The organism is Paraburkholderia caffeinilytica (assembly GCF_046030355.1).
Lineage (GTDB): Bacteria > Pseudomonadota > Gammaproteobacteria > Burkholderiales > Burkholderiaceae > Paraburkholderia > Paraburkholderia caffeinilytica_B.
Genome location: NZ_JAQQCQ010000010.1, coordinates 57,672 through 114,093 on the forward strand (window position 1 = coordinate 57,672; position 56,422 = coordinate 114,093).

At 62.6% G+C, this 56,422-nt stretch carries 54 protein-coding genes (2 of these 54 only partly in view); 35 read left to right on the top strand and 19 right to left on the bottom strand.

Annotated elements, in window-relative coordinates; all coding sequences use genetic code 11:
• The 7 genes from PQQ95_RS16845 to PQQ95_RS16875 all read left to right on the top strand — a co-directional run.
• Positions 1–145: the 3' end of a polyamine ABC transporter substrate-binding protein gene (locus tag PQQ95_RS16845; RefSeq protein ID WP_408438506.1), read on the top strand. 986 nt of this gene lie to the left of the window's left edge; 145 of the gene's 1,131 nt are visible here — the last part of the coding sequence; its start codon lies off the left edge, out of view; the stop codon is at positions 143–145.
• A 53-nt stretch (positions 146–198) separates the two neighbouring features.
• Positions 199–600: a hypothetical protein gene (locus tag PQQ95_RS16850; RefSeq protein ID WP_408438507.1), complete on the top strand. Its 402-nt coding sequence runs from the start codon at positions 199–201 to the stop codon at positions 598–600.
• A gap of 74 nt (positions 601–674) precedes the next feature.
• Positions 675–2,993, top strand: coding sequence for a sigma-54 interaction domain-containing protein (locus PQQ95_RS16855; protein WP_408438508.1), 2,319 nt, complete (start codon positions 675–677; stop codon positions 2,991–2,993).
• A complete protein-coding gene (locus PQQ95_RS16860) occupies positions 2,983–4,221 on the top strand; it encodes an S-methyl thiohydantoin desulfurase domain-containing protein (protein ID WP_408438509.1) in 1,239 nt (412 codons plus the stop codon). The genes PQQ95_RS16855 and PQQ95_RS16860 overlap by 11 nt, the downstream gene beginning before the upstream one ends.
• Positions 4,222–4,229: 8 nt before the next feature.
• Positions 4,230–4,955 carry an aspartate/glutamate racemase family protein gene (locus PQQ95_RS16865; RefSeq protein WP_408438711.1) on the top strand — a complete coding sequence of 242 codons (726 nt, stop codon included), beginning with the start codon at positions 4,230–4,232 and terminating at the stop codon, positions 4,953–4,955.
• A gap of 161 nt (positions 4,956–5,116) precedes the next feature.
• Positions 5,117–5,263 (top strand): hypothetical protein, encoded by a 147-nt coding sequence (locus PQQ95_RS16870; RefSeq protein ID WP_408438510.1) that lies wholly within the window; start codon positions 5,117–5,119, stop codon positions 5,261–5,263.
• Positions 5,264–5,974: 711 nt separating this feature from the next.
• A complete protein-coding gene (locus PQQ95_RS16875; RefSeq protein WP_408438511.1) occupies positions 5,975–6,163 on the top strand; it encodes a hypothetical protein in 189 nt (62 codons plus the stop codon).
• A 39-nt stretch (positions 6,164–6,202) separates the two neighbouring features.
• Here PQQ95_RS16875 and PQQ95_RS16880 read toward each other — a convergent pair whose 3' ends face one another.
• On the bottom strand, positions 6,203–6,790 hold the full coding sequence (locus PQQ95_RS16880; RefSeq protein WP_408438512.1) for an ATP phosphoribosyltransferase regulatory subunit: 588 nt from the start codon (positions 6,788–6,790) through the stop codon (positions 6,203–6,205).
• Between the two features lie 367 nt (positions 6,791–7,157).
• Positions 7,158–7,817: an NADPH-dependent F420 reductase gene (locus PQQ95_RS16885; protein ID WP_408438513.1), complete on the bottom strand. Its 660-nt coding sequence runs from the start codon at positions 7,815–7,817 to the stop codon at positions 7,158–7,160.
• Between the two features lie 133 nt (positions 7,818–7,950).
• Here PQQ95_RS16885 and PQQ95_RS16890 point away from each other — a divergent pair, with 133 nt between their 5' ends.
• The 4 genes from PQQ95_RS16890 to PQQ95_RS16905 all read left to right on the top strand — a co-directional run bounded on the left by PQQ95_RS16890 (position 7,951) and on the right by PQQ95_RS16905 (position 14,457).
• Positions 7,951–8,847, top strand: a complete 897-nt coding sequence (locus PQQ95_RS16890; RefSeq protein WP_408438514.1) for a LysR family transcriptional regulator — start codon at positions 7,951–7,953, stop codon at positions 8,845–8,847.
• Between the two features lie 284 nt (positions 8,848–9,131).
• A complete protein-coding gene (locus tag PQQ95_RS16895) occupies positions 9,132–9,728 on the top strand; it encodes a DUF2760 domain-containing protein (RefSeq protein ID WP_408438515.1) in 597 nt (198 codons plus the stop codon).
• Positions 9,725–11,575: an Hsp70 family protein gene (locus PQQ95_RS16900; protein ID WP_408438516.1), complete on the top strand. Its 1,851-nt coding sequence runs from the start codon at positions 9,725–9,727 to the stop codon at positions 11,573–11,575. Before PQQ95_RS16895 ends, PQQ95_RS16900 begins: the two co-directional genes overlap by 4 nt.
• Positions 11,572–14,457, top strand: a complete 2,886-nt coding sequence (locus PQQ95_RS16905) for an Hsp70 family protein (protein ID WP_408438517.1) — start codon at positions 11,572–11,574, stop codon at positions 14,455–14,457. The genes PQQ95_RS16900 and PQQ95_RS16905 overlap by 4 nt, the downstream gene beginning before the upstream one ends.
• Before the next feature lie 22 nt (positions 14,458–14,479).
• Here the strand turns inward: PQQ95_RS16905 and PQQ95_RS16910 are convergent, their stop codons facing one another.
• The 3 genes from PQQ95_RS16910 to PQQ95_RS16920 all read right to left on the bottom strand — a co-directional run bounded on the left by PQQ95_RS16910 (position 14,480) and on the right by PQQ95_RS16920 (position 17,942).
• Positions 14,480–15,511 carry a sensor domain-containing diguanylate cyclase gene (locus tag PQQ95_RS16910; RefSeq protein WP_408438518.1) on the bottom strand — a complete coding sequence of 344 codons (1,032 nt, stop codon included), beginning with the start codon at positions 15,509–15,511 and terminating at the stop codon, positions 14,480–14,482.
• Positions 15,512–15,734: 223 nt separating this feature from the next.
• Positions 15,735–16,538, bottom strand: a complete 804-nt coding sequence (gene phnX, locus PQQ95_RS16915; RefSeq protein WP_408438519.1) for a phosphonoacetaldehyde hydrolase — start codon at positions 16,536–16,538, stop codon at positions 15,735–15,737.
• Positions 16,539–16,712: 174 nt separating this feature from the next.
• Complete coding sequence (locus PQQ95_RS16920) at positions 16,713–17,942, bottom strand: 2-aminoethylphosphonate--pyruvate transaminase (RefSeq protein ID WP_408438520.1); 1,230 nt, start codon at positions 17,940–17,942, stop codon at positions 16,713–16,715.
• Positions 17,943–18,060: 118 nt separating this feature from the next.
• Between PQQ95_RS16920 and PQQ95_RS16925 the strand changes: the two genes are divergently transcribed.
• Positions 18,061–18,942 carry a LysR substrate-binding domain-containing protein gene (locus tag PQQ95_RS16925; protein WP_408438521.1) on the top strand — a complete coding sequence of 294 codons (882 nt, stop codon included), beginning with the start codon at positions 18,061–18,063 and terminating at the stop codon, positions 18,940–18,942.
• A gap of 152 nt (positions 18,943–19,094) precedes the next feature.
• Here PQQ95_RS16925 and PQQ95_RS16930 read toward each other — a convergent pair whose 3' ends face one another.
• Positions 19,095–19,841, bottom strand: a complete 747-nt coding sequence (locus PQQ95_RS16930; protein ID WP_408438522.1) for a glucose 1-dehydrogenase — start codon at positions 19,839–19,841, stop codon at positions 19,095–19,097.
• A gap of 678 nt (positions 19,842–20,519) precedes the next feature.
• On the opposite strand from PQQ95_RS16930, the gene PQQ95_RS16935 reads away from it, so the two are divergent.
• The 5 genes from PQQ95_RS16935 (at position 20,520) to PQQ95_RS16955 (ending at position 25,265) form a co-directional block, all read left to right on the top strand.
• Positions 20,520–21,416, top strand: coding sequence for a dihydrodipicolinate synthase family protein (locus tag PQQ95_RS16935; RefSeq protein WP_408438523.1), 897 nt, complete (start codon positions 20,520–20,522; stop codon positions 21,414–21,416).
• Between the two features lie 83 nt (positions 21,417–21,499).
• Entirely contained in the window at positions 21,500–22,318 is an 819-nt protein-coding gene (locus PQQ95_RS16940; RefSeq protein ID WP_408438524.1) for an inositol monophosphatase family protein, read from the top strand.
• A complete protein-coding gene (locus PQQ95_RS16945; RefSeq protein ID WP_408438525.1) occupies positions 22,315–22,977 on the top strand; it encodes an O-methyltransferase in 663 nt (220 codons plus the stop codon). The genes PQQ95_RS16940 and PQQ95_RS16945 overlap by 4 nt, the downstream gene beginning before the upstream one ends.
• Before the next feature lie 85 nt (positions 22,978–23,062).
• Positions 23,063–24,496 carry an amidase family protein gene (locus PQQ95_RS16950; protein ID WP_408438526.1) on the top strand — a complete coding sequence of 478 codons (1,434 nt, stop codon included), beginning with the start codon at positions 23,063–23,065 and terminating at the stop codon, positions 24,494–24,496.
• A gap of 148 nt (positions 24,497–24,644) precedes the next feature.
• A complete protein-coding gene (locus tag PQQ95_RS16955; RefSeq protein WP_408438527.1) occupies positions 24,645–25,265 on the top strand; it encodes a TetR/AcrR family transcriptional regulator in 621 nt (206 codons plus the stop codon).
• A gap of 75 nt (positions 25,266–25,340) precedes the next feature.
• Here the strand turns inward: PQQ95_RS16955 and iaaH are convergent, their stop codons facing one another.
• Positions 25,341–26,735, bottom strand: coding sequence for an indoleacetamide hydrolase (iaaH, locus tag PQQ95_RS16960; protein ID WP_408438528.1), 1,395 nt, complete (start codon positions 26,733–26,735; stop codon positions 25,341–25,343).
• Positions 26,736–26,811: 76 nt separating this feature from the next.
• The gene (locus tag PQQ95_RS16965) at positions 26,812–27,843 is read right to left on the bottom strand and encodes a porin (protein WP_408438712.1); all 1,032 of its coding nucleotides are present in this window, start codon (positions 27,841–27,843) and stop codon (positions 26,812–26,814) included.
• Positions 27,844–27,899: 56 nt separating this feature from the next.
• Here PQQ95_RS16965 and PQQ95_RS16970 point away from each other — a divergent pair, with 56 nt between their 5' ends.
• Positions 27,900–28,994, top strand: a complete 1,095-nt coding sequence (locus PQQ95_RS16970; protein WP_408438529.1) for a helix-turn-helix transcriptional regulator — start codon at positions 27,900–27,902, stop codon at positions 28,992–28,994.
• 390 nt (positions 28,995–29,384) lie between these two features.
• Positions 29,385–30,002, top strand: coding sequence for an NAD(P)-dependent oxidoreductase (locus PQQ95_RS16975; RefSeq protein WP_408438530.1), 618 nt, complete (start codon positions 29,385–29,387; stop codon positions 30,000–30,002).
• 209 nt (positions 30,003–30,211) lie between these two features.
• Here PQQ95_RS16975 and PQQ95_RS16980 read toward each other — a convergent pair whose 3' ends face one another.
• Positions 30,212–30,961, bottom strand: a complete 750-nt coding sequence (locus PQQ95_RS16980) for a sulfite exporter TauE/SafE family protein (protein WP_408438531.1) — start codon at positions 30,959–30,961, stop codon at positions 30,212–30,214.
• 160 nt (positions 30,962–31,121) lie between these two features.
• Here PQQ95_RS16980 and PQQ95_RS16985 point away from each other — a divergent pair, with 160 nt between their 5' ends.
• Positions 31,122–32,012 (top strand): LysR family transcriptional regulator, encoded by an 891-nt coding sequence (locus tag PQQ95_RS16985; protein ID WP_408438532.1) that lies wholly within the window; start codon positions 31,122–31,124, stop codon positions 32,010–32,012.
• A gap of 167 nt (positions 32,013–32,179) precedes the next feature.
• Positions 32,180–33,157 carry a PDR/VanB family oxidoreductase gene (locus PQQ95_RS16990; protein WP_408438533.1) on the top strand — a complete coding sequence of 326 codons (978 nt, stop codon included), beginning with the start codon at positions 32,180–32,182 and terminating at the stop codon, positions 33,155–33,157.
• Positions 33,158–33,211: 54 nt separating this feature from the next.
• Here PQQ95_RS16990 and catC read toward each other — a convergent pair whose 3' ends face one another.
• From catC to catB2, 3 genes are all read right to left on the bottom strand, one after another.
• Positions 33,212–33,502, bottom strand: coding sequence for a muconolactone Delta-isomerase (catC, locus tag PQQ95_RS16995; RefSeq protein WP_408438534.1), 291 nt, complete (start codon positions 33,500–33,502; stop codon positions 33,212–33,214).
• Between the two features lie 143 nt (positions 33,503–33,645).
• Positions 33,646–34,554 (bottom strand): catechol 1,2-dioxygenase, encoded by a 909-nt coding sequence (gene catA / locus PQQ95_RS17000; protein ID WP_408438535.1) that lies wholly within the window; start codon positions 34,552–34,554, stop codon positions 33,646–33,648.
• Between the two features lie 47 nt (positions 34,555–34,601).
• On the bottom strand, positions 34,602–35,759 hold the full coding sequence (gene catB2 / locus PQQ95_RS17005; protein WP_408438536.1) for a muconate cycloisomerase CatB2: 1,158 nt from the start codon (positions 35,757–35,759) through the stop codon (positions 34,602–34,604).
• A 101-nt stretch (positions 35,760–35,860) separates the two neighbouring features.
• Here catB2 and PQQ95_RS17010 point away from each other — a divergent pair, with 101 nt between their 5' ends.
• On the top strand, positions 35,861–36,748 hold the full coding sequence (locus PQQ95_RS17010) for a LysR family transcriptional regulator (protein ID WP_408438537.1): 888 nt from the start codon (positions 35,861–35,863) through the stop codon (positions 36,746–36,748).
• Positions 36,749–36,788: 40 nt separating this feature from the next.
• Here the strand turns inward: PQQ95_RS17010 and PQQ95_RS17015 are convergent, their stop codons facing one another.
• A complete protein-coding gene (locus PQQ95_RS17015; RefSeq protein WP_408438538.1) occupies positions 36,789–37,709 on the bottom strand; it encodes a LysR family transcriptional regulator in 921 nt (306 codons plus the stop codon).
• A gap of 105 nt (positions 37,710–37,814) precedes the next feature.
• Here PQQ95_RS17015 and PQQ95_RS17020 point away from each other — a divergent pair, with 105 nt between their 5' ends.
• From PQQ95_RS17020 to PQQ95_RS17030, 3 genes are read left to right on the top strand one after another with little or no spacing between them, the layout of a single operon-like run.
• The gene (locus PQQ95_RS17020; RefSeq protein WP_408438539.1) at positions 37,815–39,098 is read left to right on the top strand and encodes an aromatic ring-hydroxylating oxygenase subunit alpha; all 1,284 of its coding nucleotides are present in this window, start codon (positions 37,815–37,817) and stop codon (positions 39,096–39,098) included.
• Positions 39,095–39,595 carry an aromatic-ring-hydroxylating dioxygenase subunit beta gene (locus PQQ95_RS17025; protein WP_408438540.1) on the top strand — a complete coding sequence of 167 codons (501 nt, stop codon included), beginning with the start codon at positions 39,095–39,097 and terminating at the stop codon, positions 39,593–39,595. Before PQQ95_RS17020 ends, PQQ95_RS17025 begins: the two co-directional genes overlap by 4 nt.
• 26 nt (positions 39,596–39,621) lie before the next feature.
• Positions 39,622–40,938 carry an MFS transporter gene (locus PQQ95_RS17030; protein WP_408438541.1) on the top strand — a complete coding sequence of 439 codons (1,317 nt, stop codon included), beginning with the start codon at positions 39,622–39,624 and terminating at the stop codon, positions 40,936–40,938.
• 67 nt (positions 40,939–41,005) lie between these two features.
• On the opposite strand, the gene PQQ95_RS17035 is transcribed toward PQQ95_RS17030, so the two are convergent.
• Complete coding sequence (locus PQQ95_RS17035) at positions 41,006–42,496, bottom strand: PAS domain-containing sensor histidine kinase (RefSeq protein WP_408438542.1); 1,491 nt, start codon at positions 42,494–42,496, stop codon at positions 41,006–41,008.
• Positions 42,497–42,747: 251 nt separating this feature from the next.
• On the opposite strand from PQQ95_RS17035, the gene PQQ95_RS17040 reads away from it, so the two are divergent.
• The 5 genes from PQQ95_RS17040 to PQQ95_RS17060 are packed head-to-tail and all read left to right on the top strand — an operon-like array spanning position 42,748 to position 46,782.
• Entirely contained in the window at positions 42,748–43,923 is a 1,176-nt protein-coding gene (locus PQQ95_RS17040) for an acyl-CoA dehydrogenase family protein (RefSeq protein WP_408438543.1), read from the top strand.
• A gap of 48 nt (positions 43,924–43,971) precedes the next feature.
• Positions 43,972–44,349 carry a hypothetical protein gene (locus PQQ95_RS17045; protein ID WP_408438544.1) on the top strand — a complete coding sequence of 126 codons (378 nt, stop codon included), beginning with the start codon at positions 43,972–43,974 and terminating at the stop codon, positions 44,347–44,349.
• A 20-nt stretch (positions 44,350–44,369) separates the two neighbouring features.
• Positions 44,370–44,885: a nuclear transport factor 2 family protein gene (locus PQQ95_RS17050; RefSeq protein ID WP_408438545.1), complete on the top strand. Its 516-nt coding sequence runs from the start codon at positions 44,370–44,372 to the stop codon at positions 44,883–44,885.
• Positions 44,882–46,009, top strand: coding sequence for an amidase (locus PQQ95_RS17055; RefSeq protein WP_408438546.1), 1,128 nt, complete (start codon positions 44,882–44,884; stop codon positions 46,007–46,009). Before PQQ95_RS17050 ends, PQQ95_RS17055 begins: the two co-directional genes overlap by 4 nt.
• Positions 46,010–46,038: 29 nt before the next feature.
• Entirely contained in the window at positions 46,039–46,782 is a 744-nt protein-coding gene (locus PQQ95_RS17060) for an SDR family NAD(P)-dependent oxidoreductase (protein WP_408438547.1), read from the top strand.
• A gap of 73 nt (positions 46,783–46,855) precedes the next feature.
• Here PQQ95_RS17060 and PQQ95_RS17065 read toward each other — a convergent pair whose 3' ends face one another.
• A complete protein-coding gene (locus PQQ95_RS17065) occupies positions 46,856–47,518 on the bottom strand; it encodes a response regulator transcription factor (RefSeq protein ID WP_408438548.1) in 663 nt (220 codons plus the stop codon).
• 314 nt (positions 47,519–47,832) lie between these two features.
• Here PQQ95_RS17065 and hpaC point away from each other — a divergent pair, with 314 nt between their 5' ends.
• Complete coding sequence (gene hpaC, locus PQQ95_RS17070) at positions 47,833–48,360, top strand: 4-hydroxyphenylacetate 3-monooxygenase, reductase component (protein WP_408438713.1); 528 nt, start codon at positions 47,833–47,835, stop codon at positions 48,358–48,360.
• A 44-nt stretch (positions 48,361–48,404) separates the two neighbouring features.
• On the opposite strand, the gene PQQ95_RS17075 is transcribed toward hpaC, so the two are convergent.
• Positions 48,405–49,343, bottom strand: coding sequence for a LysR substrate-binding domain-containing protein (locus tag PQQ95_RS17075; protein WP_408438549.1), 939 nt, complete (start codon positions 49,341–49,343; stop codon positions 48,405–48,407).
• 362 nt (positions 49,344–49,705) lie between these two features.
• On the opposite strand from PQQ95_RS17075, the gene PQQ95_RS17080 reads away from it, so the two are divergent.
• The 3 genes from PQQ95_RS17080 to PQQ95_RS17090 all read left to right on the top strand — a co-directional run bounded on the left by PQQ95_RS17080 (position 49,706) and on the right by PQQ95_RS17090 (position 53,864).
• A complete protein-coding gene (locus PQQ95_RS17080) occupies positions 49,706–51,019 on the top strand; it encodes an MFS transporter (RefSeq protein ID WP_408438550.1) in 1,314 nt (437 codons plus the stop codon).
• 46 nt (positions 51,020–51,065) lie between these two features.
• Positions 51,066–52,529 carry an amidase gene (locus tag PQQ95_RS17085; protein WP_408438551.1) on the top strand — a complete coding sequence of 488 codons (1,464 nt, stop codon included), beginning with the start codon at positions 51,066–51,068 and terminating at the stop codon, positions 52,527–52,529.
• A 132-nt stretch (positions 52,530–52,661) separates the two neighbouring features.
• Positions 52,662–53,864: a porin gene (locus PQQ95_RS17090; protein WP_408438552.1), complete on the top strand. Its 1,203-nt coding sequence runs from the start codon at positions 52,662–52,664 to the stop codon at positions 53,862–53,864.
• Positions 53,865–53,956: 92 nt separating this feature from the next.
• On the opposite strand, the gene PQQ95_RS17095 is transcribed toward PQQ95_RS17090, so the two are convergent.
• The 3 genes from PQQ95_RS17095 to PQQ95_RS17105 form a co-directional block, all read right to left on the bottom strand.
• Positions 53,957–54,337 carry a copper resistance CopC family protein gene (locus PQQ95_RS17095; RefSeq protein ID WP_408438553.1) on the bottom strand — a complete coding sequence of 127 codons (381 nt, stop codon included), beginning with the start codon at positions 54,335–54,337 and terminating at the stop codon, positions 53,957–53,959.
• A gap of 30 nt (positions 54,338–54,367) precedes the next feature.
• The gene (locus PQQ95_RS17100; RefSeq protein ID WP_408438554.1) at positions 54,368–55,264 is read right to left on the bottom strand and encodes a hypothetical protein; all 897 of its coding nucleotides are present in this window, start codon (positions 55,262–55,264) and stop codon (positions 54,368–54,370) included.
• A 105-nt stretch (positions 55,265–55,369) separates the two neighbouring features.
• Complete coding sequence (locus PQQ95_RS17105) at positions 55,370–55,813, bottom strand: DUF2946 domain-containing protein (protein ID WP_408438555.1); 444 nt, start codon at positions 55,811–55,813, stop codon at positions 55,370–55,372.
• Positions 55,814–55,966: 153 nt separating this feature from the next.
• Here PQQ95_RS17105 and PQQ95_RS17110 point away from each other — a divergent pair, with 153 nt between their 5' ends.
• Positions 55,967–56,422, top strand: partial view of a TAXI family TRAP transporter solute-binding subunit gene (locus PQQ95_RS17110; protein ID WP_408438556.1) — the 5' portion only. The gene runs 888 nt beyond the window's last position; only the first 456 of its 1,344 coding nucleotides appear in the window; it begins with the start codon at positions 55,967–55,969; its stop codon lies beyond the right edge, outside the window.

Sequence of the window (56,422 nt, forward strand, 5' to 3'; positions counted from 1 at the left end):
GTTCGTCATCCCGGCCGTCGCGCAGGACCCAACGGTGTATCCGCCGGACGACGTGCTCAAGAAGATGACGCTGATGAAGCCGACGCCGGTTGAAATCGTGCGCCTTGAAAACCGCCTGTGGGCGCAATTGAAAACGATTCACTGATGCGGTGAAGCGCGGCGCGGGACTCTGTCGGGTCCTGCGCCGATAGCGCGGATTTGAGTATTTCCTCTGAGTATTTCAACGGCCTTACCGATCCCTGCGTGCCGGTAACGCGCGTTTTTCTGCCGGACGATTCCGCAGACTCGCGTTTCCCACAAAGTGCGGCCGCGTGCCCCAATCTTGACATTCACCTTTCATTCGATAAGCCCGGCACGACCGCCGGACACTTTTCGTTTCCTGCTGTTACTTTCACCCCCACTGTCACCCCAGCCGCGAACAACCTCCTTTCCTTGCCCAGCCTGCCAGCACACGGCGATGAAATCCGCAAATACGCTGTTGCAAGGCTTATTTTCGAAAAGACAACATCGCCAGCAAGCCGTCATACTCTGTCTCTTTATTGCGGCGGACGGTCCGACCCCGCAATCGGATCAGTTGCCAGACACCTGATCGACGCCTGAGACCGTCCGCCCCGTCTTTTCGACGGCAATTTCCGCGTAGCGCCACGCGCGGATCATGTGGAGCGTATTTGGTAATGAGTTACACCCCCGACGTTCCGTTCACCCGCAACAACGCTGATGCCGGTGCCTTCGTGGGCGGCGCGCCAGCGTTTCGCCAACTGGTCCGGATGATCGATCGGGTCGCCCCCACCGACCATCCGCTGCTCATTTTCGGGCCGACCGGTTCGGGCAAGGAACTGGTCGCGCGCCGCGTGCACGCGCACAGCCTGCGCCAGGATCAACCGTTCGTCGACGTCAACTGCGGCGCGATTCCAGAGAACCTCGTCGAAGCCGAATTGTTCGGGCACGTCAAAGGCGCGTTCACCGGCGCGGGCGAAAACCGCCAGGGGCTTTTCCAGCAGGTCGGCAAGGGCACGTTGCTGCTCGATGAAATCGGCGAACTGCCGCTCGCGTTGCAACCCAAACTGCTGCGCGTGCTCGAAACGCGCACGTTCCGTCCGATCGGTTCGTCCACCAGTCTGCACTTCGCGGGACGGGTGGTGGCCTCGACTCACCGCGACCTGCGCGAACTCGCGCGCGAAGGGCTATTCCGCGAAGACCTCTTCTACCGGCTCGCGGTTTTCGTGCTTGCCGTGCCCGGACTCGAGCAGCGCGTCGAGGACATTCCCGCCCTGGTCAGCCACTTCGCTGCGCAGCACGCGCGTCGTCTGGAGTTTTCGCCAGCCGCTGTCCGCCGACTTGCCCAGCATGCGTGGCCAGGCCACATCCGGCAATTGCGCAATCTGATCAGCCAGTTGAGCGTGCTCGCCGAAAACACGCTGATCGACACCGACGCGCTCGAACCGTTTCTCGCCAACGAAACCGGCGGACCGGTGTCGCGCGCGAGCCTGGCCGACATGCTGTTGCAACTCGAAGGACGCGACAAACTCGCCGCCGCCGAAGATCTCCTGATCGACCGCGCGCTCGAACGGACCGCCGGCAACAAGAGTGCGGCGGCCACCCTGCTCGGCGTGGGCCGCAAGACCATCGAGCGGCGTCTGAAATCACGCGAGGAACATCACCGGGAAGCGCGCAAGTGTCTCGAACAGGCGAGCGCGCTGATCGAGGAATCGAAGTTCGCCGAAGCCATTCCGCCGTTGCGACGCTGCCTCGATCTGCTGCAGACACCGCACGAACAGGAGGCCGCGCGCCGTCTTCAATTCGACGCCTACCGGCTGCTCGGCATGAGCCTGCGTAGCGTGCATGGTTGGCTGTACGCGGAGGCCACCGCCTGCTACGCCGCCGCGCTGGCCGTCGGCGAAGGCGTCTGTACGCCCGCCGAAATCGCCGCGATCCAGTTCGGCGTCTGGACCACGCAGCTGACGACGCTGCAACTCAAGCAGGCGCGTGCCACCGCGCAGAACATGCTGGAGCGCGCGCAGAACGGCGGCGACCGGGTTTCGCTCGACGAAGCGCACGTCGCGATGACCAACACCCTCTTCTGGCTCGGCGACAGCGAAGAAGCCTTGGCCTGCCTCGCGCGCGGCAACCTGCTCGGCGTGGCGCGCGACGACACCCGTACGGGTTCGCAAGGGATCGATCTCGCCAGTCTCGCATTGACTTTCGAAGGACTCGCGGCCTACCAGATCGGCGCATTCGGCCAGGCGCGACGCGCCATGGAGATGTTGATCCTGCGCGCGTCCGAACCCGGCGCGCACGCGTTCGCTCATGCCGTCAACCTGCAGGGCGCCGCCTGGCTCGCCTGCCTGTTCGAAGACATGGACCGGCTGGGAGACCTCGCGAGCGAACTCGAATCCGTCTCGATCGCGAACGGCTTCGCGTTCTACCGCGGCGTCGGGCAGATCCTTCGCGCATGCCATCTCAGCGCGCTCAGTCATTCCGATGAAGCGGAAACTGTCATGCTCGACGGCTACGATAATCACGTCGTTTGCAATGGCGGTGCGCTGTTCTATTCCTTCATGGCGTGGCAGCACGGCGAGCTGCTGCTGCGCGCCGGCCGCGCGAAGACCTGTGAGGCGATTCTCGCTGCCGCGATCGACGAGACCCTCGCCCGTCAGGAACGTGTCTACCTCGGCGAACTCCTGGTCACCCGGGCGCGTGCGCAGTGGGCACTCGGCGAGGTGAACGCGGCAGAACTGGGTCTGCGTACCGCGCTGTCCACTGCGCTCGCGTTCGGTTCGGTGCCGGCGCGCGTGGACGCCGCGCGTTACCTCGCCGATCTGCTGCGCGCCACCGGCCGTATCGCCGAAGCAATCGACATCCTCGAACGAGGCTTGCGTTCGCTGACGACTGATTCAACCACGCGTGTCACCAGCGCCATGAGTTTGCTCGCCGAACTTCAGCGCGAAGTTTCTATCGACGTCTATACGAAAGGAATAACAAATGGCCTATGAATTACGTAAGGAAGATCTGGAACCGCTGCTACTGGGTGCAGCGTTCTTTGGCAGTGGTGGCGGCGGCACTATCGAATCCGCACGGCATCTGGCCGCGCATTTTGTCCTCGGCGATTACTACCCGACAGACACGATCAAGGTTGTGTCCGTCGAAGAAGCCACCGAAGGCGCGGCTGTCATGGTCGCCTATCTGGGCGCCCCTGAAGCGATCAACTCAGCGATCTATCCGCTAGGACCAGTAACGGCCGTGCAGAACGTCCAGGCCCGGCTCGCTTCGCAATCCACGAAGCTCGCCTACGTGATGCCGCCGGAAAGCGGCGCGCTGGGCTTCACGGTGGCGGCGCTCGTGGCGGCGAAGCTCGGCCTCGCGGTCATCGACGCTGACGGGGCCGGTCGCGCCGTCCCCTCGCTGCCAATGCTCACCTTCGCGGCCGCCGAGATCGATCCGCGCCCGGCGTTCATCGTGAGCCAGGGCGGCTTGTGCGTCGAACTCGACGTAACGCCGCGCGATAGCAACCAGGGCGGCCCGACCCATCAACGCGACGTGTCGGCGATTGTCGAGCAGATGATGCGTCCGGTCGTCGCCGATCCCGAGTTCGGCCAGTTCGGCGGCCTCGCGATGTGGGTGATGACGCCGTCCGACATCGGCCGCGCGACACCCATCCGCGGTACGTTAAAGCGCGCGCTGGACCTCGGGCGCGCCGTGCAGGCCGGGCAGATCGGCAGCGTCCAGCAGATGATCGGCTATCTCGCCGAACATTGCGGGCTCGCCGCGCGGGCCATCTCGGCGCCCGGCGAACTGGTTTCGGCCAAAGTCGACACGAGCGGCGGCTTCGACGTCGGCAAGATTGGCATTCAGGCCGGACAGCGCACCTACACGGTGATCTACCAGAACGAGTCGCTGCTCGCGTGGGACAGCGAGTGTCCGCAGCCGATCGTGCTGGCGCCGGACAGCGTCGCGTATTTCGTCGGCGGTGAAGGCCAATCGATCTTCACCAACGGTGACCTCGTGCAGGACGACGGTTCGCTGAATCCGGCAATCGGCAAGCGCCCCGTGACGTTGATTGCCTGGCGCGCCGAAGCCGAACTGCGCAAACCGGGCCTGATTCTCGACAGCTTCATGCAGTTGCTGAACTCGCTCGGTTATCTCGGGCCGTATGTGCCGCTGGAATCACACCAGTCGCTCCAGTCAGCACGCCAGTCCGCACACAAGGGAGACGCATCTTGAACGCCCCTTTGCATTCACCGCTGCGCATCTGTGTGCTTGTGCCGGTCGCCACGTCGCAATACAACGACCGCATCCTGAAGGCGGTTGCGCCGGTCGTGCCGCCGGATGTACAGGTCGAGATTCGCAACATCACGCAGGGGCATCCCGATATCGAGAATCGCACGAACTGGCTGCAGAACGGCATGCCGGTGGTCGAACTCGCGCAGTCCATCGCAAACGACGGTTTCGACGGCATCTGGCTGACCGACTTCGATATGTGCGGCGTTGAAGCCGCGCGCGAGGTGATCGATATTCCGATCATCGGCGGATTTCCCGCGTCGGCCTTCACGGCGCTCGCGCTCAGCCAGCGGTTCTCGATCGTCACGATCCTGCAAAGTACGCTCGCGATGCAGCGCGGTCATCCGCAGACCTATGGCATCCAGGACACGTTTGCTTCGATCCGCGCGATCGATTGCCCTGTCGCGCAGCTCGACAACATCGACGTGGTGGTCGTTCGCACCTTCGAAGCGGCCCTGAAGGCGATCAAGGACGACGGCGCGCAGGCCATTCTGCTCGGGTGTACAGGTTTCGTGGACGTCGCGAGCCGCGTCTCCGCGCTGCTTACCGACGAACTGGGCGCTTATGTTCCCGTGATCGATCCGAATCAGGCCGGGTTCAGCTTCCTCGTCTCGCTGGTGCGTATGCAGGTGCGCCCGAGCCGGCTGACCTACAGCAAGGTCAGCCTCCAGTCGTAACCGGCGGCTTCTCCCGGTTTGTCTATCCATCCGGCGCGGCATGTGATTGCCGCGCCGGATGTTCTCGCTTTAATCTGCCCTGCCCCAACACGCTCCCGCCTTCTTGCCGATTCCGTCGCCATGCGGACGAAATGGTCCGTCCACGCACCCGGAATAGCCAAATGGACGAAATCGTCCATTTCCAGCCAGACACGTGGACGGGAATGTCCAACGCCTCGGCTGAAATATTCCCCTATTCCCGCAGGCATGCGGCTTCGCCGCATGGCATGACGATTGCTTATATTGAGACGATGTCTGCCACCGCCTGATAAAAACAACCCACCCAGACGGTAGCAGCGCCCAGAACGTGCAATAAACCTGCCCGACAGACTGGGGAACCTGAGGGACCAAAAAAAGACCGCGCGCTGCATTGTGTTCGACGTACCGACGTCCGGCGATGTCCTGTTTGTTTCTGGATAGCCGACGCTGCTGATCGGGGGATCAACGATGAATCATCACGTCCCCCCGATTAGTGATCCGAACCATGTCCGACGTGCAGGTCGACGCTGGCGATGCTGAATCGCCGGTGAAAGATTGAGAGAGGGCTGTGCTGTTGTTGTAGCTGTAACTGTTGTATGTCGACACGTAGCGACCGAATACTTCCATAGAGAAGATCGTTGCAATGCGTAACGTCGACAAGGTGGAATCCGCGTGGCTATGTATCAGGCGGACCACTGCGAGGTTCGGCCGTCGTTGCCTCCCTTTCCGGGGACAAGCAGCGGCGGCTAGTCCTTTCCTGATTTGCCTGCACCCATCGCGGCAAATTCATCGATTCTCCGCAGAGCAGTCTGCGGCACTCGCACACCCGGCCACCCCAACGGATTGTTCTGGATAGCCAGGTAAGCGGTCTTTTTGCATGGTATCAACGCGGAGATCCACTTCGCCGCGGACGAGAATCTGCTTTAGAAGCCCTGAGCGGTGTCAGATAGTTAATGGCATCGCGAACGGACCAGACTGGCCATCTCCGGGGGAATCGAAGAATGCATCACCAGCTTTTCGAAAGCGAGCTCATTCATCTCGAACGGGTCATCGCCTGCGCGCAGCAAAAACCTTTTCCGCCGACATATTGGCGCGATCGCGTCGAACATCTGAAAAACTCTCCGCAAGCGCCGATGTATCGCCACCGTATTGCCCGCCTTTCCCGCCTTGTGGGGGAACTGCACGGATAGGTCAACCCAGCGATCCTGATCGCGCCTTGAACGTGCCTGCTACGCTACCCCTTGAGCCACCATCGCAAGCAGTAACCGTTCTGCGCCGATGCCAAAACCCGCGCCTTCCCGATACGCACCGCCGCCGACGATCTGCTGCTGCGCTCCGAGTTCGGCGCAGCGCATCTCGAAGCCCATGCCATTCAGGTAGTAGCTAAGACCGCGTCTGGCCCTGCTGTCGAGTTCGTAACGCAGTCCGAGTGAATCAAGAAAACCCGCCACGATCTCCTGGCTGCGCAGGTTGGCCCATTCAGGGTCCGGGCAAAGATATTCGAAACCGAGTTGAGAGAATTCGCGGTAACGGCCCGCCTGCGGCCGTTCATATCGATAGCATCGCGCGACGTAGAACAACATGCGCTCTGTCTGCCGTCCCAGCAACTCCTTGCGGCGCTCCTGGAATAGCGCCGTCGCTTCCGGGATCAGACAGCAGGGTCTGCCCTTCTTGTCCGGGAAAGCCCACATCTGCCCGATGACCTCGCTGCCACCGGCTTTCTGGATGAAGGTATCTTGTCCCCACAGCGCAGGAACGATCGCCTCCTCTGCCCCGGCCTCAATGAAGGTAGCTCCGGAAGCGGTTTTCGAGTGCACGAATCTGTGCGGCTTCGGTTCCGACGATAAAACGGGTTCCACGGATCATGGTCATGTCTGGTCTCTTGTGCGTAAAAAATAAAAAAGGCGCCCTGGGCGCCTTGGTCGTTGGTGCATGAAACGGGATCAGTGAAGTCCCAATTCCCTGCTATGGACGTAACGAACCACGGCGCAACAGCATGCGGCCGTGATGGTGGTGAAAATTGAACAGTACGCTACGGGATTCCATGCAGGGCATGGTCGCACATAGATTTAATTTTGGGAATACGTTGCTGCAGCAGCATTCAATTGACGTGTCGGGGGTGCCAGTTTCGTCGTTGCAAGCTTGCGGCGACTGCATCTTCGCGCAATCGCCGACACGCCCCACTCAATGCCGCCACGACCCATGCGGTAACTCGACGTCCCGCTGCGCTGCCGCCAATCCTTCGGCGATGCCCGCGCGATCCAGCGCAATGCAATAGACCGGCTTCGCTCGCTCAAAACGCCAACTGTCCGCGAGCGCTCCGGCGTCAACTGCATCGAAGCCGAACTGATCGAGAAGCCCACTCACGACGTGTTTGGCCTGCTCGTCATCGCCGGCGAACGGCAGTGCCCGGCGGTTTGGCGCGTCGGCTGGCTTGCCGTCCGTTTCGAGGTCCTTCGCCAGAATCGCGTTGAAGGCCTTGACCACTTTCGCGCCTGGCAATGCGGCAGCCAGCATCTGACTGGTGGTCGTCGCGCGACTGTCGAGCGCCTCGATCTGGCCGTCGCGGTGGGGATAGTAGTTGCAGGTGTCGATCACGATCTTGCCGTCGAGCGCCGCAACCGGCAGCGCGTCAATGCTGCTGAACGGCACGGTCACTACCACCACGTCGCCGAACTTCGCCGCCTCTTCAGCCGTGCCGAGCGCACAGCCAAGCGCCGCGGCCGCACTGATCAAGGTCCGTGGATCACGGGAATTGCTGATCATCACTTCGTGACCATGGTTCTTCGCGACCGTCGCCATTGCGCGGCCGAGAAAACCGGCGCCAAGAATGCCTATCTTCATGTTTCACACTCCCTGTTTGTCTGAGGACCTGGCCGTTGGGCGCACGCCCATCGGTAAGAAACACTATGATTCAAAACTTAAGCTGGATAAACATTGATAATCTGACGACTGTCGAAACCATGAGTGGGGAATAATGGATCGCTTGACCAGCATGGCCGTGTTCGTGAAAACGGCCGACAGCGGCTCGTTTGCCGCAGCCGCGCTCGCCTTCGGCATCTCCTCGCAGATGGCGGGCAAGCATGTCAGCACGCTGGAGGAACGCGTCGGCGCGCGTTTGCTCAACCGGACCACGCGCCGTCAGAGCCTCACGGAGATCGGCCAGATTTTCTACGAGCGCTGCAAGGCGTTGCTCGCGGATGCGGAAGCGGCCGAGTCGGTCGCACAGGAACTATCCGCCTCGCCGCGCGGGCGGTTGCGCATCACCGCCCCGGTAACCTTCGGCACCTGCTGTCTCGCGCCGATGATCACGCGTTATCTGAAGGCCCATCCCGAGGTGCGGGTCGAGTTGGCGCTGACCGACCGTTTTGTCGATCTGATCGACGAAGGGTACGAAGCCGCGATCCGTCTCGGTTCGCTGTCGGATTCGTCGTTGATCGCACGGCCGTTGATGCCGTACCGGCTGGTCGCCTGCGCGTCGCCCGGCTACCTGGCCGAACGCGGCGAGCCGCAAACACCGCAAGCGCTGGCGGACCACGAGTGTCTGAGCTTCGTCTATACGAGCCTGCCGGTTGAAACCGAATGGCGTTTTGCCGATGCCGGGGGTGAACACGAGGTGCCGATCTCGGGCCGCTTTCAGGCCAACGACGTGAAAGCGCTGCTGGCCGCGGCGCTCAATGGCGGCGGCGTGATCCTCGCGCCCGAAGTGGCGGTGAAGGACGAGCTCGCCGCGGGCCGGCTGGTGCGCCTGCTGAACGGCTACGAAGCGCCCGCGCGGCCCATGCATCTGGTGTTTCCGGCAAGCCGCGTCACCCCGAAACTGCGCGCGTTCATCGATCAGGTGGTGGCGGAATTCGGGCCGCACGCCGCGTGAAATGGGCAGCCGGGCGCATCCGGAAGACCGCCTCCGGTACCCGCCAATCTCCACCCATTAGCCGCTAGAATTGCCGGCTTTGCCCGCTTCGGCCGCGCGACAAGGCAAAATACGGGTTTTGCGCGTGCAAAACGCGCCGCAAGACCGGATGAATCAGACCTCGGCGGCAGCGCTTGCCGCCGACCCTCGCAAAAAACGCATGACGACGGCCCAGCACGCCGGGCCCGTCGCGTGCGGCGCAGCCAGGACAGCTCGTCCTTTAACAGAGCCCCTCAGGAGCATTCATGACCGATTCGAACCCGTCTTTTCTCGGCAGGATTTCACTTGCCGTCAGTACATTTTTCAGCATCCTCGGCGATGGCGAATTCGCCGCCGGGGTACTGCGTCTGCGTAAGGGGGGCGCGAGCGCCGCACCTGCCACGCCCGCTGCCGCAGTACCCACGTCCGCACCTGCCGCTGCGCCGGCTCCCGCCCCGCAACCCGTGCCCACGCTGAAGGAAGCGAGTCCGGACGCCGCGCTCCAGTTGCTCGGCCTGCTGCAACGCGACGCGCGCTTCATCGATTTCGTCGAGGAAGACATCAAGAGCTATAGCGACGCCGACATCGGCGCAGCCGCGCGCCTCGTGCACGACGGTTGCCGCGCGACGCTGCGCGAGCATTTCACGATCCGTCCGGTGCGCGACGAAGCCGAAGGCAGCCGCGTCACGCTGGCCGAAGGCTTCGACGCCACCTCGGTTCGCCTGACCGGCAATGTGGTCGGCAAGGCGCCGTTCAACGGCAGCATCAGCCATCGCGGCTGGCGTGTCGACGAAGTCCGTCTGCCGAAGCTGACCGACAGCCACAACGCCAAGGTAATCGCACCGGCCGAGGTGGAGCTATGAGCGACGCACGCTTTTCAATCGGCATCGATCTGGGCACCACGCACTGCGCGCTGTCCTACGTGGACACCACGGCCAGCGACGGCGAGAAAACCGCCCAGGGCGTGCTACCGGTCGCCCAACTCACCGGCCCCGGCGCGATCGACAACCTCGATCTGCTGCCCTCGTTCCTCTACCTGCCGCATCCGGACGAACTCGCCTCGGGCGACCTATACCTGCCGTGGACTGGCCAGCGCGAATTCGCGGTCGGTGAATTCGCCCGCAGCCGCGGCGCGGCCACGCCGATCCGCCTCGTGTCGAGCGCCAAGAGCTGGCTGTGCCATCCTGGGGTCGACCGTCGCGCGGCGATTCTGCCGAACGATGCGCCGCCTGAAGTCGCGCGCGTCTCGCCGCTCGAAAGCTCGGTGCGCTATCTGACGCATCTGCGCGAAGCGTGGGACCACGCGCATCCGGACGCTCCGTTCAGCCAGCAGGACATCACGGTGACGATTCCCGCCTCGTTCGATCCGGCCGCGCGCGAGTTGACCGCCGAAGCCGCGGAAGCCGCCGGTTACGGCCGCATGACGCTGCTCGAAGAGCCGCAAGCCGCGCTGTATAGCTGGATTCAGAAGAGCGGCGGCCAATGGCGCAAGCAGGTCAAGGTCGGCGACATCATTCTCGTGGTCGACGTGGGCGGCGGCACGACCGACCTCTCGCTGATCGCCGTGATCGAGCGCGAAGGCAATCTCGAACTGCATCGCGTCGCGGTCGGCGAACACATCCTGCTCGGCGGCGACAACATGGACCTCGCGCTGGCCCACGTGGTCGCGCGTAAACTCGCGGCGCAAGGAACCCAGGCCGACGCGTGGCAACTGCGCGCCCTCACCTATGCCTGCCGCTCGGCAAAGGAAACGCTGCTCAGCGATCCGTCGACGGAGACCGTGCCGCTCGTCGTGCCGAGCCGCGGCTCGAAGCTGATCGGCGGTTCGATCCGCACCGAACTGACGCGCGCCGAGTTGACCCAGACGATCCTCGAAGGCTTCTTCCCGCAGGTCGACAGCGCGGCGCGTCCGGTGAGCCGGGCGCGTGCCGGTCTGACGCAACTCGGCCTGCCGTATGCGCAGGACGCGGGCATCACGCGGCATCTGGCGGCCTTCCTGGGTCGTCAGGTGGGCGCGCTGGCCGAACTCGACGGTCTGCGCGACATCGCGACGGTAGAAGGCGCGACCTTCCTGCACCCCACCGCCGTGCTCTTCAACGGCGGCGTGTTCAAGTCGCCGCTGCTGGTCGAGCGGATCATGGGCACGCTCAATGGCTGGCTCGGCGCCGAAGGCGCGCCGCAGGCCCGTCTGCTCGAAGGCGCGGATCTCGATCTCGCCGTCGCGCGCGGCGCGGCCTATTACGGCTATGTGCGACGGGGCCAGGGCGTGCGCATTCGCGGCGGCACCGCACGCGCGTACTACATCGCAATCGAATCGGCGATGCCCGCCGTCCCCGGTCTCGAGCCGCCAATCCAGGCGCTGTGCGTCGCGCCGTTCGGCATGGAAGAAGGTACGGACGCCGAATTGCCGGCGCAGGAATTCGGGCTGGTGGTCGGCGAGCCGGTGCACTTCCGCTTCTTCGGCTCGTCGGTGCGTCGTCAGGATCAGGTCGGCACGCTGCTCGACTTCTGGGGTCCCGAGGAATTGCAGGAACTCGAGGAAATCCAGGCGACGCTGCCGTCCGCCGGCCGCACCGCCGGTGAAGTCGTACCGGTGAAGCTCCACGCACGCGTGACGGAAGCCGGCACGCTTGAGCTCGAAGCCATGCCGCGCGGCACCGACGAACGCTGGAAGGTCGAGTTCGACGTGCGCGGCAGCGCCAATGCATGACTCAGATGAAGCGTTACAGCGTCGGCATCGATCTCGGCACCAGTAACACGGTGCTGGCGTACGCCGCGGCGGGCTCGCAGGAGATTCGCGTCTTCGAGATCGAGCAGTTGGTGAGTCTTGGCGAAGTCGCCGCGCGACCGCTGCTGCCTTCGGTGCGGTATCACGCGGCGCCGGGCGAACTGAGCGCGGGCGATCTGCAGTTGCCGTGGCGCGCGACGAGCAGCGCGGCCGATGGCGCTAGCGGAAATCAGCAAAATCCGCCGGTGGTGATCGGCAAGCTCGCGCGTGTGCTCGGTGGTCAGGTCCCCGGGCGGTTGGTGGCGAGTGCGAAGAGCTGGCTGTCGCACGCGTCGGTGGACCGGGTCGCGCCGATCCTGCCGTGGGGCGCAGCGGACGACGTCCGCAAAGTCTCGCCCGTCGAAGCCAGCGCGAGTTATCTGGCGCACGTGCGAGCGGCCTGGAACCAACGCTTTCCCGACGCGCCACTCGAAGCGCAGGACGTCGTGCTAACCGTGCCCGCGTCGTTCGACGAAGGCGCGCGAGCGCTGACGGTGGAAGCGGCGCGGATGGCGGGCCTGCCCACTTTAAGGCTGCTCGAAGAGCCGCAGGCCGCGTTCTACGACTGGCTGTTTCATCATCGCGAAAGCCTTGCAACCGAACTGTCGGACACGCGGCTCGTGCTGATCTGCGACGTGGGCGGCGGCACCACCGACCTCACGCTGATCGAAGTCAATATGCGCGACGGCGAGCCGGCGCTCACGCGTATCGGCGTGGGCAACCATCTGATGCTCGGCGGCGACAACATGGACCTCGCGCTCGCGCATCGGGTCGAGGCGCGTTTGTCCCAGGCGGGCAACGAACGCACGCGTCTATCGGCGGCGAGCCTGTCGCAACTGGTCGAGCGTTGCCGCGGCGCGAAGGAACAACTGCTCGGCCCGGACGCGCCGGAGTCGGCTTCGATCACGCTGCTCGGCGCGGGCTCGAAGCTGATCGGCGGCGCGCGCACGGCGCAGGTCGCGCGCGAGGAAGTCGAGCAGATCATCGTCGACGGATTCTTTCCTGCGGTGACGTCGAACGAACGGCCCGGCAGGCCGCGCGGCGCGATCGTCGAGTTCGGCCTACCCTATGCCACCGACGCAGCGATCACGCGTCATATCGCGGCGTTTCTGAGCCGTTTCGCGGCGCAGTCGCGTAAGGCGCTGGGGTCTGCGCCCGGTTCCTCCGCGCGGCCCTCCGATATCGGCGAAGAAGCCCAAGGCGAGCCTTTACCGGTGCCCGACACGCTGTTGCTGAACGGCGGCGTGTTCCGCGCCGAGGCGCTTGCGCAACGCCTGTCCAGCACCCTGGGGACGTGGCGCGGCGAACCGCTCAACGTTCTGCACAACGACAATCCCGACGTCGCCGTGGCGCGCGGCGCGGTCGCTTATGCCCTAGCCCGCACGGGCCAGGCGCCGAAAATCGGCGGCGGCTCGGCGCGCAGCTACTTCCTCGTGCTGGACGAAACCGGCGACGGCGCGCGCGACGCCGAACCGGCGCAACACGGCATCTGCCTGCTGCCGCGCGGCACTGAAGAGGGCCACGAGATTCTCATCGCCGACCGTACGTTCGCGCTGCGCCTCGGACACCCGGTGCGTTTTCACCTGGCCTCTTCAAGCGCGGATACGGTTTATCGACCCGGCGAAATGGCCGACCTTACGCAAGGCGACTTCATCCGGCTGCCCCCCATCGCGACGATCGTGCAAGCGCGCGGCGCGAGCACGGCGCGTGGCGAAACCGCGGTACAGATCGCCACATCCCTCACGGAAGTCGGCACGCTCGACGTGCACTGCATCGAGCTCGACAATCCGGCGCAGCGCTGGCTGCTCGAATTCCAGGTGCGCCGTGCGGACGCCCAGGTGAACCTGCCGGTGGATGCCGCGCAAACCCGGCATCCCGCACTCGATCAGGCAATCGACCACATTGACCGCTGCTTCGGCACGCGCGCGCAAAACGTCGACCCGAAAGAGGTCAAACGCCTGCGCTCGCAACTCGAACAACTGCTCGGACCACGCGAGGGGTGGAACAGCGCGTTGCTGCGCGAATTGTTCGGTGCGCTGTGGGAACGTGCGCGCCGGCGGCGGCGCTCGGCGGATCATGAACGCTTATGGCTGAATCTGGCCGGCTATTGCGTGCGGCCGGGCTTCGGCTATCCGCTCGACGAATGGCGCGTGGAGCAACTCTGGTCGCTCTTCGACGACGGCATTCAGTACGTCAACGAAAGCCAGGTCTGGTCGGAATGGTGGACACTCTGGCGCCGCGCTGCCGGCGGCCTCGACGAAAGCGCGCAACTGCGCGTGCTCGACGCGATGGCCTATCTGCAAACGGCCGCGCAATCGCGTCACAAGCTGCCGTTCGACGTGTCGAAAACCGGCTTCACGGATATGGTTCGGCTGAGCGCATCGCTCGAACGTATTCCGGTCGAACGCAAGATCGAGCTCGGCGAATCGGTGCTCACGCGCTTGAAGAAGCCTGCGGAAAATCATCAGAGCTGGTGGGCGGTCGGCCGCATCGGGGCGCGGCGGCCGTTCTATGGCAGCGCGCATGGTGTCGTGCCGCCGGACATCGCGGCAAACTGGCTGAACGCGATCCTCGCGCTCGACTGGAAGAAGGTCGACCCCGCGGCATTCGCCGCCGTGCAGATCGCCCGTATGACCGGCGACCGCTCGCGCGACCTGCCCGACGATTTGCGTCATACCGTGATACGCAAATTGGAAGCGGCCAATGCGCCACGCGCGTGGATCACGATGGTCGGCGAGACCGTGGAACTCGATGGTGCCGACGAGGGCCGCGTATTCGGCGAATCGCTGCCCGCGGGGCTGAAGCTGATAACGGCAACGTCATGAGCGGCCGTCAGCGGAAATCGCGCTAGGCCATCGTCACCCGGTTTCTACCGTCGTGTTTCGAGCGATACAGTGCCCGGTCCGCGCTCGCGAAACCCTCGCGATGCGCCAGCCGTGACCCTTCGGTCATACGCGTCAACGAGGCGCCGACGCTCACCGTCACCATGCCGAGCGGCGATGCGCGATGTTCGATCGCCAGATCCTCGACGCCCTGCCGCAGCGCTTCGAGCGCGTCTTCAAGCGCAGCCGGCTCCGCTCGCAGCACCAGCAGGCCGAACTCCTCGCCCCCCATGCGCCCGGCGATGACGCACTCGCCGTCGGCCGCCGCCTGCATCACCGAAGCCACTTTGCGCAAGCAATGGTCGCCCGCCTGATGGCCATAGGTGTCGTTGTATTGCTTGAACCAGTCGACGTCGACCACCACCGAGCCCATCACGTCGCCTTCTCGCGCATCCTTCCACTTGCGCGCGATGCTTTCCAGCAGGAAGCGGCGGTTGCACAACTGGGTGAGCGGATCGATCGCGGTGGCCGTGCGCATTTTCAGATCGTTTTCGATCATCGCGCGCAGGTGGTAAAACACGCTTCGTTGCGACGCATCGAGGCGGCCGGGCGCCGGGTCCATCGCGCATAGCGCGCCGACAATTTCACCGTTCGGCGCGCGCAGCGCAATCGCCGCGTAAAAACGCACGAAAGGATGGCGCTGCACCAGCATGCACTCGCCGAAACGGACGTCGTCGTGAGCATCCTCGATGACGAACAGTTCCGCGTCGCGCACCGCATAGTCGGCCAGCGAGCGCGCACGGGTCACGAGCGGCATGGTCATGCCGACCTCGGCCCGGTAATGCTGATACTCCTCGTCGAGCAGCGTGATCGCGGTGATCGCCGCGCCGGTCACGCTCTTCAGGATTTCCGCCGCGTGGGTGAAGCACTCGCGCATCACCTGATCGTCATGCAACAGCCATTCGATGACCGGCGACTCCACCTCGGGTTCGCCGGTGGCGGATGGATCAACCGACATCCTGCTGGACAGACGATCGTTACTGTAAGCGAGTTGCACGGCAGGGTTCCCGGGAGTGATTAGCTCGTGTCAACGGCATCTGCGTGTGAAACTTGAGCGACATGAAGCGGGCTCATTCAACAGACAATTGTTCCGTGTCGTTATTGATTGGATCAAAGTGACGCTGCCCACCCGCAACAAAAAAGCGCACTGCCTCTCAGCAGTACGCCTTCGAAAACACAGCGGGAGAACCCCCGCCCACCAAAGCCCGCGCTCCGACAGCTTAAGGCCGCTCGCCTCGCGCCAGCCGTGCATCGATATCACGCACCACAGGCATCAGATCCGCCACGCTATCAATCACATAATGCGCGCCGGCGGCCTGCAACTTCTGAATCGCAGCCTTGCGCCGCCATGCAAATTCATCCGGCGCCAACGCCTTGACGTCGTCCTCGGCCATGCCGAAAGCATTGCCGCTCACGGCAACGCCCACCGCCCACGTGCCGCCGTTGATGCCTTCCTCGATGCCGACCTCGGTGTCGTCGACCTTGATCGCATCCCTGGCGCGCCACACGCCCAGTTCCGGCAGCGTCCTGTAGATCATGTACGGCGACGGACGCCCTTCCGGCGTGTCGCCGGTACACACGATACTATCCGGCGAAAAACCCTGAGCCGCCGCGCCGGGCACGATCTCGGCCATGATTTCGCGGGTATAGCCGGTGGTCGTGCCGATCCTGATGTCGTCGCTGCGCAGCGCGCTCGCCACTTCCGCCACGCCCGGAATCACCGAACTGTAGCTCGCGGCTACGGCGATGTTCTTCGGCACAAAGACGTCGTACACGGCGTCGATGTCCGCTTCGCCCGGCGTGCGGCCATACTTGTCGGCCCATGCTTGCGACACGCGCGGCAAGGCCATCAGCGCCGCAATGTGCGGGCGCTTGGCCATGCCCATCGGGCCGCGCGCTTCGTCGATCGTGATCGACACGCCGAACTGCTCGAACGTCTCGACAAACGCGCCCATCGGCGCCAACGAACCATAATCGACCACCGTGCCGGCCCAGTCGAAAATCACTGCTTTGACGTGTTTCATGTACTTCGATTCTCTGGAGGTTGTAAAGCTCGCGCGGCGTGCCGCGCGTTTGCATGACTGTATTTACGACTACCTGGCTAACTGCAATTTGACGACTGCGATCCGCTTACTGGAAGAGTTGATCCATGCGATCCATCCATCACGGACGCACGGATCAACGCCAGGCCGTGTTGATCAAGCCGCGTCGCCCAGCAACTTGCGCTCTTCCAGCGCCGCCGCCGGCGGCGCGGCGTGCGCAACGCCCATGGCTTGCAACGACTGCGCGCAGGCTTGCACCACGCGGTGCATCACGCGCTCATCCACCTGACCGATGCAGCCGATGCGGAAGCTGTCCACCACCGTCAGCTTGCCCGGATAGATGATGAAACCCTGCTTCTTCATCAGGTCATAGAAGCGCTCGAATTTGAACGACGGATGCGCCGGCGCGAAAAACGTCACGATGATCGGCGAGCGCCAACGCGCGTTCAGCAGCGGCTCGAAGCCGAGTTCCCGCATGCCGGCGACCAGCACGTCGCGATTGTTCGCGTAACGCGCAAGACGGCCTGCCTGCCCGCCTTCGAGCTTATGCAGACGCAATGCCTCGATAAACGCGGCCACGGTGTGCGTCGGCGGCGTGAAGCGCCATTGGCCGGTGCGATTCATCACATCCCACTGGTCGTACACGTCGAGCGAGAGCGAATGGCTGCGGCCCTTGGCTTCCTGCAACGCGCTCTTGCGAGCAATCACGAAGCCGAAACCGGGTACGCCTTCAATGCATTTGTTCGCCGACGACACGAAGGCCTCGCACGGAATCTGACGCACGTCGAGCGGCACCGCGCCGAATGCGCTCATCGAATCGATCAGCAGCTTGCGGCCTTTTTTCGCGGTGGCCGCGGCGATTTCCTCGATCGGATTGAGAATCCCGGAGCTCGTTTCGCAATGCACCGCGACCACGTGCGTGATGCTCGGATCGGCGTCCAGCATGCTTTCGACTTCGGCGCCGCGCGGTGGCAGGTAGTCGCCCTTGTCGAGCACCGTGCAGGCACGGCCGAGATAACCGAGGGTGGTCGCAATGCGCTTGCCGTAAGCGCCGTTGGCCAGCACCAGCGCATGGCCGTCGCGCGGAATCAGGCTGCCGAGCATCGCTTCGACGCAATAGCTGCCGCTGCCCTGAAGCGGTACGCAGTCGTATTCGCCGGCGGTGTCGCCGGCAATGTCCAGCAGGCTGCGGCGCAGTTCGGCGGTCATCGCGCGGAAATCGCCGTCCCACGAACCCCAGTCGCGCAGCATCGCTTCCTTGGTCGAGCGCGCCGTGGTCAGCGGTCCCGGGGTCAACAGATACGGCTCACCCTGCGCCGGCGCGGCGCACGTCGCGGGTGAAGACAGTGGGGACACTGTCGGGGGACGGTCGATGACGCTTTCCATGGTCGGAATCTCCGATATCGCTGTTGCGGTCATGACACAGTACAGAAAGGCTGTCCATCGGTAAAATCGATATAATCGATGCAGGTATCGCAAAAACTTATCTCTCGGCGAGGCAAACGTGCAATACGCGCAATTGCGGGCGTTTCATGCGGTCGCGGAACATGGCGGCTTCTCCAAAGCGGCACAGGCGCTGTCGCTCACGCAGCCGGCGGTGTCGGATCACGTGAAGCGGCTCGAGCAGGACTACGGCGTCAAATTGTTCGAGCGCGGTCCGCGCGGCGTCGAAACCACCGAACTCGGCTTGCGTCTGTTCAGCGTGACGCGGCAGATGCTCAGTTGCGAACGCGACGCGCGGCAACTGCTCGAATCGGCGGGTGGGCTCGAATCCGGCTCGCTCTCGCTGGTCGCGGACGCGCCCGATCTGGCGGTCGCGCTGATCGGCGCGTTTCGCAAGCTGCATCCGGGGATTGTGGTGACGCTGTCGATCGCCAATGCCGCGGACTGCATGCAGCGCGTGCTGTCGAGCGCGGTCGACGCCGCCATTACCGCCGCTCCGCAGGTGCACAGCCGGCTCGAGTCGCGCGTGCTGCGGCGCGATCCGCTGGTGGCCATGGTGCCGGTGAGCTACCCGGTGGCAAAGAAACGCAAGCTGAGTTACGCGGAACTCGTGCAGCAGCCGATGATTTTTCGCGAGCGGCAATCGGTTACGCAGCAGTTGCTGGAGATCGAACTGGTGCGCGAGTCCTTGCAGGTCGAGCCGGTAATGTATGTGGACGGGCGTGAAGCGCTGGAGGAAGCGGTTGCGCAAGGCATGGGGGTGGGCGTGATCGCGCGCGCCGAATTCAATGAATCACGGCGGATCAGGATGATTCCGCTTCAGGATTGCCGGGTGCAGATGATCGAATCGCTCACGCGGCTGGCTGAAAGGCCGGGGTCGAATCTGCTGGATGCGTTGTTCGCGGTGGCGTTGACGAGCGCCGTTACCGCGACGGATCAATAAAACGGTAAGCCGCCGCCGGGCAAGCGTTGCCCGGCGGCGCTTTAATGCCGCTGCCGCTTATGCCGCTTTAGCGCGGCGGGCCTGCCGTGTCGAGGCGGCGCATGGCATCACCACACGAACACACGGCGACGCCACGCTGCCCGCCAATCCTGTTACCGCGCACCGCCACTGGCGATCAGGCTTTCGCCGGTCATCCAGCGCGAGTCGTCGGAGGCGAGGAACGCGGTGACGCCGGCGATATCGTCAGGCTGACCGATGCGGCCAAGCGGCGTCGTGCTGACAGCCCATGCCTCGAAATCCGAGCCAATGAAGCCGGCGCTATGCGTGCCCTCGGTTTCCACCATGCCGGGATTCACGGAGTTGACGCGAATCTTGCGCGGGCCGAGTTCGCGGGCGAGCACGCCGGTGATGGCATCCACGGCGCCCTTGGTGGCGGTATAAACTGAGCTGCCCGGCGGCGTGATGCGGCTGACCACCGAACTGACGTTCACGATGCTGCCGCCTTCGCCCAGATGCTTCACCGCTGCTTGCGTGACGAGCAGCAGACCCAGCACGTTCACATTGAACTGCTTGTGGAAGTGAGCTTCAGTGATGTCTTCAATCGGCGCCATCTCGTACACGCCTGAATTGTTGACCAGAATGTCGAGGCGGCCATACGTTTCGACTGCCGCATCGATGATGCCTTTCGCGTCCGCTGCCTTGGATACATCGCCGCCAACCGCGACCGCCTTGCCGCCCGCAACGCCGATTGCTGCGACCACTTCGTCTGCCCCCGCCTTGCTGGACGCATAGTTCACCACCACCGACGCACCCTGCGCCGCCAGTGTCTTCGCAATCGCGGCGCCGATGCCTTTCGATGCGCCCGTTACAACCGCAACCTTACCTGTGAGCTTGCTCATGATCGTTTCCTTTGGATGGAGTTCGCGCCGACGCCGCTGCCGCGAAGATTCGCGGGGCCGACGTCGATGAAGCCGGACATGCAGTGGCGCTGTCACTGGACACAATGTAGGCACACTGGCCGCATGGATAAAGCGGCTGAAAACGAATAGATACGTCGGATGAGCCGAACAATCGGAATCGACGGGTTGTTTTACCCCGCTCTTCCCATCGCTCCCGTCGCCGCTCGCCCTACCGCTTCGTGAGACTTCGCGGGTTTCAAAAGCCTGTCCGCCTGTACCGAAACGAAAGCCACGCGACAGCAGCGGGTCGAGTCAGGATTTTTCGGCAGCAGCGAACGGCCACCCGTACCACGGAATGGTTGAGTGAGTTGAAAAGTGAGCAATCGACAAAACGCGATAGGCAGTGCGCAAATAAAGTGCGCCGGAGCCGCCTGCAACGGCACTTCGGCGTAGGGACGCAACGACGCGCGGCGCAACGGAAAGCGAGTTGCCGCCAATCATCAGGACTTCTACCATAGATGACACTATCAGGTGCGTAAGCAAACCTGCCTGCAGGAAATCTGAATCGGGACACAGAAATGACAGCCCCCTCCGCGTGATCAAAGCCGGAGTTGGTGGCTCGCGCGCATGCGCAAATGAATTACCGCATTCACTTCAACGCAATAACCCGGAATTGATATGACCTCTGCGCTGTTCAAAGGCATCATTGCCTACCCCATCACGCCCTTCCGCCCCAGCGATGGACGGGTCGACATCGATGCTCTCGAGCGCTCGATCGACAGGCTGCTCGCCACCGGCGTGCACGGCATCGCCCCGCTCGGCAGCACGGGGGAAAGTGCATACCTGAGCGATGACGAATGGGACGAAGTCGCGCACAGCGCAATCAGTCGAGTCGACAAGCGGCTGCCCGTCGTCGTGGGAATCTCCGATCTCACCACGCGCAATGCGGTGCGTCGTGCCACATTCGCGGAACGTGCAGGGGCGGACGCCGTCATGGTGCTGCCGGTCTCCTACTGGAAGCTGAGCGAGCACGAGATCGTGAGGCACTACGCGGCGATCGGCAGCGCCATCAACATCCCCATCATGGTCTACAACAATCCGGCCACGAGCGGCATCGATATGAGCCCGCAGCTCATCGCGCGGCTGGTTCGCGAGATAGACAACGTCACCATGGTCAAGGAAAGCAGTGGCGACATCCAGCGCATGCACGTGTTGCATCAGCTATCGGACGGACAGATTCCGTTTTACAACGGCAGCAATCCACTCGCGCTGGAAGCATTCGCAGCGGGCGCGGCAGGTTGGTGCACCGCTGCGCCGAATCTGATTCCCCAATTGAATATCGATCTGTACAAAGCATCGATGTCCGGCGACGCCCTTGCGGCGCGGCAGATCTTCTACCAGCAGCTTCCGTTGCTCAAGTTCATCCTCAAGGGCGGCTTGCCCACAACGATCAAGGCAGGGCTCCGCTTGCAAGGCTTCGAGGCCGGCGTGCCGCGCCAACCGCTTCTCCCGTTGTCCGAGGAAGGCGTGGTCGAATTGAAGACGCTGCTGGACATGGCCACCGCGCATTCGTAAGACGCCACGGCGTTTCGTCCGCGCCCGCCGCGGCGCCTGGCGTCACATCAGATCAGATACCCCCGTTATACCTGGAGTACAAATTGACATCACCGAATGAAGACAGCATCGTCACCCACCACGCGCTGATGCGCGACACGATTGCCGCGGTTCAGGCGGCGGGCAATCACATGAAGGAGATCTTTTCGCAAGATGCCCGGCCTGCAGACCTGCAGGCGCTGGTCAAGGCAATCCATGCGAACGACGCCGAATCGCTGGGCGTCATGCAAGAAGCGCTGCTTGCTGCCCGTCCGCAAGCACGCTGGGCCGAAGACGAACTCGAAAGCGGCGAGTTGCCGCCGGGAGAATGGTGGGTCACCGACCCCGTGGAAGGCAACATCAACCATATTCATGGCATGACCGACTGGTGCGTGACCGCCACCCTCGTGAAGGACAACCGGCCCGAACTGACCGTCGTATACCTCCCGCTCACCGGCCACACCTACACCGCGACACGTGGAGGCGGCGCCTACCTCGATGGGGTGCGGATCGAACCGTCCCGCAAGAAGGAACTCAATGCCGCGCTGGTCGGCACAGGCCAGGCGAAACCCGGCGAAGACGCCGCGACGTTCCGCCGGATCGGCGAATCCGTGACGGCGATGCTGGGCTCGGCGCTTGTTGTGCGTGTCTCGGTTCCCGCCACCCTTCAGTTGATTCAGGTTGCCGCCGGCCGCATGGACGTGTTCTGGCAGTTCAGCCAGGTACGATCCGGGCTGGTTGCCGGGGCGTTGCTGGTTAGCGAGGCCGGTGGCGCAGTCACGGATACCCATGGACAAGCGTGGCACCTTGCCAGCCGTGACTTCCTCGCGGCTGCGCCGGCACTGCACGAGGCTTCCGTTCACGTACTGTCGAAAATCCTGTGAGCACCCTCAACGATCCAACGGTATCCACGTTGCTCGACCAGTTATTCGCGGCGTCGGATACCACCAAGGCTGAATTCTCCCGCCAGTTTTCCAGCCTGAATGCCGCCGAACGAAACAGGCTGGTCGCCGACGGCAGTCACCGCGAACTGTATGCGTATGCAAAGCACGCGCATCTTGCGGTCTCGCGCAGCACCGGCAAACTATTGTACGGATTGGCCCGTCTGATGAACGCCCGCACGATCGTGGAGTTCGGCACATCGTTCGGCGTATCGACACTGCATCTCGCCGCCGCCGTGAAAGACAACGGCGGTGGCAAAGTGATCAGTACGGAAGCCGAATCGTCCAAGGTCATCCGTGCACGCGAGAACCTTGCGAAAGCGGGCCTGGCGCAATGGGTGGACATCCTCGAAGGCGATGCACTGGAGACGCTGTCGTTGCGCGCCCCCTCTGCCATCGACGCGCTCTTCCTCGATGGCGCCAAGCCGCTCTATCCCAGCGTCTTCGCCCTTCTTGAACCGCACCTGCGTGTGGGAAGTCTCGTCATCGCCGATAACGCCGAAGGCAGCCCGGAGTACCTTTCCCAGCTCCGCAACGACCCGCGATATTGCTCGGTGCGTATCCACGAGGACGTCGAGTTGTCGATCAAGCTGGAAGAATGACGCCCGCGCTCGAATACATGCGCCGGCTCGACGTGTGCGAAGTCCGGCGCAGATACGCCGGACGCCTATGTGAGGAGACCCAGAAGTGAAAAACGTCGACGAGCGCTCAACTGCCTTGATGAGTTTGAGCGCAACAGATGCCGTAGCCGCAATGAAACGGGGCGACGTCAGCGCGGAAGCCTATGCCGCCGCGCTACTGGCGCGCGCGAGTCAACAGGCCGCGCTCAACGCCTTTGTGACCCTGGCGCCAGCCCAGGTAATGCAGGCCGCGCGCGACGCGGATCTCAAGCGCGCGAGCGGCCAGGCGCTCGGTGTGCTCCACGGCCTACCGGTACCCGTCAAGGACAGCGTCAATACGCGCGCCTTCAGAACGACGAATGGAACGCGGGCGCTGCGTGATTTTCAGCCTCAGGCAGATGCCGAACTGGTGCGGCGACTCGTCGACGAGGGCGCGATCGTGATGGGCAAGACCAACCTGACGGAACTCTCGTTCGGCTGGACCAGCAACAACGAAACATTCGGCGCAGTGCGCAATCCCTACGATCTTCGGCGTGTTCCGGGCGGCAGCAGCGGCGGTTCCGCCGCAGCCGTGGCGGCCAGAATAGCGCCGCTGGCCGTTGCAGCGGACACCTTGGGATCGATACGTGTCCCCGCGAGCTTCTGTGGACTGGCGGGATTACGGCCGACGTTCGGACGCTACCCGAATGAAGGGGCATTCGCGCTAACCGATCAAAAGCTCGATCAGATCGGCGCACTCGCACGCTGTGTCGATGATCTCGCATTGTTCGATTCGACGGTGACGGGAGACCATACGCCGCTCGATACTACAACGCTCGCCGGCGCACGTATCGGCGTCTGCCCATTCTACGAAAGCGGCCTTGATCCAGACGTGGCGCGCGTGTACCACGAGGCGCTGGCGCGCCTGAGCGACGCGGGAGCCGTCATCGTCCGCGCGGACGTCCCCCCGCTGATGACCCGTGCGTTCGAGATCGCAGCGACGATCATGCTCTACGAAGCAGCGAGCGGTTTCGAACGCCTGCTAGCCGGCAACGATATCCCGCTCACGTTCGACGAAATGTTCGCGCAGGTCGGCGAAGGCATTGGCACCCTCGTCAGGCAAGTTGCCCTGCCGCCGAACCGGCCGACGCACGACACCTATGTGGAGATGCTGAAGCAACGCAAAGGCATCGAGTCGAGTATCCGTGGCCACTTCGAGCAGCACGGCATCGTAACGATGGCATTCCCGGCGACTGCTGCATTGCCGCCTTTCATCGGCCAGGAAGGCGAAGTGGAAATCAACGGCGAGATGATTTCGTTCTTCGACGCTTTCGGCCGCAATACGGCATTGAGCGCGGCAGGAGGGATTCCCGGACTGGTGCTGCCCGCAGGCAGTTCATCTGCTGAAAGGCTTCCGGTTGGCATTGAGTTTGTCGCACTGCCCGGACACGACCGGGCACTGCTCTCACTAGGCCGCGAAATCGAAAATGTGCTGAAGCCGGCCACGCTTCTCTTCAGATAAGCGCACCGCCGAACGGCGGCCACCTGGCGTCATGCCACGCGGCACGGCGCATGGCTGCCCTCGCGGCGGCGCCCTGCCGATGCGCGCAATCCGCCCCACCCCACCTGCTATACAATCGATTACCCGTCGTCAGCCAGCGAGGATACTCATGTCAACCGGCCAGCCATCCGATCCCCTGAGCCCGAGGAAGTTGCCTGCACAGGGCCGGGCCGCCAGGACCGTCGACGCGATCCTCGATGCGGCAGCTGACGTGCTCGACCGCCTGGGTCTTGACGGCTACAACACGAACTACATTGCAGACCGAGCCGGTGTCAGCATCGGCTCCCTGTATCAGTATTTCCCGAGCAAGGACGCCGTCACGGCGGCCTTGATCGAGCGCGGACATCAGCGGATTCTTTCCGCGATCAGCGGACACGATTATGGCGACGATTGGCGACGTGCGTTGGAACATGTCATCAGCGTAGCCGCGGAGCATCAGTTGTCGCGGCCGCAACTCGCCCGCCTGCTCGATTACGAAGAAAGCCGCTTGTCCATTTCGGGCCGCGACAGACATATCGCCAGGGAAGTCCACGGCGTGATTACCCGAATCGTCGCGGCGGCAGCCGAGCGAAACGGCCAGGATCCCGCTGCCTGCGCATCGGACGTGATGGCGCTCACGCGGACATTGAGCGACGCGGCGAGCGAACGAGGCGATACCGACATCGAAAGCTTGCGACGCAGGATTACACGGGCTGCTTTCGGGTATCTCGAAGGCGACGGGAGCAGTTGAAAGCAGGCGTTGGCGTTGCGAGCGAACGTCACATGCGTTGCTTTCCACGTGGCGTATCAGCAGCGCGCTGGCGTATCACGATGCGCAGCGGACTTTCGGCAGCACCTGCTCGATGGCCGCCGCCACGGCGAGCAGCCGCCGGTCGCTGCCCGCCGGTCCGTCCAGCTCAAGACCGACAGGCAGGCCCGCCCCGGTTTGGCCGGCCGGCACACTAATGCCGGGAAGGCCGGCGTTGCTGGCATAGTCAGTGTGGCGGATGAAGGTCGCGAACGTGGGCACCTGTCTGCCTTCCAGCTCCACGGTTTCGTCAGCGCCGAGTGGCCGCGCCGTCATGGGTGACGTGGGGAGGATGATCGCATCGAGGCGGTGAGTGGCGAAGCATTGGCTGTAGGCCTCCTTCAGTTCGAGGCGAGCGTTCAGCGCCTCTGCATAGAGCGCATCTGGGACAGGATCGTCGATGGCAAGCCGCATCAGTTGTGCAACGTCCGGGCTGCCGATCTGTTCGATGACCGCTTGAATTGTTAAAGCGCTTTCGCGCGACTGCAAGTAGGCAGGTAGATCCCTGATCAGCTCGTACAGCACAACCGGAAAGCCCGCTGCCTGATTCAAGGGTTCCAGATTTTCGACGCTCACATCCACCAGCTCGACGCCGGCCTTTCGAAGCAGGTCGAGCGCCTCGTCGCAAACCGTTTGAACCTCGCGCTCCAGTCCTCCCCATGTCGCGTGACGCAGCAATCCCAGGCGCAAGCCCGATAGTTCGACAGCATCATGGTCACGATCGCCCGTTATCACGGCATCGAGAAGCGCAACGTCTTCGACGCATCGTGCCATCGGCCCGGCCGTATCCCGGGAGTGCGAAATCGGCACGATGCCGGCTTGTGAATAGCGGCCCGCTGTCGGCCTCAACCCAACTACGCCGCAAAGGGCCGCCGGCAATCTCACAGAGCCCCCGGTATCGGTTCCGATCGCACCCGGCACCAGGTGTGCGGCCAATGCCGCGGCATTCCCGCCACTGCTTCCTCCCGGCGACAGGTCCGGATCAAACGGGTGGCGGCAAGGTCCTAGCCAACCGTTGTTACTGGTAATGCCAAGAGCCAGTTCGTGCATGTTGAGCTTGCCGAAGAATAGCGCTCCGTCATTGAACAGGCGCGCGGCAACTGCGGCATGTTCCGTCGCGACGTTGGCATGCAATTTTCTCGTGCCTGCCGTTGTGGGGACACCGCGCACATCGATATTGTCCTTGAAGGCAATTGGAACGCCCGCGAGCCGTCCCGCCCGGCCAGCCTCCGGCTGCTCGTCAAAAAACCGTGCCTCTCGAAGAATGCGTGCGGCGTCGACATTCACAAAACAGTTCAGCGCCGAACGTCGGTGAGCTTCATCGAGTAAGGCGCCTACGTATTCGGCACAGGAAAACTGCCTGGTTTGCAGACCACGACGGACGTCGACGAGAGAGAGATTGATCAGGTTCATATTGGGTCAGAAAAAAGTGCGGCACGATTGCCACCACGAAAATGCGAGCATTTCCCACAGAATCGGCGACACCCGCCTAGAAGAGATGCATCACGCCGATCGTCGCGCCCATCTGGCTTTGCCCCAGCGCTGTTGTCGTGTATGGGTTCAGGCCAAAGTTGGCAGCGCCCCGATTGTTCACAAATCCGCCGAGGAGATACAACGTCGTGCGCTTGGAAAGTGAGTAACTCGCAGTAGCGACATAACCGGTGGCGGACGAGTTGCTTCCCCTAAAGTCATAGCGGTAAATTTCAGCGCTCAGGTTCAAGGCCGGAGAGACCTGATACGCCACGCCGCCGAAATAGGTACAACCCGCCGGCGAGAGCTGCAGAGAACCTGAGATGTTTTCGTAACCGCCGGACACGGTGATCGATTCGAACGTATATTTCGCCGCCACGGCAATGCGAATGTCCTTCTCGGAGGCCATACCGGCGTCGCCATTCGTTCCTGAATAAGTGGCGCTACCGGCAAAGCCGCCCGACGCGTATTTGAGTGAAGCCTCAATGACACGTCCCGCCCTGTTGTCGCCCGCCACGCCACCAAACCGATAGAGAAATTCCGTGCTCAAGCCTGCTATTTCGGGCGACTTATACTTGATCGAGTTGTTCACCCAGAAATTCTGCGCCGGAATGAAATAGTCCGAAAAAACCGAGTACTTCGCGAAGTAAGATGCGTCGTAAACAATCGTGTTGTCGAACAGCACACTGTAGTGACGGCCGGCCGTCACCGTGCCGAAGTTCAGGTTGGTCAGGCCAAGATACGCCTCATTAGAAAACTCAACGCCGGGAATGAACTGGCTGCCGTCATTGGAATTGAATACCTGCGAGAGGTTGACCACCATGCTGGTTTTCGAACCGAGGTCTTCTGTCGCGCGGATGCCGAAAAACGTGGGCTGCCGGCTTCCCGTTGTCATTGATAGCTGCGAACCGCCGGCCGCATCCGCGTGAGTCAGGTATTGAATACCCGTGTCGATCTCGCCATAAAGGGTGACGGACGACTGCGCATTCGCCTGATGCGCCGAAACGAGCGCACCCAACGCCGCAACCGAAACGAAAGAGCTTAACTTCATCAGCACATCTCCTTAATCATTGCTTTTCTAATCCCCATTGCCGACTAACCGCTTCAATGGGTGCAAGATTAAGTAGCCGAAAACGCGATGGAATCCCCAGGAATGACGATGGCGGCGGCGAGAATCACACGGGAAGCGATGCGATAGGCGAAACGCTGTCGTACGCGCAGAACCATATTTTTTTACGCGCTTCTTTGAGCACGCCTGGGGTCAACGCGAAGGGCAGACGGATTTTCGTTGTGCCAGTATCTGAGGCATCAGATGATCTGCGTCTGACAAAGACATCACCGGAAAGTTGGCGACGTATTGGCCCCGGCAACGGTCAACAGACGAACCACTGCGCCGGCCACGACGGCCGAGACGGGTGGCAGCAACTATCACGAACCCATGCGACGAAGGAATCGGCCATGTTTCTTACGACTCAGCAGACGATTCTGTTACCGCAAATCATCAAGGTTCTCGCGGAACCCCAACCGGATTCCGCGTTGCGGCTCCGTCTGGGCGATCTGCTGACACGCCTCCTGCACGCGGACCAGTTTGTCTCCTACCTCTGGAATCCGGCTGGACAATGCTTCGACGACCGCGTGGCGATCGACATGTCCGACGCGAATCTTCGCAATTACGAAGCCTATTTCCAGTACCACGATCCGATCACTCACCGGTTGCGCGCACGCAGCAGGCCAACCCTCGTGACGGAAATCATGCCGCAGTCCGAACTGGTCCGTACGGAGTTCTTCAACGATTTCCTCGCCCGCGATCTTCTGTTCTGGGGTATGAATGTGCACGTTCCAATCGACGGCGAAAGCACGGGCGATATTCGAATCTGGCGCAGCCGGAAAAAGGGAAACTTCGACGCAACGGATCTGGCGCTGCTGGCGATCATCGCGCCCGCATTCGGCGCGGCGCTGAGGCGTTGCAAAGACACCGCCATGGCCGAACCCGGTGACGCCGATGGATCGGACGAAGCGGTTGCGCTGGGGCTTACGCGTAAAGAACACCAGATTTCGCGGATGGTCGCCATGGGTCTCACAGATAAGCAGATTGCGAGCCGCCTGGATATTTCGTTCTCAACCGTACGCACCCATCTCAAGCATGCTTTCCACAAGCTCGGCGTGAACAATCGCACCCAGTTGATTCGGGCGCTCCGCTAACCGGGCCTGGCTGCCCGTTGTCGTTGCCTGTTGCCCAGAATCTTCTAGCTGAATAACGCGCCCGCCAGACAGCGGGCCTCTGTTTTCCTGCTCGACGTACCCGGTTTGCGATAGCGCCGAGGCGCCTGCTGACGGCTCAAATGCGAGCAAAGGTTCATCACAGAGCCGCCGGGATAGCACGCGCCCCTTTGCATACGGCTTCATAAGGCCATTCAAGCGCCACTTATACCCCCTGGGATTGCGAGTACTCAATATGCCCGCCACGCCCTATCATGCATTGCGTGTACTCGACGAGCCAGCATTGCAGGCAGTGGAGTGTCCTATTGATCGATTAACTTAATGCAACCTGTAAACGTCGTGCGCGTTTTCTCGTTGTTTCGAAGGATTCCTATGAAGCTTGGTATTTTTGGCGCAAGTGGCGCAACGGGCCGTCATCTGGTTGAGCAGGCCGTGGCGGCCGGACACGAGGTCACTGCGATCGTAAGAACAGCCGACGCGCTGTCGAGTGGCGTCCCAAACCTGAAGCGGGTTGTCGCCGGTTTCGATCAGCCGGATGCATTGAAACAGGCCGTAAGCGGACAGGACGTGATCATCAGTGTGCTCGGCGTTCGCAAGGGCGGCCCAACTACCGTCTGCACCGATGGAGCAACGAGTATCCTGAACGCAATGAAAGCCGCGAACGTGCGCCGCTTCGTTGCATTGAGCGCCTATGGGGCGACAGAAACGAAAGACGCGTCCCTGTTCATCAAATTTGTCCGCACGGTCATTGCGGACAAGATGCGCGACAAGGACCAGATGGAGGCGGTAATCCGCCGTAGCGGAGTCGACTGGACACTCGTGCGTCCGCCAGCGTTGACGAACGGTCGGCGAACCGGTGAGTATCGGTTCGGAGCCGACTTGAAGGTCGGCGCATTGGGGCGCATATCCCGGGCGGACGTTGCCGATTTCATTCTGCGGCAAGCCATTTCAGGCGTATTCATCGGCAAGGCTTTAACGGTGTCGATGTAGAGGGGACTGCCGTGGCATGGCGTGCGCGTTCTGCATCTCGCGTCTTGACGGACAGGAGAAGGGTGAGTCTGGCCATTCACTCGTTTCCGCGTTTGCGGATGAACGCGATCTGCACGGCCACGCTTGCCAGTACGGCCAATGCGCCCAGCGTATCCAGAATAGTCGCCCACACGATCCAGCCCTCCCTGTTCACACTCGCCACTTCCTCATCAAACGAACACGCGCGCCAATAACTGAATCCCCAGGCCCAGCAGACAAAGAAAAAACCAACGGCGGAAGGTCGCCGGACTAATGTGTCCGCGCACCCGTTGACCGATCCACATGCCGAGCAACGCGGGCACTACGGCGCAAAGCGACTCGCCCAGGTCGTCGACCGCAAAGGCATGCTCCCGCGCCAGCCCGATAGCGAGCGCGATGGTGGAAACGGTGAACGACAGGCCGAGCGCCTGAACCAGGTCCTCTTTCTTTAACGTCAATCCCTGAAGATAAGGCACGGCCGGCACGACGAACACGCCGGTCCCCCCGGTGATCGCGCCGGTGACCACGCCAATCGCCGGCGACAGCCAGCGCTCGTGGCGCGCCGGCACCGAGAAGTGCCACGCCATCAGCCCGGCCGCGGCATAGAGCGTCAACGCGGCGCCCAATCCCGCCACGGCCCATTTGCCCCCGCCTCCGGCAATGAACGACGCAGCCGCCAGCGTGCCCGCGACGATGCCCACCATCATCGGCCACAAGCGCTTGACCAGCGTCCGCACGCTGGGCCCCGCGAACAGTTGCCAGACGTTCGTGACGAAAGACGGCAGCAACAGCATCGCGGCGGCCTGCGCCGGCAGCATCAAGGTGCCGAGCACGCCCATCGCAACGGTCGGCAGGCCCATGCCGGTCACGCCCTTGACGAAGCCGGCCAGCACGAAGGTCGCGGCAACCACACTCGCGTGCAGGGCAAAAGAAGAGGTCATCGGGGTGATGGGCTGGATGTCATGTCCGCGATTTTCGATTGCCTCAGCGCCGTCCACAATGCGTAAGATACGTACTGTGACTTAGGCTATGACTAAGGCTGAAATTAAAACCGCAACTGCATCTGCAGCCACGGTTACGGCATCCACTCAAATCCGACCCATGCGCTTCGACCTGATCGACCTCCGCCTTTTCCTGAACATTCTCGACACGGGCAGCATCACGCACGGCGCGGCGCGCGCGAACATGTCGCTGCCATCGGCCAGCGCGCGTTTGCGCGGCATGGAAGACGCATTGGGCGTGCCGTTGCTGGAACGCGGCCGGCGCGGTGTGGAATCCACGGCGACCGGCGATACGCTCGCGCATCATGCGCGCCTCGTGCTCGGCCAGATCGACCGGATGCAAGGCGAACTCGGTGAACATCAGGCCGGGCGCAAAGCCTGCATCCGTCTGTGGACCAATACCGCGGCGATCACCGAGTTTTTGCCTTCCGCGGTTGGGCTTTTTTTGCGCGATCACCCCAACGTGCAGATCGATCTGAAGGAGCGGCAAAGCAGCGAAACCGTGAAAGCCGTGCTGACCGGCGCGGCGGAAATCGGCATCATCTCGGATGCGGTCGAACACGGCGCGCTGCAGACGCTGCCCTTTGCCGTCGACAAACTCGTGCTGGTCACGAGCCGTGACGACCCGCTCGGTGCGCGGCGCCGCGTGACGCTCGCGGAAGTGGCTGAGCGTGAATTCATCGGCTTGAGCACCGGTAGCGCGTTGCACGCGTACCTGGGCGAACGCGCCCTGCTATCCGGACAGCCGCTCAGCATCCGGGCGCATATGCGAACTTTCGACAGCATCTGCTGCATGGTCGAACAGGGCGCGGGCATTGCCATCGTGCCGGCCACCGCCGCGAAACGCTATCGCGGCACGCCGGGCATTCGCACCATCGAACTGACGGACAGTTGGGCCACGCGTCAGTTGCTGATTTGCATGCGCGACCTGAACGCGCTGAAACGGCCGGAAAAGGCGCTGGTCCGGCATCTGGCGGGTCTGGAAGGATAACGAGGATGCGTGGCTGTCGTCCTATTATCAATGCCATTTATTTCATAGTCGATTTTTAATCGATTTGCCTGATTGTCTGTGGTTTCTTATCCTTGATGCACAACCGGCCGCCGCGCATTGCATGCGGCGTCTGCTCTGCCCCTCTCTGTCCTTTGGCCAGCACGATCATGGAAAGAACCACCTTCAGCGTACGCGTCGACAGCGTACGTGACGAAGCGCACGGCGTGCGCTCGTTCAGCGTCTCGCGTCTGGACGGACAACCGTTCGACCGCTACGAACCCGGCGCACATATCGACGTCACCGTGCCCTCGGGCATTACGCGGCAATATTCCCTGTGCGGCGACCCGGACCATCATCAAGCGCACCTCTTTGCCGTCAAGCGCGAAGATGCGTCACGCGGCGGCTCGCGCTCGCTGCATGACGACGTGACTGTCGGTTGCGAATTGAAGATCGGCGCGCCGCGCAATCTGTTTCAGCTTGCGTCCGGCGCGAACGAGCACATTCTGATTGCCGCAGGCATTGGCGTCACGCCGCTGTTGAGCATGGCCTATCGCCTGCTCAAGCAGAACGAGCGCTTCATATTGCATTATTTCGCGCGCAGCGCGGAGCATGCGGCGTTCTTGCCGTTGCTGTCACGCGCACCGTTCAGTGATTTCGTGCGGTTTCATTTCGGTGTCGAGAAAGAACAACTCGATGCGGTGCTGGCCGATTGCGTGGCAAGTGCGTGCGAAGGTTCACACATTTATACCTGCGGCCCGGCGCCCTTCATGGAGCGCGTGGTGGCGATCGGCGAACAGCGCGTGGCTGCCGAGGCGATTCACCTTGAACGCTTCGCTGCCGAGCCCGCTTCGGCGGCTAGCGGCGAAGCGAATACGCTCGATGCATTCGACGTACAGATCGCCAGCAGCGGCGCTACCGTTCACGTCGATAAAAACACGACGATCGTCGCGGCGCTGGCGTCGATTGGTATCGAAGTCGATACCTCATGCGGCGAAGGCGTATGCGGGACCTGTATGGTCGATGTGGTGAGCGGCACCCCCGAACATCGCGACCATTGCCTGAGCAAAGCTGAAAGGGCAAGCGGCAAAGTGATCTGCTGCTGCGTCTCGCGCGCCACGTCACCGCTGCTGGTGCTCGACCTCTAAGACGTTTTAACGCACACCAGGTGCTGCATTCGCAGCACCTTCTTCCTTCCGCCCTTACCGGTCGTCGTCGCGAATCGACGATGCATGCCGGCACAGCGCGCGCACTTCGACATCCATATACGGGAACAGCGGCAACTGGCTCAGCACGTCGTGCAGATGCGCGGGGCTCTCCACATCGAACACGCTGATATTCGCGTAGCGCCCGGCGATGCGCCACAGGTGCCGCCATATGCCCTCCTGCTGCAGCTTCTGCGACATCGCTTTCTCATCGGACTTCAGGCGCGCGGCACGCTCGGCGTCCATATCGGGCGGCAGGTTGACGGTCATCTCAACGTGAAACAACATGCTGGTTCTCCTTCCCTGATCGGTAACGAAAAACCCCGACTGCGCGGAAAACTACACCGCGCTGCCAGGGTCGATAGATTCATGCGGTACATGTCATACGTTTTCATGCATCGGCGCATCTGCGCATCGGCACACCTCAGGCCTTACGCTTCAGCGCGCACCCGTTCCACTTCAGCGCCCGGCAGGTTGTCGCGTTCCTTGAACAACGTGAAGTCGAAGTCGATCAGCGCGAACTGGCCTTCCACGCCATAAGGCTTGCCTTCCGCGCCCTCGGCTTGCTTGACCGCCGGCACAAGACCGTCGCGCGTGGCGAATGCAAAGTCGTCCCACAGATACGGATCGCCGTCGATGTTGATCTGCGTGGTCAGCTTGCGGCAACCCGGCGCCGACACGAAGAAGTGGATATGCGCCGGACGATGTCCATGACGGCCCAACTGATCCAGCAACAACTGCGTCTGCCCTTGCGGCGGCACCGAGTAACCGACCGGCACGACGCTGCGGAAGCTGTACTTGCCTTCGGCATCCGTGCGAATCGAGCGGCGCAGATTGAAGGCCGGCTGCGACTTGTCGAAGTACGAGTAATTGCCGAGGTGATTCGCGTGCCACACTTCGACCAGCGCGTTCGCGAGCGGCTTGCCGTCTTCGGCCAACACGCGGCCACGCATCACCAGCGTCTGACCGGGATCGGTGCCGTCATCGAGTCGCGCATGCCCGTCGGACACCGGTGCGCCCGCCACATACAGCGGCCCTTCGATGGTGCGCGGCGTGCCGCCTTCGATACCTGCCTTGGCTTCCGCTTCGTCCATACGCAGATCGAGAAAATGCTCGAAGCCGAGTCCCGCGGCCAACAGACCGAGTTCGCCGCTCTTGCCCGCGTCGCCGAGATAATTCAGCGCGGTCCAGAACTCGTCTGGCTGCACGTCGAGATCCTCGATCGTATAGAACAGATCCTGGACAATGCGGTTGACGATCTGCTTCGTGCGCGGATTGCCTTCACTGGTGGCGCTGTCGTTGATTTTCTGCAGCAGCGCGTCGATAGCTTGCTTGTTCATGGGGTATCTCCTTCGTTTAATGTTCTCGGCGGTTAGCGGATGAACCGTCAGTTCGTGGTGACGCTTGCGCCTTTGCGCGTATCGCGCCGCAAGCGGTCGATCTTGTCCCAATCGAGCGTGATGCCAAGACCGGGCCCTTGTGGAAGATGCAACGCAAAGTTTTCGTAGCGCAGCGGCTCGGTGAGAATCTCCTCCGTCAGCAGCAAGGGTCCGAAGAGTTCAGTCCCCCACTTGAGTTCGCCGAAGGTGCTGAAGAGCTGCGCCGATGCGATCGTGCCCACCGCGCCTTCCAGCATCGTGCCGCCATACAGGTCGATGTTCGCGGCAAGCGCAATCGCCGCCACCTGCGCGGCGCCCGTCAGGCCACCCGATTGCGCGATCTTGACGGCGAACACGTCGGCCGCGCGCGCGCTGGCAAGGGCGAAGGCATCGGCCGGGCCGTGCAATGCTTCATCTGCCATGATCGGCACCTGAGCGAGATCCGTCAGACGTTTGAGGCCCGCGCGGTTCTCCGCCGCAATCGGCTGCTCGATCAGCGCCACACCGGCGTCGGCGAAACGCTTGCCGGCCCAGATCGCTTCGGACTCGGTCCATGCCTGGTTCACGTCGACACGCACCTCGCCGCGCCCTTCCAGCGCTTTCTGAATCGCGACGACGTGTGCAACGTCGTCGACAACCGCGCGCGAACCGATCTTCAGCTTGAACACACGATGCCGCTTCGTTTCAAAAACGCGCTCGGCTTCGTCGATATCGCGGGTCGTGTCGCCGCTTGCGAGCGTCCACGCCACATCCACCGAATCGCGCACGCGGCCGCCGAACAATTCCGACAAGGGCACGCCGAGACGTTGCGCCTGGGCATCGAACAAGGCGGTTTCAACCGCGGATTTCGCAAAACGGTTGCCCTGAAACAGCGCGCGCAGCTTCGCCATTGCCGCGCCTGGACGGGTCGCGTCCAGGCCTTTGAGCAGCGGCGCAAAATACGTATCGATGTTGACCTTGATACTTTCCGGGCTTTCCTCACCGTAGGCGAGACCGCCGATGGTCGTGCCCTCGCCCACGCCGACCACGCCGTCGGAAGAGCGGATGCGAACCAGCACAAGCGTCTGGCAGTTCATCGTTGCAACCGAAAGCCGGTGCGGACGAATGGTCGGTACGTCGACGAGAATCGTCTCCACGCTTTCGATCTTCACGGGTGTTGCTATCATTCGTTGCGCTCCTGAACCACGTTCCTGAGGCACCATAGTAGAAACAACCCGCGAAGCAGTCCAACACCGATTCCGACTACTTCCATACCTTAGGGGTATGCATGGAACTTCGCCAACTCCGCTATTTCATTGCGGTCGCCGAAGAAATGAACATTACGCGGGCCGCCAGCCGCCTGCATATGACACAGCCGCCGCTGAGCCGCCAGATCCAGCAGATCGAGGAGGACGTCGGCCTCGCGCTGTTCGAGCGTGGTTCGCGGCCGTTGCGGCTGACCGAAGCCGGCCGCATTTTCTATGCGCAAGCCAAACGGCTGGTCGACGACGCCGACGAACTCGCCCCGCTCACGCGGCGCCTCGCGCAACTGGCCGAGCGCATCGTGATCGGCTTCGTGCCGTCGACGCTCTACGGCGCGCTGCCCGCGGTGATCCGCGCGTTTCGTGAGGCGGCGCCGCATATCGAGTTGTCGCTGATCGAAATGTTTACGATCGAGCAACTCGGCGCCCTCAAAGGCGGCCGTATCGATGTCGGTTTCGGCCGCTTGCGTTTCGATGACGCGCAACTGGCGCGCGAAGTGCTCGTCGAAGAACGGATGATTGCCGCACTGCCACAAAACCATCTGCTCGCACGCCAGAAGAAAGCGCTGACGCTGGCCGCGCTCGCGGAGGAAACGCTGATTGTCTATCCGAGCACGCCACGGCCGAGCTACGCGGACCAGCAGCTATCGGCGATGCACGACCATGCGCTGGAGCCGAAAGCCGTTCATGAAGTGCGGGAGTTGCAAACGGCACTGGGGCTGGTTGCAGCCCAGGTCGGCGTGTGTCTCGTGCCGGAAAGCGTCGAGGGCTTGCGCGCCCATGGCGTGGTGTACCGGCCGGTTCCGGCGGCCAATATCGCGTCGCCGATCATCATGAGCCGGCGCCTGCAGGACGAGTCGCCGACCACGACGTTGCTGTGTTCGCTGGCGCGGGAGTTGTTCAAGCGGGGTTGAAGGCGCGCAAGGAGGCGCGCAACGGTCCGTCGCGGCCGCTTCAACGCTCATCGAAACGCCGCACGATATCGCCCATCAGATTGCGCAACCACACGTTGCCCTCGTCCTGATCGAAATGCTCGTGCCAATGCATCGTGACGGCTGCCATCGGCAACGTAACGGGTAACTCATAGAGCTGGAATCCGCCGGTCCGGTTGAAAATCTGTGCAAGACGCCGCGGCAGCGTCGCGAACAGATCGGTCACGGCCAGCACGCTCGGCAAAGCCACGAAATGCGGCAGTTCCAACGCAATATGCCGCCCCACGCCTTGCGCGCGAAATGCGTCGTCGAGTGCATAGTGGCTATGCTCGACCGATGTGATCTGCACGTGCGACGCGTCCAGAAACGCCTTCATGCCCAGTTCTTTCGTACGCGGCAAGCCACGCCGTTTGCGTGTCATACACACGTAAGTCTCTTCGAATAACGCCTCATGACGCGTGCGCGCGGTCAGCGTCGGCAAATTGCCGATGGCGAAATCGAGCCGGCTGGCACGCAACGCATCTTCGATTTCCGACACCGGCAGCGGCTCGATGCGCAATTTCACGCGCGGCGCCTGCCGGTGCAACGCCTCGCAAATCGGCGGCAGGTACGCCAACTCGCCCGCATCGGACAGCGACAGGCGGAATGTGCGCGTACTCACCGCAGGATCGAAGTGCTCCGCGTAACGCAGCGCCTCGCGCACCGTATCCAAAGCCCGCGCGACGATGCCTGACAGTTCGAGTGCGATCGGCGTGGGCTGCATGCCGGCGCGCGTGCGGATAAAGAGCGGATCGTCGAACAGCGTCCGCAAACGCCCCAGCGAGTAGCTGATCGCCGGCTGCGATAACGCAAGCCGCAGGCCGGCCCGCGTGAGGCTGCGCTCCTCGACGATCGCCTGGAAAACGCGCAGCAGATTGAGGTCGACGTGGTCCAGTGAATTCATCGAGATATCCATGAGATTGATCTTATATTTTATTTTAGATCAATTTGACGCATATCAGTGGGTGAACGAGACTGTGCTTCATCGACCACCCCCACCTACACCACAATGAGCGATTCCTCATATCAGACCGTCGACACGAGCGCCTTGTATCAGCGCGCGCAGTCCGACCGCGTCGCCCCCTCGCTGTACTACGACCCGGCAATTTTCGAAACCGAACTCGACCGCATTTTCTACAAGACCTGGATCTGGGTCGCGCACGAAAGCGAACTGCCCAATCCGGGCGACTTCCGCACCACCACGATCGGCCGCCAGCCGGTGATCGTGGTGCGCGACAAGAGCGGCGCCGTCAACGTGCTGCAAAACCGCTGCCGCCATCGCGGCGCGACGGTGTGCGAGCAACACAAGGGCAATGCGAAAGGCTTCACATGCCCGTATCACAGCTGGACCTATGGCCTCGACGGCGCGTTGCGCGCGCTGCCCTACGGCGACGGCTACGAAGGTGTGATCGACAAGACCGAGTTGCCGCTCGCCAGCCTGCGCGTGGGCATTTATCAAGGTCTGATCTTCGCGAGCTTCAATCAGGAGATCGAGCCGCTCGAGGATTTCCTCGGCGGCGCCAAGCCGTGGATCGATCTGTTCATGAAACAGGGCGCGGGCTATCCGATCAAGGCGAACGGCGAACATCGCTTCCGCTTCAACGGCAACTGGAAGATCCAGCTCGAAAATACCACCGACCTGTATCACTTTCCGGTCGTCCACAAGTCGTGGATGAAATCGATCGACGACGAAACCGCCGCCGCGATCACCAGCTTCATGACGAGCGACGACGCCTTCTGCCGCTCGCTCGGCAACGGCCACAGTCTCGCCGTGCTGGTGCCCGAACTCGTCGATCTGGACAAGGACGACGGCGCGCCGATTCCTGAACGCTTCCAGGAACTCGCTGCCACGCTCGGCGAAAAGCACACGCCCGACCAAGTGCGCCGCATCGTGCGTTCGCTGATGGGTGTCGGCTTCAACCTGAATCTGTTTCCGAACCTTGCACTGTCGATGGCGTTTTTCCGCGTGCTGCGGCCCATCTCCGCGAACGAGACGGAAATCCGTCACGTCGCCCTTGCCATGGATGGCGGCCCCGATGAAGCGAACCGCGTGCGTCTGCGCATTCACGAACACTTCCAGGGCCCGTTCGGTTTCGGCAGCCCGGACGACGCCGAAGCCTGGGAGCGCGTGCAGCGCGGCTCGCATGCCGGTCCCGATCTGCCGATCCTCGTGAATCGCGGCCTGAACCGCGAGAGCACCGCGCCAAACGGCGAAAAGACCGCACACGCTACCGACGAAACCGGGATGCGCGAAGCCTACGCGCAATGGCGCACGATGATGGAGCAAGCATGATGGATGACAGGAATACGCTGTTTTCGCAGCAGACCTTTGCGGACGCAATCGAACTGATCTGGCGCGAAGCCGAACTGCTGGACCGCAAGGACTATCGCGAGTGGCTTTCGCTGTGGGACCCGGCAGGCTTCTACGTGGTGCCGATCGATCACGACACCACCGACTTCGCCGCCACGCTGAACTATGCCTACGACGATCAGGACATGCGTGAAAAACGCGTGCAGCGCATGACGTCCGGCTATTCGGCCTCGGCAAGCGACGCCGCCCGCACCGTGCGCACGGTCTCGCGTTTCACGCTGACGAGCGATACGAGCAGCGAAGTCGAAGTGAGTTCGGCGCAGATCATTGTTGCGTACAAACGCGGCAAGTCGACCCTGTTCGCGGCGGATCTCACCCATCGCATCCGTTTCGCGAGCGACGAGCCGCGCATCGTGCAGAAGGTGATCCGCCTGATCGATTCGACCGAGGCGCTCAGCGCAATCGGGTTCCTGCTGTAATTGACCCGCAACCAGCGAGCACGGTGATGCCAAACGACACGCTTTCTCCCACGGCCGTCTCAGCCGCCACGCCCGCGGCGCCTGCGACCTCGCGGACACTGCGGCGGATCATCGTCGCCTCCGTGCTCGGCAACGCGCTCGAGTGGTACGACTTTTTTCTGTACGGCACGGCAGCGGCCCTGATCTTCGGGCCGCTGTTTTTCCCGCTGCACGGCGACCCGTTGATGGGCACCCTCGCCGCCTTCGCCGGTTTCGCGATCGGCTTTGTGGCGCGCCCGCTCGGTGGCATCGTATTCGGCCACATCGGCGACCGGCATGGCCGCAAACGTGCGCTCGTCGTCACCCTCATGATGATGGGCGTGGCGACCTTCGGCATCGGACTATTGCCGACCTTCTCGCAAGTCGGCTTCCTCGCGCCCGCCGCGCTCGTCTGTCTGCGGGTCGTGCAAGGCATTGCCTCCGGCGGCGAATGGGGTGGCGGTGTGCTGCTCATTAGCGAAAGTGCGCCCGCCAATCGCCGTGGCTACTACGCATCGTTCAGTCAACTGGGCGTAGCCGGCGGCTTCGTATTGTCGGCCGCCGCGTTCTATCTGGTGCAACGGCTGCCGGTCGAAAGTTTCATGTCGTGGGGATGGCGGGTGCCGTTTCTCGCGAGCGTGCTGATCTTCGGCGTCGGTGTGTATATTCGCCGAAGCCTTCCGGAGAGCCGCGACTTCACGGCCGCCAAACCGAAGCACATGCCGGTGCTGACCGTGCTGCGCAATCATCCGAAACAGGTATTGCAAGCAATGGGCCTGCGTGTCGCCGAAAACGGCGGCACGTATATCTTCCTGTCGTTCGTGCTGGTGTACGGCAAAACCATCGGCGTGCCGGTTTCGGTGATGCTCGGCGGTGTGATGCTCGCGATGCTGCTCGAACTCGTCACGATCGTGCTGTGGGGCCGGCTATCGGATGTGATTGGACGCCGTCCGGTATATCTGATCGGTGCGCTCGGCCTGGTCGTGATCGCGTTTCCCGCATTCTGGCTGATCGATACGCATGAGCCCTGGCTCGTGTTCCTGTCGCTCGCACTAGGTTTGCCCTTCTGCCACGGTGCGATGATCGGCACGCAGCCCGCACTGATGGGCGAACTCTTTCCCACCGAGGTCCGCTATTCAGGCATGGCGCTGGGCCACGAAATCGCTTCGATATTTTCCGGCGGACTCGCGCCGCTGGTCGCCATCGCGCTGTATTCGAAGGTCCATGCGCCGTGGCCGGTCGCGTTGATGCTGATCGGCTTCGGCCTTATCACCGCGATCACGCTCGCGACCATTCCGAAAAGCGTCAGCAGCAGGCATGATTGAGACTGTGCCCGGCACGCCCCATGCGTGGGGCGCTTCCATTGCGTCGCCAATCGCACATCTGCTGCGATCAACCCGCAGTAACGGTCGCGAGCGGCAGCGTAAAACTGCATTGAAGTCCGCCCTGCGGCACCGGTTTCGCCCAGATCTCGCCACCATGCCGCGTGACGATGTTTTTGCACAGCGACAAACCGATGCCATTGCCGCCCGCCTTCGACGAAGAAAATCCATCGAACAGGCGGCTGTGCGCTTCGGCGGCTACGCCCGGGCCGTTGTCGATGACCTGCACGAGCGCATATTTCCCACGCAGGCTGGTGACGAGGCGCAATTCGCCGCGCCGTGCCGCGGCAGGCGTGCATTCCGTCAGCGCCTCGATCGCGTTGAACGCCAGATTCAGCACCACCTGGCCGATCAGCACGCGCTCGCAATACACCGGCAGGGCTTGCGGCGCCTGCTCGATGGTGACCGCAACGCCCGCCTCCTTCGCACGCAATTCGATGAAGTAGGCAACGTCCGTCATGACGTCGCGCAGATCCACGTTCGTCTCACTCGGCTCCCGCTTGACGATGTAATCGCGCACGCTCTTGATGATCACCGCCGCGTGCTCAGCCTGACGATCGGCGCTGCGCAGGCCCCACACCGCATCGTCGACGGCGCCGGGTTGCGCGAGGCGCAGGATCGCGCCTTCGATGAAATTGCGCACCGCGGCGAGCGGTTGGCTCAGCTCGTGCGCAATGGCGGTCGCCATTTCACCCATCGCGTTGTAGCGCCCCGCGTATTCCAGCAGCCGCGCCTCGTTGCGGCGCGCCTCTTCGACGGCGACCTCGTCCGTGATGTCGCGAAAGTGCAGCAAGCGGCCGTTGAGGTCGTTTTCGATCTCGATTCTTCTGCACGTGATGCGCAACCAGCCCGGCGCGCCGTCACGGCGCGTGATGCGATAGCGCTGCGGCGCCGAAGGCTGGATGCGCGGTGCGCCGGCGAGCTGTTCGAGCAGGCGGTTGCGATCGGGCTCACTGCAGTAGTCGAGCACGTCGCCCATCGGCGCGCCCTCTTCCAGACCCAGCACGCGGCGTCCGGATTCGCTGATGAATTCCACTTCGCCGGTGGGCGTCAGTACGGCCACGCCTTCACCGAGGTCCTGCATGAACTCGCGCAGCCGGGACTCGTAGCGCCGCAGCGTCTGCTTGAGCGTGTCTTCGACGCTGATATCGCGGAACTGCACCATCACCACCGCGCGCTCGCGCAGCGGCACGTAGGTCGCAAAGGCTTCGGACAGCATGTCGGCGCCCGTACGCGAGCGGTAACACCATTCATAGACCTGCGGGCCTTCGGTGATCGCACGGTCCATGGCGCCGGTGGCGATCTCACGCCGGTACTTCGGCACCGGGCGGGTCATGTCTTTCGCTTTCAGCGGCAGCAATTCCTCGAGCGAAAAACCGAGTGCCTCGCAAGCCGCGCGATTGGCCCACACGATCGCCTTCGTTTCGGCGTCGTGCAGCAGCACGCACAGCGTCAGCGCGTCGAGCAGGCGGTGGAAATCTTCTTCGGCGGGGAAATTCATCGGACGAGGCTGCTCAAAAGTTCGATCACGTACGTGAAGGAACATAACACCAGTCGGCATGGTTCGCGTCTGAAGATTTCTTTAGGCACCCCCGGCGCGGTACCTAAAAACACGCCTCGCATCCCAATTGAAGCGTTCTTTTTGCATTTCTAGACTGGCTTCACCCTGCACGCGTCGTCGCCCGCTCCCTGGTTCGCGACCGAAGCGTGCCTTGTGCTTCTGTCAAAAACGAATCAAGGAGATGCCCCGCCATGTCAGACACCGCCATCGACCCTATTGCCGCCGTCGCGGAATCCAGCCCGGATGCGACACGTTTGCCGCTCGCCGACGTCATCGCCGAAATCGCCGCACGGCGCGAGGAGTTCGATCGCCTGTCACATGTGCCGCGCGAGATCATCGGCAAACTCAAACGCGCGGGCGTATACCGCGCGGCAACGCCGAGGCGTTTCGGCGGCGATGCGCTCGCGCCTACCGCGTTCCTCGACATGATCGAACGCATTGCGGTAGCGGACGGTTCGGCTGCGTGGGTCGCGAGTTTCGGCTCGGCGAACGTGTATCTCGCGGCCTTGCCGCTGGCCACTCAGGCGCACCTCTACGCCGACGGTCCCGATCAGGTATTTGCAGGCGGCCTCTTCCCGGTGCAACCCGCTCAGCCCGCTGAAGGCGGTTGGCGTGTGAACGGCACCTGGAAATTCGCGAGCGGCTGCAAGGGCGCGGATTGGCTCGGCGTGGGAATCAGCACAGGCGCCCCCGGCGTGCCCGGCAAACCCCGCACAGCCGTGTTTCGTCCGGATCAGGTCGAGATCGTCGAGAACTGGGACGTGGTCGGCATGCAGGGCACCGGCAGTCACGATCTGCGCGTGACCGATCAGTTCGTCGCCGATGACTGGACCTTCGTGCGAGGCGGCGAATCGTGCGTGGATGAACCGCTGTATCGCTACCCGACTATCGCGTACGCGGCACAAGTATTGGCCGTAGTGAACCTCGGCCTTGCGCGCGCGGCGCTCGATGTCGCCAACCAGATGGCCGGCGGCCGCAAGACGACGACCGGTGCGCCGCAACTCGCCGACCGCGCGTACTACCGGATCGAACTGGCAAAAGCCGAAGCGCAGTTGCGCTCGGCCCGCGCATTCTTCTACGACGCCACCGACGACGTCTGGCAATCGATCCTCGCCGGCAATCCGGTTACGCCCGAGCAAACCAGCCTGCTGCGGCTTGCCGCGACGCAGATCGCCCGCGAAGGCGCCGAGGTCGTGCAGCGCGCCTACCGGCTCGGCGGCACGATGGCGATCTACCGCACGCATCCGTTGCAGCGCCTGCTGCGCGACGCGATGGTGGTGACCCAGCACGCGTTTCTCGGCGAAGGCAACTTCGACGGCGCCGGTGCGGTGTTCGTCGGCGTGCCGCCGATTCCGGGCTACCTGTAAGCCACATTCCGATTCTGGTGTTTAAACGATTTCATGGAGAACCACACAATGTCCGATAACCCGACCCTGCCCTTACGCGTTCTGTTCTGCTGCGGCGTGACGCAGAATTTCTTCGACTTGCCGCGCGAGAAGATCGGCGAAGTCTGGCAGGCCTACGGCAAGATGCTGGCGGCGGTCGAATCGATGGACGGCGTCAGCGTGCTGGGCATCATGGACGACGACCGCCTCACCGTCGGCAATGCCGACAACTCGCCGTGGACCTTCTACATCATGGCCGACGTGCGCGACTTCGATACGGCCGTGGCGGTGTGCAATCTGTATCGCACCACACCGGTCGGCGAATACAACCTGTGGCGCTACGGCAAGATCGAAGCGCGCGTCGGCCGCGCGCTGCAAGTCCCGCCGCAACACGCTAACGCGGCTTGAGCGTGCCGGAACACGATTCGATGAACGCAACCCCGGATACCCTTGTCAGGCTGACCGAACGGCTCGCCGCGCTCGAAGCCGAATCGGCGGTACGCCGCACGATGGCGCGTTATATGGCGCTCTGCGATGTGCCTTCGGGCGCGCTCGAAGGCGAGACGCTCGCGGCCCTCTTCACTGCCGACGCGATCTGGGAAGGCATCGGCCCGCAGTACGCGAACAAGTTCGGCCGTCTGAACGGTCAAGCGGACATTCTCGCGATGCTCACGCGCTACCTGCCGCCATCGCCGCATTTTTCGGTCAACGTGCACTTCCTCACGTCCGAAACCATCGAGGTGCATGGCGCAACCGCGAAAGGCCGTTGGATCATGCTGCAAGCGTCCGGCTACGTCGACGCACAGGCGGAGTTGATCTCGGCGCGTCTGGAAGTGGACTTTGCTCCCGCCGGCAATGGCCGCGACTGGCTCATCACGCACTTTCGCACCGAACGGCTTTTCGACGCGCCCTGGCAAGTCAATGCAAGGAAACCGAATCCATGAATGAGTTTATCCATACCTTGTCGTTAGGCGGCACAGGTCCGAGCATCGCGATCAAGGACACGATCGATATCGCCGGCTACGCGACCACGGCCGCGAGCCGCGCGTTAGCCGACACACCTCCTGCGCAGCAGCATGCGGAGGTCGTGGAGCGCCTGCTCGCTGCCGGCTGGCACATTGTCGGCAAAGCGAATATGCACGAACTGGCGTTCGGCATGACCGGTATCAACGACTACACCGGCACGCCGCAGAATCCGCAGGACGCCACGCGTATTCCAGGCGGTTCGTCGAGCGGTTCGGCTGCGGCTGTCGGTTTGAAGCTTGCCGATGCCGCGCTCGGCACGGACACCGGCGGTTCGATTCGCGGCCCCGCTGCGTGCTGCGGTGTCATCGGTTTGAAGCCGACTTACGGGCGCGTCTCCCGGCGCGGCGTCGCGCCGCGTGAATCGACGCTCGATTGCGTCGGGCCGTTCGCGCGCGAGATGCAGATGATCGTCGCGGCGATGCAGGCGATCACCGCTGATTTCGACGTGCATGCGGCCCACGCATCACGGACAGGCGCGTTGAATGTCGGTATCGTGCAGGTCGACGCCATGCCCGATATTCTTGGAGCCGTGACGCGCGCGGCAAGCCAGGCCGATTGCACTGCTCGCACGCTGGAACTCGCGGGGTTTGCCGCCGCCTTCGAAGCGGGCCTCTCGATCATCAACGCCGAAACCTCGCATGCGTTCGGCCACCTGGTCGCGACCGGCAAGATCGGTGCCGACCTCGACGCACGGCTTCGCGCCGCGGCGAATACCACCGCTGCGCAAGTCGATGCCGCGGAGTCGGTACGCCGGCAATTCACGGCCGCCGTCGATCATGCGCTTGAAAGCGTGGACGTGTTGATTCTCCCCACACTGCCGGCGTTGCCGATCACACTCGACGAGGCACGCGGCGGCACCCCGGTCATCGCCATGTCGTCGTTGATCCGGCCGTTCAATCTAAGCGGCCATCCGGCACTGAGCTTGCCCTTGCCTATCGACGGCTCGCCGCTCAAGGCGGGCTTGCAGATCGTCGGACGCAAGGGCGCGGACGAGCAGGTGTGCGCGATTGCGGCACGCTTCGAAGCGGCCCTCGCCGCATAAGGCGGCAGTTTTCTCACGGAGCACATGCAATGCAGAACAGAGTCGTCCTCGTCACGGGCGCCGCGCGCGGTCTCGGCGCCGCGATCGCTACACGCTTTCACGCAGCGGGCTACGCGGTAGCCATCGGCGACATTGCGTTCGATGCCGCACAAGCCCTCGCCCGCGACTTGAGCGCCGACGGTTCGAGCGCTTTCGCGCTACATCTCGACGTCACCTCGAAGAGCGCGTTCGAATCCGCACGCGATGCGATTCTGCAACGCTGGGGACGCATCGACGCGTTGATCAACAATGCGGGTGCCTCCAAAGTCGTATCCGTCATGGAGATCACCGCCGAGCAATTCGATCAGGTCATCAACGTGAATCTGCGCAGCGTGCTGTTCGGCTGCCAGGTGTTCGGTCAGCATTTCGCCGACGCTGGCGCGGGCCGCATCGTCAATATCGCTTCGCTGGCGGGACAGAATGGCGGATCGGCCACCGGCGCACACTATGCGGCGGCCAAAGGCGGTGTCATCACGTTGACCAAGGTGTTCGCGCGCGACCTCGGGGCCGCGGGCGTGACCGTGAACGCGATTTCGCCCGGGCCGATGGACCTGCCGATCGTGCATGAGAGCGTCGCAGCCGACAAACTGAAAGCGGTGATCGCCAACATTCCGGCGGGACGTCTGGGCTCAGCGGACTATGTTGCGGACGTTGCGGTAATGCTGGCCGCCGAGAACGCTTACTTTGCAAACGGCGCGTGCTGGGATGTGAACGGCGGCTTGTTCATGCGTTAAATGCCCGGCGCGTTCACGAAGACCTACATTCGTGGCATGCGCCAACCTTCACGCAGTGGGGTGAGCCTTCCCCTCAGCGAGGCTCACCGCCCGCGGCCGCCTCCTGCTCCCACACCGCCATCACGTCGCGCACCAGCATCGCGATGGACGCCGCGCCGAGCTTGTCCTTGATGCTTGCACGATGCACGTCGACGGTCTTCACGCTGATCGACAGATCGGAAGCGATACGCTTGCTGCCTTTGCCGTCGATCACGCCGCGCAGCACTTCTTTTTCGCGTGCCGTCAGCGACGCCAGGCGCTTGCGCAACTCACGCTGCTTCTGATCGGCGGCGTGACGAAGCGTGGCGAGCTTCAACGCACGCTGCACGCGATCGAGCATCTGCTGCGAGTTATACGGCTTCTCGACGAAATCGATCGCGCCGTTCTGTAACGCACGCACCGACATAGGAATGTCGCCATGACCGCTGACGAAAATGATCGGCAGCGTCGCACCTTGACGGTTCAACTCCGCTTGCACATCGAAACCGCTTTGCTCCGGCATCCGCACGTCGAGCACGAGACAGGCGGCCAGGCTGGGATCAAAAGCGTCGAGAAATTCCCTGGCATTGGCGAAACCCGCCGACTTCACGCCGACCGATTCGAGCAGCCAGGCAAGCGATGTACGCATGCCGTTGTCGTCGTCGACGATATAGACGATCGGTGCGAGGGGTGAAGCGGACTGAGGCTGCTGGGACATGGAGTCAGTGGAACGGTTCGGGAAGTGAGGAGCGATTCGAAGCGTCTTGCAAGCTCATGATAACCAGTGAAAAAAGCGCTGCAAAGCGATAGTTACCCTGTAGTTTCCCTGTCGTTACCCTCTAGCGCCAATTAAAGTCGCATAGACACGTACCACGCGTGCCACGTATTGGGGAAACCTTTAGGCGGATTGGGAAAGACGCCCCTACGCGCACCGCTCGCGCTGATTTTTTTCCGCGCGTGGATTGATTACGCTTGAATCCAGCCCCCACTGCGCCCAGAGGAACCCCGAACATGAAGCCGAACCCGCAACCGATGCAACCGACTCCCACGACTGACGCCGAACTGGCCGCAAAGCAGCAATTCCGTCAGGCCATGGCGCATCTATCCGCGGCGGTGAACGTCATCACGACCGCCGGCCCGCATGGACGTTGCGGTGTCACGGCGAGCGCCGTATGCTCCGTCACCGATACGCCGCCCACGCTGCTCGTCTGCCTGAACCGCTCCAGCGCGATGCACGCCACCTTCGAAGGCAACCGCCACGTTTGCATCAATGTACTGCCAGGCGAGCACGAATTGCTCGCGCGCCACTTCGCCGGCATGACGCAGGTACCGATGGAAGAACGCTTTGGCTGGCCGATCTGGGACGAAGGCACGCACGGCGTGCCGGTCTTGCGCGACGCGCTCGCGAGCCTGCAGGGCGAAATCGTCGATCTGAAGGAAGTGGGTTCGCACTCGGTGATGTTCGTCAAAATCGCCTGCATCAGCGTGCGCACGGATGGTGATGGGTTGATCTATTTCGATCGCAATTTCCATCGCATCAAACGCTCGACATCGCATTGATGCACGAGAGCGGCAATCGGATTCAGTCGCGCCACCCGGCCCGCTTAAATCACGCCCGCGCTATCGGCATGGGCATCGAACTGAAACTGCGGCACGGCCGCGACGGCTTCGACGAAACAGTCGATCAGATAATCGCAGGCTGACGTATTCAATGCGTCACGCCGCGAGATGATGCCTACCGACACGCGCGGCAACGGTTCACGCACCGGTATCGCAACGAGCCGCTCGCGAATCCAGTCGGTTTCCAGAAAACTCTTCGGACAACACGACAACAGATTGCTGCTCACCGTCAGCGAAAAGCTCGCGCTGAACGAGCTGCATTCCACCACCACGTTCGGCGCGCTCGCCCCATGCCGCACGAAAAAATCCTGCAACGACTGACCAATGCTTTCGGGTGTGGTGTTCAGCATCCATTCCGCACCGTCCAGATCCGCGATCGATCCGGCATTCGCCAATGGGTGCCCTTTGCGCGCGGAAATGATCAACTCGCCTTCAACCAGCGAGCGGAACACGAATTCCGGCGCGAGCTTCTTTTCATCGACGATCGCGATCACGAAGTCCAGTGAGCCATCGCGCAGCCGTGCCAATGCCGCCGTCAGAAAACCTTCCTGAACCGAGAGCCGCGTCTTCGGCATGCGCAGCCGGAACGAGTGAATGGCGCGTGACAGAAACTTCAGCGACACCAGCGGCGTGACCGCGCACGACACCGTACCGCCCGCCTGACCGGATAGATGGACCACGTCGTCTTTCGCGTGCTGCATCTCCGCAAGGATGAGCCTCGCGCGCGCACACACGGCGTGGCCGAACTGCGTGAGTTGCGCGCCACGCGCGCTGCGCGATACCAGCGGCACGCCCAATTCCTGTTCGAGCTCACGAATCGCCTTGGTCAACGCGGGCTGGGACAGACACACCGTTTTAGCCGCGGCGCGAATGCTGCCGTGCTGGGCAATCGCCACTAAAGCGCGCAACTGGTTGTATTTCACGGGTTAGAGCGGTCGGATGAACCGTTGGAAAGAGGAAATCACAGTCGGCATCAACCTGCGGCTGACGGCTCGAATCGATGGTACACCGCGAGAAAGGCCCCTGCCATGCTCTCAAATACTCATTGCAGCGCCGTCCGCATAAGCCCTGCCCCCGCCCGAATCCCGGCCCAGCGCGCGCGATAACCCAGCGTTATCACAATAAGAAAAAGCAAATTCAGCATGCTTTTTTGACTCCCTAGACTTTTCCTGTCGCCGTCATTGAAGGCGCTCTGCCCGAGCAAAGCGCTCGAACCGATAGTGAAGCGCGCTCGACACGATATCGACGCATCACGGATTGATTCACCTCCAGAGGGATCCCGTTCATGAAGTCACCTTCACTCAGTTCTTCGCTCGACGACGCCAGTCAAAGCGCGAGGCATGGCCCATCGACTCGCGGGCTGATCATCGCAACGACGATCGGCAATGCGTTCGAGTTCTTCGATCTCACCGTCTACAGCTTCTTTGCCGTGCTGCTCGGCAAGCTGTTTTTCCCACTCGCTTCGTCGCAACAGCAACTCCTGCTTTCGGTCGGCACGTTCGGCATCGGCTTTATCGCGCGACCGCTCGGCGGCGTGCTGTTCGGCGTGCTGGCGGACCGCTTCGGCCGTATTGCCGCGATGAATCTCACCCTCGTGACGATGGCGGTCGGCACTGGCCTGATCGGCGTGATGCCCACCTACGCACAAATCGGCATCGCCGCACCGCTTGCGATTGTCGCCGCGCGCTTGCTACAGGGTTTTTCCGCCGGCGGCGAAGTCGGCGTGGCGACCACGCTGCTCGCGGAACGCGCTTCTTCCTCGCGACGCGGCTACATCACGAGCTGGCAGTTCGCGAGCCAGGGCGCAGCGGCGCTGGCAGGCTCGCTGGTCGGCTTTCTACTGTCGCACTACCTCGACAAGGCTTCGCTCGAAGCATGGGGATGGCGTATCCCGTTTCTCGCAGGCGTGCTGATCGCACCGCTCGGCCTCTATCTACGCTCACGGCTGGGCGGTGAAGCAGATGCGCCCGCCGACACCGCGCGCGATTCCGCAGGCGTGCTGAAGACTGTTCTGCAACGCGACTGGCGCCTCATCCTGGTCGCCCTTTTTCTGGTGGTCGGCGGCACGTCGGCGCATTTCATCGTGATCTATTACATGTCGACGTATGCGATCAAGGTGCTGCATCTGCCGATGGACGCCGCGCTCTGGTGCGGGATTCTCGCCGGTGCCGTGATGCTGGTGATATCGCCGGTAGGCGGCATCTGGTCCGACACGTTCGGCCGCAAACGCGTCGCCTTCATCTCGCGCGTGCTTCTGACCGTGCTCATTCTGCCTGGCTTCTATCTGATTCAGCATTCGCCTTCGACCAGCACGTTATATCTCGTGATCTGTGCGCTCGCAGCGCTGCACTCCATCAACGCCGGTGCGACCGGCTCGATGCTGCCGGAAATGTTTCCGCGCGGCACGCGAGCAACCGGGCTTTCCATTGCCTATGCAGCAGGCGTGTCGATCTTCGGTGGCTTTGCGCAATTCATCGTGACGTGGCTGATTCAGGCGACCGGGAATCCGGCCGCGCCCGCCTGGTACGTGATCGTGTGCGGAGTGCTCTCGCTGGTCGCGCTCCTGTTCGTGGTCGACCGCACACGTCAGGACATTTAGGCCGCTACATACGCGTCATTCACTTTTCACTACCGCGAAATTTCTTATGTCAGACACTCTTCATGCCGATACGCCGCTCGCTACGGGCAGCGAACTTTGTGACCTCTCCGCCCTTACGTTGCTCGATCTGCAGCGCAAAAAGGAAGTGAGCGCCGTCGAAATTCTGAATGCGCACCTCACGCGCATCGAGGCCGTCAACCCGCAGGTCAACGCACTGGTCACCATCGCCGACGCAGCCACCTTGCGAAGCCAGGCAGCCGAAATGGATGCGCAGTGGGCGCGCGGCGTCTGGCAAGGTCCCCTGCACGGCCTGCCCGTTTCGCAGAAGGACCTGACCGCGACGCGTGGCGTGCGCACGACGTTCGGCTCAAAGATCTTCGAACACCACGTGCCCGAGCACAGCGCATTGATCGCGCGGCGCTGTGACGCCGCGGGCGCCCTGATGATCGGCAAATCGAACACCCCTGAATTGGGCTCTGGTTCGCACACGTTCAACGATGTGTTCGGCGTGACACGCAATCCGTGGGATCTGAGCAAATCCGCTGGCGGAAGTAGCGGCGGCGCGGCGGCATCGGTGGCGTGCGGGATGAATCCGCTTGCGTGCGGTAGCGACATGGGCGGCTCGCTGCGCAATCCGGCCGCGTGGAATGCGGTGGTGGGCTTGCGTCCGTCGCCGGGACGCGTGCCGCGCGCGCCGGATTCGAACGGCTGGGCAACGCTCGGCGTAGATGGGCCGATGGCGCGCAACGTCGCCGATACCGCCTTGCTGCTAAGCGCGATCGCCGGACCTTCCGGCGAAACCGCGACCGAAATCAGCGAACCAGGCTCGCGTTTCGCGCAACCGTTGCAACGCGATTTTCGCGGCACCCGCATCGCCATGTCGGTTCAGCTCGCCGGTCTTGCAGTCGATCCCGAGATCCAGCGCGCCGTGCAGGCTCAGGCCGCGGTCTTCGAGTCGATGGGTTGCGAAGTGGAATTCGCCGACCCTGATCTCGGCGATGCCGAGGATGTCTTCCGCATAGAGCGTGCGTGGATGATCGGCAGCCTGGTGGACCGGCTCGATGCCGATGCACGTGCACAGCTGAAACCTGAAATCGAAGCGGAGTGCCGCCTGCATCGCTCGTTATCCGCGGCGGATCTGGGCGACATGTTCGTGCGCAAGACGGCGTTGTTCGAGCGCATGCGCCGCTTCATGGACAACCACGCCTATTACGTGCTGCCCGCCACGCAGATGCTGCCCTTCGACGCCGATCTGCGCTGGCCCACTGAATTCATGGGCACGCGCTACGATTCGTACATCGACTGGATGCGCATCTGCTGGTATCTGTCTTCCACCGAATCGCCGGTACTCGCTTTGCCATGCGGCTTCAGCGCGTCCGGCTTGCCGATCGGCCTGCAAATCGCGGGACGCTTCCGCGACGACTGGGGTCTATTGCAGTTCGGCCATGCCTATGAGAGCGCTGCGGCGCACAGCCCGATGCGGCCGCCGCTGATCGGCGGGCGTCATTAAACACCGTTAATTCCGAGGTTCCACCCGTAGCCGGTTTCGCCGCCGGCTGCTCGCAGGCAAGCAACGCGTGGCTCGCGGGAGTGAACACGTCCGTCACTTTTCGCACTTTCTCTAACTTGAACGTCCGACCCCATGAAAAAAACGCTACTGGCAGTATGCCTTGCCGCGACCTTTCCGGCCGTGGTGCATGCACAGAGTGCCGTCACGCTGTACGGCATTATCGATGAAGGTTTGAGTTATACGAGCAATGCAGCGACGGCCAACGCCAACGGCAGTGTCTCGGGTCATAGCGCGGTTCGCCTGCTGAGCGGCGTGATGCAGCAAAGCCGCTGGGGCTTGCGCGGCGTGGAAGATCTTGGCGGCGGCATGAAGGCGATCTTCATGCTGGAGAACGGCTTCGACGCCAGCACCGGCAAGCTCGGCCAAGGCGGGTTGCTGTTCGGCAAGAAGGCCTGGGTGGGTTTGTCGGGTCCGTTCGGCACGGTCACGCTCGGCCGGCAATACGACACCAACGTCGATATTCTCGGCCCGTTCGAGGTCGGTGATCAATGGGGTGGCTATATGGCGGCGCATCCTGGCGATCTCGACAACATCAACAACACCAACTCGACGAACAATGCGATCAAGTTTACGAGCAACACCTATGGTGGTTTGACGGTGGAAGGGATGTATAGCCTGGGCGGCGTCGCGGGTAATTTCTCGCGTAACCGTATCTGGTCGGTGTCGGCTGGGTATGTGAACGGGCCGTTGGCGCTGGGTGTGGGTTATCTCGACGTCGCGAATCCGAATACGTCGTTCTTCGGCAGTACGGGTAGTCCTGCTGCTGTTGCGAATGGCGTGCCTGGCAGCAATATGGCGTCGCCGGTGTATTCGGGGTATGCATCGGCGAAATCGCTGCATGTGATCGGGGCCGGGGCGTCGTATCTTTTTGGCGCAGCGACGTTTGGGGCGACTTACTCGAATACGAGTTTTCGCGATCTGGGGGATCTTTCTTCGGGACCGAACCCTGCGGGCCTAAGCGGCAATGCCACGTTGAACAATGCGGAAATCAACTTCAAGTATCAGATCACGACTGATTTGCTGTGTGGCGTGGCGTATGACTACACCAAGGGGAGTTCCGTTAAAGGCATGACGGGCGCTACTTATCAGCAGGTCGCTTCAGGCATCGATTATTTCGTGTCGAAGCGCACTGATGTCTATCTGATCGGGGTGTATCAGAAGGCCTCCGGCACGGACTCGACCGGCAAGCAGGCAGTGGCCGCTATTAACGGGCCTTCTGCGTCGGCTGACGACAAGCAGGCCGTTGTTCGGATTGGCCTGCGGCACAAGTTCTGATTTGCTGTCTCCTGGTGCGGCGCGCTTCTGTTCGCCATAACGGACACGCCGCGCCGTCGTTCTTGCGATGACGCGGTGCATCACGGGTCCGGTTACTTCACATCGAATGCGTAATCGCCGTGCGTGCGGTGCCCGTCGGAGGCAACGGCCACCCAGTGCACGGTGTAATGACCACTCGCGAGCGGCGGCAGCGGCACGGCCATTGCCGCCGTCTGATGGGTGTCGACTGCGGATTTCTCCGTGTTGACCTGCTTGCCGTTCGTGTCGGTCACCGTCAGCGAACTGAACGACGGCTCGAGCGGCCCGTCGAATATCACGCGAACCTGAGCGGGCGAGGCCACCGTCGCGCCCGCCCCCGGCTCCTGCTTCTGCGGAAATACATGGGCGAATACGGCGCTCGCGAATGCGAGTCCCGCCATCAGCAAGGGCACCTTCGTTGCGGTGCGCAGCCAGTCATGTCGATCGTTTTTCATCGCTTGCTCCTGCGTTGCGGTGTTTATACATTACTGAAAAAGCGGCTTGCCGATCGTGGTCGGCGCGACATCGTCGAAGAAGATGTGCGTCTGGACCAGAATGCCCACGTGCGAGCCACTTGCGTGATTGATAGGGATTTGTGCTTCCACACCGAACTGACCATAGCGGTTGATCCAGATGAAACCTGGATTGATCGTGCCCGTCGTCTGTCCCTGGCTTCTCGAGAGCGGAATTTCCACCAGCGGAATGACGTTCGCCAAGGGTTGCGGCAGACCGATGTCATGCACGTGCTGTTGCAGATACGGCAAGCTGTATTGCACGGTGAAGCCGTAGTTGAACGCGTTCGGCTGCCCCGCTCCGGTTGTCAGCGCCGGACCGGCTTCACCCGTGATTGCGATCGGCCGCAAATACGCAAGCGACGCGGGGAGATCGCCCATGCCCTTGCCGGCGTAGATCGTGGGAGAGATCGTCGAGAAGTTGTCCGCGATCGCGCGGCTTCCCGTGCCGCCGAGTTCAGCATCCACGCCGACCGAGGTCATGAATTCGTGTTCATCGTTGACATACAGCAGGTACTTCAAGCCGACACCGAAATTGTCGAAGCCGCGCGCCTTGGGATTGTTTTGCATCGCATAGGTGCCGTCCACGGACACCGCCAGTCTCGGCGTGATCAGCTTGTCGTATTCGAAATCGAAGGTGTTGATGCTTTGATCGCCGTTGTCGCCGGGCACGCGTTGATGGCCGTATTGAAGGTTGCCTTCGTCGCCGACGCCGGGATCGTCGACGGCCATCGTCGACGGGAAGATGCGATTACCCGCAATGGCATGAGCACTGGCGAGTGAAGGGGCGAATAGAAATACGCTGGCGGCCGCCGCGACGAGCGACGCCGCGCACAACGGTTTCCCGTTGCGCGTTACCTGGGTTTGCATGGTTCATCCTGTTCATGGGTCGTGACAATGCCGGCGCGCGTCTCTGCAAACGGACGTGCGGCGGCGTCGCGATGCAGTCATGGCATCGCGACGGTATGACTCGAATCAGGAGGTGAACGGAGGCGCGCGAGGCTGCGCGAAGGTGAGCGGTTCGACGCGGCGAACGCGTTCGAAGCGAGTGGCGACAGTGTGCTGAACCGCGCGAACGGTAACGAAAAACAGTGCCTCGACGCTGGGCACCGCCGGCATGTGAGCGAGCAGACTGCAATAGCCGCAGGCGTCGCCGTCGGACATGGCGGCGTGTTGAGTCTGTTTGCTGCCGGGGTCGTGCGATGCCTGACCTTGCATCGAGGGCATCGAGGACATCGAAGACATGCCGCCCATCTCAGGCATGGAAGCCATCGACGGCATCGAGCAATGCTCGCCCTTCATGCCGGTTTCAAAGCCGTTGCGCGCAGCGAGCGAATGCGAGATCGTTGGCGCGAGCGTGGCCATCAGGATCGCAAACAACCCTAGCCAACTGCCGATCTTCTGATGGAAACGACTCAAGATGCGCCCGGCGACACGATTAGAAGCTGTCGTGGATTATGCCATGGCCTATTGCCCAGCCTGGCCGGCAAACCGCCGGTTATGCCGAACATTTCGCGTATAGGCCGCGGACAGTGGACAATGCCTCATCCCGGCTACCGGCACGGAGTGCCCATGAAAGCGTATCGCCCGCGTCCCCCACACTTTCCCGGCGATCATTCGCATGCGGAGTGGCGCGATCACACCCTGCCTTACATCATCGTGGCCGCGCTGTTCGTGCTGATGGTCACGCTGATCGTCTGGGTGGTCGATCCGGCGCCGCCGAAGACCATCACCATGAGCGCGGGCCCCCACGACAGTTCGTTCCTCGTCGCCGCCGATCAATACAAGAAGATCCTCGCCCGCAACGGCATTACGCTGAAGGTGCTGGAATCCGACGGCTCGGTGCAGAATCTGCACCGCCTGCTGGACCCGAAACAGCATGTCGACCTCGCGCTCGTGCAAGGCGGCGTGGCCGATGGGCTCGATACGTCGTCGCTGATGTCGCTCGGCAGCGTTTTCTATATTCCCGTCGTGGTGTTCTATCGCGGCACGGGTATCAGCCAGCTTTCAGAACTGGAAGGAAAGCGG

What these genes read in the sequence shown, in the direction of transcription:
- PQQ95_RS16980 (WP_408438531.1), bottom strand. Translation starts at nt 30,961, where the DNA reads ATGACCTCTTCTTTTGCCCTGCACGCGAGTGTGGTTGCCGCGACCTTC.
- PQQ95_RS17100 (WP_408438554.1), bottom strand. Translation starts at nt 55,264, where the DNA reads ATGCAAACCCAGGTAACGCGCAACGGGAAACCGTTGTGCGCGGCGTCG.
- PQQ95_RS16990 (WP_408438533.1), top strand. Translation starts at nt 32,180, where the DNA reads ATGGAAAGAACCACCTTCAGCGTACGCGTCGACAGCGTACGTGACGAA.
- PQQ95_RS17055 (WP_408438546.1), top strand. Translation starts at nt 44,882, where the DNA reads ATGAATGAGTTTATCCATACCTTGTCGTTAGGCGGCACAGGTCCGAGC.
- PQQ95_RS16900 (WP_408438516.1), top strand. Translation starts at nt 9,725, where the DNA reads ATGAGCGACGCACGCTTTTCAATCGGCATCGATCTGGGCACCACGCAC.
- iaaH (WP_408438528.1), bottom strand. Translation starts at nt 26,735, where the DNA reads ATGAACCTGATCAATCTCTCTCTCGTCGACGTCCGTCGTGGTCTGCAA.
- PQQ95_RS16875 (WP_408438511.1), top strand. Translation starts at nt 5,975, where the DNA reads ATGCATCACCAGCTTTTCGAAAGCGAGCTCATTCATCTCGAACGGGTC.
- catA (WP_408438535.1), bottom strand. Translation starts at nt 34,554, where the DNA reads ATGAACAAGCAAGCTATCGACGCGCTGCTGCAGAAAATCAACGACAGC.
- phnX (WP_408438519.1), bottom strand. Translation starts at nt 16,538, where the DNA reads ATGAAACACGTCAAAGCAGTGATTTTCGACTGGGCCGGCACGGTGGTC.
- PQQ95_RS17045 (WP_408438544.1), top strand. Translation starts at nt 43,972, where the DNA reads ATGTCCGATAACCCGACCCTGCCCTTACGCGTTCTGTTCTGCTGCGGC.
- PQQ95_RS16855 (WP_408438508.1), top strand. Translation starts at nt 675, where the DNA reads ATGAGTTACACCCCCGACGTTCCGTTCACCCGCAACAACGCTGATGCC.
- PQQ95_RS17035 (WP_408438542.1), bottom strand. Translation starts at nt 42,496, where the DNA reads ATGAATTTCCCCGCCGAAGAAGATTTCCACCGCCTGCTCGACGCGCTG.
- PQQ95_RS16935 (WP_408438523.1), top strand. Translation starts at nt 20,520, where the DNA reads ATGACCTCTGCGCTGTTCAAAGGCATCATTGCCTACCCCATCACGCCC.
- PQQ95_RS16870 (WP_408438510.1), top strand. Translation starts at nt 5,117, where the DNA reads ATGGACGAAATCGTCCATTTCCAGCCAGACACGTGGACGGGAATGTCC.
- PQQ95_RS17010 (WP_408438537.1), top strand. Translation starts at nt 35,861, where the DNA reads ATGGAACTTCGCCAACTCCGCTATTTCATTGCGGTCGCCGAAGAAATG.
- PQQ95_RS17095 (WP_408438553.1), bottom strand. Translation starts at nt 54,337, where the DNA reads ATGAAAAACGATCGACATGACTGGCTGCGCACCGCAACGAAGGTGCCC.
- PQQ95_RS16965 (WP_408438712.1), bottom strand. Translation starts at nt 27,843, where the DNA reads ATGAAGTTAAGCTCTTTCGTTTCGGTTGCGGCGTTGGGTGCGCTCGTT.
- PQQ95_RS16860 (WP_408438509.1), top strand. Translation starts at nt 2,983, where the DNA reads ATGGCCTATGAATTACGTAAGGAAGATCTGGAACCGCTGCTACTGGGT.
- PQQ95_RS17015 (WP_408438538.1), bottom strand. Translation starts at nt 37,709, where the DNA reads ATGAATTCACTGGACCACGTCGACCTCAATCTGCTGCGCGTTTTCCAG.
- catC (WP_408438534.1), bottom strand. Translation starts at nt 33,502, where the DNA reads ATGTTGTTTCACGTTGAGATGACCGTCAACCTGCCGCCCGATATGGAC.
- PQQ95_RS16895 (WP_408438515.1), top strand. Translation starts at nt 9,132, where the DNA reads ATGACCGATTCGAACCCGTCTTTTCTCGGCAGGATTTCACTTGCCGTC.
- hpaC (WP_408438713.1), top strand. Translation starts at nt 47,833, where the DNA reads ATGCAACCGACTCCCACGACTGACGCCGAACTGGCCGCAAAGCAGCAA.
- PQQ95_RS17090 (WP_408438552.1), top strand. Translation starts at nt 52,662, where the DNA reads ATGAAAAAAACGCTACTGGCAGTATGCCTTGCCGCGACCTTTCCGGCC.
- PQQ95_RS16885 (WP_408438513.1), bottom strand. Translation starts at nt 7,817, where the DNA reads ATGAAGATAGGCATTCTTGGCGCCGGTTTTCTCGGCCGCGCAATGGCG.
- PQQ95_RS16985 (WP_408438532.1), top strand. Translation starts at nt 31,122, where the DNA reads ATGCGCTTCGACCTGATCGACCTCCGCCTTTTCCTGAACATTCTCGAC.
- PQQ95_RS16930 (WP_408438522.1), bottom strand. Translation starts at nt 19,841, where the DNA reads ATGAGCAAGCTCACAGGTAAGGTTGCGGTTGTAACGGGCGCATCGAAA.
- PQQ95_RS17065 (WP_408438548.1), bottom strand. Translation starts at nt 47,518, where the DNA reads ATGTCCCAGCAGCCTCAGTCCGCTTCACCCCTCGCACCGATCGTCTAT.
- PQQ95_RS17040 (WP_408438543.1), top strand. Translation starts at nt 42,748, where the DNA reads ATGTCAGACACCGCCATCGACCCTATTGCCGCCGTCGCGGAATCCAGC.
- PQQ95_RS17025 (WP_408438540.1), top strand. Translation starts at nt 39,095, where the DNA reads ATGATGGATGACAGGAATACGCTGTTTTCGCAGCAGACCTTTGCGGAC.
- PQQ95_RS17050 (WP_408438545.1), top strand. Translation starts at nt 44,370, where the DNA reads ATGAACGCAACCCCGGATACCCTTGTCAGGCTGACCGAACGGCTCGCC.
- PQQ95_RS17085 (WP_408438551.1), top strand. Translation starts at nt 51,066, where the DNA reads ATGTCAGACACTCTTCATGCCGATACGCCGCTCGCTACGGGCAGCGAA.
- PQQ95_RS17020 (WP_408438539.1), top strand. Translation starts at nt 37,815, where the DNA reads ATGAGCGATTCCTCATATCAGACCGTCGACACGAGCGCCTTGTATCAG.
- PQQ95_RS16975 (WP_408438530.1), top strand. Translation starts at nt 29,385, where the DNA reads ATGAAGCTTGGTATTTTTGGCGCAAGTGGCGCAACGGGCCGTCATCTG.
- PQQ95_RS16955 (WP_408438527.1), top strand. Translation starts at nt 24,645, where the DNA reads ATGTCAACCGGCCAGCCATCCGATCCCCTGAGCCCGAGGAAGTTGCCT.
- catB2 (WP_408438536.1), bottom strand. Translation starts at nt 35,759, where the DNA reads ATGATAGCAACACCCGTGAAGATCGAAAGCGTGGAGACGATTCTCGTC.
- PQQ95_RS16920 (WP_408438520.1), bottom strand. Translation starts at nt 17,942, where the DNA reads ATGGAAAGCGTCATCGACCGTCCCCCGACAGTGTCCCCACTGTCTTCA.
- PQQ95_RS16890 (WP_408438514.1), top strand. Translation starts at nt 7,951, where the DNA reads ATGGATCGCTTGACCAGCATGGCCGTGTTCGTGAAAACGGCCGACAGC.
- PQQ95_RS17060 (WP_408438547.1), top strand. Translation starts at nt 46,039, where the DNA reads ATGCAGAACAGAGTCGTCCTCGTCACGGGCGCCGCGCGCGGTCTCGGC.
- PQQ95_RS16970 (WP_408438529.1), top strand. Translation starts at nt 27,900, where the DNA reads ATGGGTGCAAGATTAAGTAGCCGAAAACGCGATGGAATCCCCAGGAAT.
- PQQ95_RS16905 (WP_408438517.1), top strand. Translation starts at nt 11,572, where the DNA reads ATGACTCAGATGAAGCGTTACAGCGTCGGCATCGATCTCGGCACCAGT.
- PQQ95_RS17030 (WP_408438541.1), top strand. Translation starts at nt 39,622, where the DNA reads ATGCCAAACGACACGCTTTCTCCCACGGCCGTCTCAGCCGCCACGCCC.
- PQQ95_RS17080 (WP_408438550.1), top strand. Translation starts at nt 49,706, where the DNA reads ATGAAGTCACCTTCACTCAGTTCTTCGCTCGACGACGCCAGTCAAAGC.